Raw genomic sequence first — 57,671 nt, forward strand, 5'->3', positions numbered from 1 at the left:
GAACTGGATGTGGGGGAAGTGCTTCCGGAACCAGTGTCCGACACGACGCTGCCACGTGGGATGCAGGTGGACATCGATTTCGTCGATGAGGACCACACCCGGCACCTGGACCGTCTTCGCATCACCTGCCGCGAAGAGGTGTTCGGCGTCATAGGTCTTCACGAGCTGCCGGATGAGTTCGAACGTCATGCTGAGCACGGAGCGATAACCGTCACTCAGGTTCTCGACAGGAATCTCACAGCCATTGCCATCGACGAAGCGCACTCCATCCGAGCTGATGGAATGGAGTCTGGCTTCGTGAGGGAGGAAGTCAGGCTGGTTGATGAACTGCTTGAGCGCCTCCAGCAACTGCCCCTCCTTGCCCTGTCCCTTCGTCTCCAGGTTCTTGAACTGGAGCAGCTTGAGCCACTCCAGACACTCCGTCAGCGCGACGGATTCACCGAACACCGAGAGATGCCGCGCGAGCTTGGGATTGGAGAAGAAGAGCTTCTCCTGGTCCTTGTCTCCGCCCGTGAATCTTCGGAAGGGACCATATGAGGCGCAGAACCAGCCGTAGCCATCTCCCCAGATGCTGCGTCTGGGGTCCACCGCGACGTCTTCACCCGCGAGCTGAACCTGCCCGACGTCGGGGCGCTGGAAACGCAACCGCGCCTGGAGGTCGACGTTCTTCGGTGACCTGCCGCTCTTCGTGAACTGGTCCCAGTTCTTGTCCCAATCCAGGGTCAGGTGAATCGAACCGGACTGGGTTTTCCATCGAAGCCACTCGTTCCAATCCTGACGCAAGGCAATGGCCTCGCTGGGACCCACCATCGCAAGGGCCATCGCGCGGAGGACCGAGCTCTTGCCAGCACCATTGTCCCCGATGATGACGTGCCATCCCGCGAGCGTCGAAGCCGACGGCGGCTCCCACTCCAGCACATCGATGGAGCGAACGTTCTCGAGGGTCACTTTCTTCAGGTACATGGGGCGTAGCACGCCCGAAACCCCCAGGAGGGTCAACTGCTACGTCGCCACCCTCGATGCGTTTCCTCCAAGGTCGGTTTTTCCGCCACTATCGAGACAACCTGACGGAGCGTGGCGTGTCAGACCGGGCCGGTAGCTTTCACGCATGCCGGACATCCGACTGCCCGCCGAAGCGAAGTTCAGCAGTGAGCTGGAAGCCCTCGCCGCGCACGACGACAAACCCCGCCCTCCCGGGTGGGCCCTGTCGCCTCGCGCCGTGGAGGCCTACATCCTCGGGAGCCCCAAGCCCGTGGGCGGTGTCACCATCACGCCCAAGTACGTGGGCGACCGGGGCCTCATCCAGGTCTGCATCGCCACGCTCGCGTCCGACCGCGCGCTGATGCTCGTCGGCGAGCCCGGCACCGCGAAGAGCTGGCTCTCCGAACACCTCTCCGCCGCCATCAGCGGCACCTCCGCCCTCATCGTCCAGGGCACCGCCGGCACCAGCGAGGACCACCTCAAGTACTCGTGGAACTACGCCCTGCTGCTCGCGCAGGGCCCCACCCCCGAGGCCCTGGTCCCCTCCCCCGTCCTGCGCGCCATGCGCACCGGCAAGTTCGCCCGCTTCGAGGAGGTGACGCGCACCTCGCCGGAGATTCAGGACGCCCTCATCTCCCTCCTCTCCGAGAAGCAGGTCTCCATCCCGGAGCTCGGCGAGGTCGTCAGCGCCCAGCGCGGCTTCAACCTCATCGCCACCGCCAACACCCGCGACCGCGGCGTCAACGAGATGAGCGCCGCCCTCAAGCGCCGCTTCAACTTCGTCACCGTCCCCATCGTCGACGACCTGGAGCAGGAGATTCAAATCGTCACGAAGCGCGAGGCCGAGCTGCGCAATGACTATCAGGTCGGCGTGCCGCCCACCGAGGAGCTGTCACGCATGCTGCTCACGCTCTTCCAGGAGCTGCGCGAGGGCGTGACGAAGGACGGCAAGACGAAGGTCCGCACCCCGGGCGCCGTGCTCTCCACCGCGGAGGCCATCAGCGTCCTCTTCAACAGCTCCATCCTCGCGCAGCAGTTCGGCGGCGGGAAGGTCACCGCGCAGGAGCTGGCCGCCTCGCTCGTGGGCGCGGTGGTGAAGGAGCAGGCCGACGACGTGAAGGCCCTGCGCGAGTACATGGAGACCGTGGCCAAGGGCCGCCCCGGCGCGTGGAAGGAGCTGTACTCCGCCAGCAAGAAGCTCCTGAGGGGCTGATGGACCTGGACCTGCTCCTCGGCGCCCACCTGTTCCCGGTGCGCCACCACTCACCGCGCACCACCGCCGTGCTCACGCGCTGGCTCGACCACGTGAAGCCCCAGGTCGTCCTCATCGAGGGCCCCCGCGACGCCTCGGAGCTGGTGGACGTGCTGTGCGACGCGGAGACGAAGCCGCCCATCGCCCTGCTCGGCTACCGCACCGACGACACCCCGGGCTCCGCGCTGTGGCCCTTCGCGGACTACTCGCCCGAATACGCCGCCCTGCGCTGGGCGAAGGCCCACGGCGCTCGCGCCCGCTTCATCGACATCCCCGTCGGCGTCAGCCTGGGCGTGGACCGTCACGTGGAAGCCGTGTCTCTCGACGGTGAGCCCTCGGAGGACGCGGAGTCCACGTGCGCGCGCATGGAGGAACCGCTCACCGAGCGCTTCGCTCGCGAGCGCGGCTATCGCTCGTTCGAGGAGCTGTGGGAGGCGATGTTCGAGGCCCCTGACTGGACGCCCGAGGGCTTCCGGCCCGTGTTGCTCGCTTGGGCGGATGTGCTCAACGCGGGGCCTCGGCCGGACTACCACCGCTGGCGTGATGCCTTCATGGCGCGCCAGGTGTTGGAGGTCATCGCGAGCGGCGTGCCTCCGGAGCGCATCGCCGTGGTGGCGGGCGCGGCCCATGTGGCGGCCTTCCTGGCCCGGGACGTGGACCCGACGCTGGAGGCGAAGCTCCCGACCGCCGTGCCCTGCGCGGTGACGGTGATTCCCTACAGCTTCCCGCGCCTGTCCGAGCAGCTCGGCTACGGCGCCGGCAACCGCGCGCCGCACTTCTACCAGAAGGCCCACGAGGCCCAGTGCGACTTCCGCCGCGCCACGCTGGAGGTGCTCATCGACTTCGCGGGACACCTGCGCATGCGCGGCTTCACCGCGTCGCTGTCCGACGTGCTGGAGGCCTACCGGCTCGCGGTGACGCTCGCGGACCTGCGCGAGAAGAGCGCGCCCGGCCTGGACGAGCTGCGCGAGGCCACCGTGGCCACGCTGTGCCGGGGAGACGCGACCCACGTCGACGACTTCCTGTGGAAGAGCGTCGTCGGACATCAGGTGGGTCGGGTGGCCAGCCGCATCGGCCGCAACTCGCTGCAGGCGGAGTTCTGGCGCGAGGTCGAGTCACGCCGACTGCCGAGCACCGACAGCGCGGAGACCTTCACCCTGCGGCTGAACAACCCCGTGGAGGTCGGCTCCTCCATCTTCCTTCATCGCCTGCGCGTGGTGGGCATCCCCTACGCGGGCCTCGCGGCCACGGGTCAGCAGAAGGCCACGGCGCAGGAGGCGGGGGGACAGGCCGCGCTGACGCGCGTGCGCGAGTCCTGGCAGGCACAGTGGACGCCGTCCACCGATGTGGCGCTGGTGGAGAAGATCGTCCTCGGTGACTCGCTCGAGGCGGTGACGACGCGCGTCCTCCAGGACCAGCTGGCCCTCGCGAAGTCCACGGGCGCGGCGGCGGCGGTGCTGCTGGAGTCCGTCATCACCGGCTGCCCGCAGACGATGGCCTCCGCCCTGCGTGCCTGTGACGGCCACGCGACCACGGACGCGGACCTGCCCTCGCTCGCCTCGGCCTCGCGGGCGCTGTCGGGGCTCGTGGCCTATGGCACCTCGCGGACCCATTCGGCGCTGGGCGACGAGGCCGTGGCGGCGCTGTGCCAGAAGACCTTCGCTCGCGCGCTCTTGCGCGTGTCCGATGCGTGCGCCTGCGCCCAGGACGCCGTGCCCTCGGTGATGGGGGCACTGAGGACGCTGCACGAGGTGGCGCTCGCGCAGCCCCTGGCGGACAAGGCCGGCTGGCTCACCGAAGCGCGCGGGTTGATGTCGAGCACCGTCGTGCATCCGGCCACGTCGGGGCTGGCCACCGGCCTGTTGTACCTGGCCGAGGAGCTGAGTGAATCGGAGGTCGCTCGCGAGGTGGGGCTGCGCTTGTCGCTGGCGGTGGAGCCCGAGGCGGGCGCGTCGTGGCTGGAGGGCTTCCTGCGCGTCAACGCGCTGGTGCTGGTGAAGAACCGCGAGGTGGTGCGGGCGCTGGATGCGTTCCTGTCGAGCGTGGACCCCGAGCGCTTCCGTCAGACCCTCCCGGTATTGAGGAGGGCACTGGGCGTGCTCGGTCCCACCGAGCGCCGCTACCTCCTGGAGAACGTCGTCGCGGTGCGGCAGCTCGGAGACAAGGGCCGGGCCGCGAAGACGATTCTCGCGGAGAAGGACACCGAGAAGCTCAAGGACCTGAGCGCCGAGCTGGGCAAGGCGCTCGCCGACCTGGATGACCTGCTATGAGCGTGGACCCCAAGGAGCTGGCACCGGAGGACCGCGAGGCGCTCTTGCGCTGGCGGCTCGCGCTGGGCCCCGCCGCGGAGAAGACGGGCAGCTGTCCGTCGCTGCACGCGCTGGGCGCCGGCGCGAGCGCGGTGGGCGTGGGCGAGACGGAGCTGGATGCGCTGGATGACGCGCTGTCCTTCGTCTACGGCGAGAAGAGCGCCGGGTCCTCCGGCTCGCGGCCGTACATCCCCGAGTGGCTGGGCGCGCTGCGCGGCTTCTTCCGCGACGACGTGATTGCCCTCGTCCAGAAGGACGCCATCGAGAAGAAGGGCCTCACCCAGCTCCTGTTCGAGCCGGAGACGCTGCCCTTCCTCGAGAAGAACGTGGAGCTGGTGACGACGCTGGTGAGCGCGCGCGGCCTCATCCCCGAGGACGCCAAGGCGCTCGCGCGGCAGATCGTCCGCGAGGTGGTGGACCAGCTGCGCGAGAAGCTGGAGTCCACCGTGCGCACGGCGGTGTTCGGCGCGCTGAGGCGCGACAGGACGAGCCCGCTGCCGATTGCGCGCAACATCGACTGGAAGCGCACGATTCGCCAGAACCTGAAGGGCTGGGACGCGGAGCACCGGCGGCTCGTCCCCGAGCGCTTCTACTTCTGGCCCAACCAGCGCCGTCACCACGAGTGGGACGTGACGCTGGTGGTGGACCAGTCCGGCTCCATGGCGGAGAGCGTGGTGTACAGCTCCGTGATGGCGGCCATCTTCGCGTCGCTGGAGGTGCTGCGCACGCGGCTCATCCTGTTCGACACCGAGGTGGTGGACATGACGCCGGTGCTGTCGGACCCGGTGGAGGTGCTCTTCAGCGCGCAGCTCGGCGGAGGCACGGACATCAACCGGGCGGTGGCATATGCGCAGACGCATTACGTGGAGCGCCCGGAGAAGACGCTCTTCATCCTGATTACCGACTTGTGCGAGGGCGGCGACGCCCAGGAGCTGGTGGCGCGGCTGCGGCAGCTGGTGGACTCGCGGGCGAAGGTGCTGTGCCTGCTGGCGCTGTCGGACGGGGGCAGGCCCTCGTACGACCCGGTGATGGCGGAGAAGCTCACCGCGATGGGCATCCCGTGCTTCGGGTGCACGCCTCGCAAGCTGGTGGACGTGGTGGAGCGGGTGATGCGGAACCAGGACCTGACGTCCCTGCTCGACGCCGACAAGGAGACTCGCCATGGTTGAGGTGCGAAGGCTGGCCCCGGGCATGGGGGCCCTGACGGACATCATCCGCGACCGCGACGAGCTGTCGAAGGGCGCGCGCATCTTCGACGACAAGCAGCTCACGCACCTGTCGCGCTTCGAGAACCGGCTGTTCGCGGACGCGTCGGGCTCCGGGGCCTCGCCGTACAAGGTGTCCCTGGTGTTCGGCGATGGGAGCGAGGTGAAGGGGAAGTGCTCGTGCATGGCGGCGCGCTCGCGGCCGTTCTGCAAGCACGCGGCGGCGCTGCTGGTGGCGTGGTCTCGCGCGCCCGACGCCTTCGTCACCACCGACACGGCGCCCACGGGCGCGGGCGGCCCCACGAAGAAGAGCGTGAAGAAGGGCAAGACGCAGACGGCCGAGCTGATGAGGTCCGGCGTGGCGCAGGTGTCCACGCTGGTGCGCGAGCTGGGACTGTCCGGGGTGGCCGCGTTGTCCGAGGACCGGGCCGCGCAGGTGCGCGCGCTGGGCGAGGCGCTGCGCGCGAACGGGCTGCGCAGGCTCGCGGCGCGCGCGGTGGAGGTGGCGGGGCTCTTGGAGCAGGCGGCGGCGCGCACCGGGGCGTTCGAGCCTCCCGTCTTCACGGACTTGATGGCGGACATGCTGCTCACCGCGCGCAAGGTGGAGAAGCACCTGGGCGGCGAGGCGCTGGAGGACCGCTACGTCGAGGAGCTCATCGGCAAGACGTGGACGAAGAAGGACCGCGCGCCCGTCGAGGGGCTGCGGCTGTTGGAGTACGCGTTCACGACTCGCTCCACGCCCGACAACTTCGTCATCCGCGAGAGCCGCTTCATCGACCTGGGCACGGGTGCGCACTACGCGGAGAAGCAGATCCTCCCCGCGTTCCTGCGCAGCGTGGAGCCCAAGCGCAGTCACGCGGGCACGGTGCTGGAGGGTGCGAAGGGCGGTCGGTATCCCGGCTTCGCGCCCGTGCGGCTGGACCTGGAGGGCGCGGAGAAGACGCGGGACCTGGGCGGCGCGGCGCTGCGGCGGCTCATCGAGGTGGCGCTGCCGGACGTGGGCGCGGCGCTGGCGGCCTTCCAGGAGCACCGCAAGGACGTGTTCGCGCCGGAGCTGCTCCCGGTGGCGCTGCGGGTGCAGACGCTGCTGGCGAGCGGGCAGCGCTCGCAGCTCGTGGACTCCGCAGACCGGGGGCTGTTCCTCCCGGCGGACACGCGGCTCGACGAGCCCCTGTCCGCGGCCCTGGAGGGGGCCACGCTGAAGGTGGTGCTGGGCAACGTGGGGCTGGAGGCCGCGCTGCCCACGCTGTTCCCGCTCGCGGTCCTGGTGGAGACCTCCGAGGGCCTGGAGCTGCGCGGCCTGGGACAGCAGGAGTCACCCGAGGAGCCTCGGCGCGGACGGCGGAGCGCGCGGGTCGAGGCGCCAGTCGCGGTGCCACGCGGAGGTTGGGCGGAGGCGGCGCGCGCGGCGGGCGCGTCCCCGGCGGCCATCGCGTTGGCGGAGGTGCGCGACGAGCTGGCGGAGCGGTTCTCGAACGGGCTGCCCTCGGTGTCGCCTCGCGCGGTGGAGCCCCTGGTGGCGCGGCTGCGGGAGCTGGGGTTGGAGAAGCCCGGGGCGCTCCTGGAGGCGCTGGCGCGGCGTGCGGACCCCGCGGAGCGGCTGGAGGACTTCATCAAGGTGTACCAGGTGCTGGGCATCGCCCTGGTGCGGCTGGCGGGCGCGGTGCAGGTGGAGGCGGGCGCGCTGGAGCCGGTGCCCACGCACCCGAGCATCCGCATCCGCAAGCCCGAGGCGCCGCTGCTTCCGGGCGAGGCCTTGAGGAGGCGCGCTCGCGGGGAGCTGACGCGCTACGAGGCCGCGGCGCACGCCGCGCACCACTACGCGGGCCTGGGCACGGACACGCTGCTGGAGTCGCTGTATCCCGCGTGGAGCGACGGCGCGGCGAGCACCTTCGTGGTGCGCGCGGTGACGGCCTGTCCCCGGGAGCGGGCGCTGGAGGTGGTGAAGCGCGCCCTGGCCGAGCATCACAGCCACCGGGTGCATCGCACGGCCGTCCAGGTGCTGGGGCAGTTGGGTGGACCCGAGGCGCGGGTGTGGTTGGAGGGCCTGTCGCGCAGGCGGCATGACAGCGGGCTCGGGCTCTATGTGCGCGAGGTGCTCGACGACGTGCAGGCGCGGGAGAAGGGGCCGGAGGCGGTGGCGCGCCTCGCACGCGAGCGGCAGGAGCGGCTGCGGCCCTTCGCGCAGCGCGCGCTGACGGAGTCGAACCGCGAGGGCCGACAAGCGGCGGTGGACCAACTGGAGGGCCTGGGACTGACGCAGGCGTGGCCGGTGCTGCGGCAGGTGTTCTACGGAGACGCGTCGCAGGACGTGCGACGGCGCGCGGCCATGGCGCTCGCGTGGCTGGGGGACACCGAGGTGCTGGACCGCTTCGTCCACGCCGTGGAGGAGCGCGACACGGACGACGAGGGGGCGAAGGCGGCCGTGTATGCCCTGGGGGTGCTCGGGGACGTGCGCGGGGCGGAGGCGCTGCTCTGCGCGTTCGTGGACGGCTGGAAGCCCAACGTGGTGTCCACCGCGCTGAAGACCTTCGGGCTGGCGATGCTCGAGCCGGCCGTGCGCCTGGCGGAGACGCGGCCGGAGGCGATGGAGCGACAGGCGCTGCGAAACCTGTTCGAGAAGTTCCCGAAGGCGGCGCTGTCCCAGGCGCTGCTCGCCCGGGTGGAGGTGGCGCGCTCGCACCCCGAGCGGCTCGCCCGCTTCGGCACGTACCTGAAGCTCGCCGGCGAGAACACGCACGGCGCGGGGAAGGTGGTGGCGACGGCCCTGCTCGACATCCCCGAGGCCGCGATGGACAAGGACCTGTCGCGCACGGCGAAGAAGCTGCTCGGGTTGAAGGGGTGAGGCAGGCCCGCTCGCCGCGAGCCAGTCGCGGCGAGCGGAGGCTCGTCTCAGCCCAGTCCCACGCGAGGCGACACGTGAGGGCGCTCCAGCGACTCCAGGAAGGAGCCGAGCGCCGCGTTGACGAGCGCGGGCTCCTCCACCGTGGACGAGTGCCCGCCTCGCGGCAGCCGCGCCAGCTTCGAGCCGGGGATGAGCTGGTGGAGCCGCTCGGCCTTCGCCGGGACGGTGGCCACGTCCTCCTCGCCCACCACGATGAGCGTGGGCACGCGGATGCTCGGCACCTCGTGCGACACCGCGTTGCGACGAATCACCCCGTTGACCGCGCGCCAGATGTCGCGGCGGTTCTCCAACAGGCGCGCCCGCCACAGCGCCCGCTCCTCGGCGCGGTTCGGGTCCGTCAGGAAGTTGCGGCCGAACATGATGCGCATCACCGGGTCCGCCACCGGGCGCAGGCCGGCCAGCCGGGCGATGAGGTTGAGCAGCGTGTAGCGCGGCACGTTGGCCAGCGGCTCCGGGTCCGCGGACGTCTCCATCAAGGTCAACGAGCGCAACAGCTCCGGCCGCCGCGCCGCGATGCGCATCCCGATGAAGCCGCCCATCGACAGGCCCACGAAGTGACAGGGCCCCACGTCGAGCTGCTCCAACAGCCCCACCGCGTCCAGGTACAGCGTCTCCATGTCGATGGCGCTGACGTCCGGCACGGCGCTGCGGCCCTGCCCCCGGTGGTCATACGCGATGCACCGGTAGCGCCCTCGCAGCGCGTCCACCTGCGGGTCGAACAGCCGCGTGCTCCACAGGAGCCCATGGCTGAAGAGGATGGGCTCGCCCGAGCCCCCCGTATCCTCGTAATGCAACTCGGTTCCATTCACGGACAGCATCGGCATCGCGGTTCCCTCCCCACCTGCGAGCAGGATAGGCCAGGGCGTGACGCGACATGGCAACAGTCTTGCCGCGTTGCGCCGGCTGTCGACTCGCGGACGCCCGGCGTGCGTGCGGGCGTCCCGGGGTTACCAGAGCCCCTGCGTCTGCAGCAGCGTGCCCAGCTGGCCGGGCGTGGCGGCGGTGGCGGTGAACAGGCGCTCGGCGGCCTCCGGGGAGGGGTTCTCCCAGGACAAGAGGCCGGTGGCCTCGTCGCGGCGGCACAGCACCAGGCTCGAGCGCACCTGGTCCGCCGAGTCGAAGGACAAGAGGTCCATCAGGCCCGGGCTCTGGCTGGTGAAGAAGCTCTGCCGGCCCTTCAGGGGCTCCACGCTGGCCCGCACCAGCTGCGGGTGGAGCGAGTGGGCCACCTCGTCGGCGACCACCACCGCGCGCGCCCGGGCCAGGTAGTGCTGGAGCGCCAGGAGCCGCTTCTGGCCATGGCCCAGGTGCCGCGCCGACACGCGCGTCCCCGCGGGGCCCAGGAAGTCCAGCTCCAGCCCACCGAGCGTCAGCGACTCGTACTTGCCCTCGGGCGGGGCCTCCACGGGCACGAGCACCGCCTCCGCGGAGGTGAAGCCCAGCAGTCTGGCCGCGTCGCGCAGGAAGGGCACCGCGTCCGAGGGGACGACATAGCGCGGGGAGCCCCACTGGGCGGCGGCGAGCCGGCGCAGGCCGTCCAGGAGCGCCTCGGACGCGAGCCCCATGCCGGTGGCCAGCACACCTTCCGCGCGCCGCGAGAGGCGCAGCTCGACCTGGTAGAGCTGCTCGAAGTACGCGAGCCCCTCGTCGAAGCGGCTCAGCCCCGCGAGCGCGGACACCTCGCGCGCCATGGCGAGCAGCGGCTCCACGGTGGCGGACCCCTCGCCGGTCTTCTCCACCCAGGCGATGCCTCCGGACATGAGCACCAACCACAGGCGGCCGGCGACCTCCGGCGCCAGGCGCTCCTGCACGACGAGCGACGCGTCGTCCTCGCGCGAGACGGTGACCTGGAGTCCCTCGCGGCGGATGACCAGCGGCCAGGCCATGTCGCGCGGCGAGACGACGATGTCCATGAAGAGCCCGGCCGCCACGGGCCCGCTCTGGGGAGGCACCGGCTCGTTGCGGACCCGCACGGTGATGTGGCCGGTGTCCGCGGCGAGCGCGTACTCCAGGTCGAACGGCTCCGCCGCGAGCGTGGTGAAGTCCGAGCTGGCCACGGCGGCGACCAGGTCCAGCAGCAGCGTCTTCCCCGTGCCGTTGCGTCCCAGCAGCACGTTGAAGGACGGGCTGAACGACAGCCGCGTGCCGGGCTTCACGGCGCGGAAACGGTGGACCTGGAGCCACTGGAGCTTGAGCATCGCCCCCGAGCCTCTCCTCGCGGTGAGCCAGGGTCAACCCTGCCCGGGACGAAACGGGCACCCACGAGAGAAGTCAAACATCGTCCCTGGTGAAGACAAACCCAGCAGCCAGGCTGCAGGAGCAATCCACTGACAGCACCCGTGCGCCGGCCCATCCACCGCCGGAGCTCCCGACCCAGGAGGGCGGCCAAGCCCCGCCATCCCCGGGAGCCCGGCTTGTCATGACAGGGCGCGAAGGGCAGGCTCACGGCTCCGCCCCGCCATGCGCCCCGCCCGTCCCGTCCTGCTCGTCCTCGTCTTCCTCGCGCTGCTCGGCACCGCCGCGGGCATCACCCTCGCGCTGCGCTCACCGGGCTCGTCGGCCCCGGCTCCCGTGCCCCGGGCCGCGACGCCCACCGCCACCCCCACCCTGGCCCCCGCGGTCCAGGCGAGCGCGACGCCCACCGCGGTGAAGGACGCGCATCCCGCGCGCGGTGTCTACGCGGGCTCGGAGGCGTGCAGCGAGTGCCACGAGGACGAGCACGCCGCGTGGGGCAAGGACTGGCACGCGCGCGCGTTGTCCCCCGGGACGCGCGAGTTCGTGGTGGGCGACTACGCGAAGCGCACGCACTTCAAGGGCGACTCCAGCGAGGCGTGGATGCGCCGCGACGGCGAGCGCCACTTCATGCGCACCAAGGGCTCGGACGGACAGCTCGCCGAGTTCCCCGTGGAGTGGGTCATCGGCGGCAAGCGCATGCAGGACCCCGTCGCGGTGATGCCCGACGGACGCTGGCAGGTGCTGCCCGTCTACTACCACGTCACCGGCAAGGGCGAATGGGTGGACTACTCGGAGACCAAGCAGGGCGCGCTCACGCCCGAGCACCCGTTCTTCTGGACCAACTTCCGCCGCAGCGCGCAGCACGCGTGCCTGGACTGTCACGTCACCGGCCTCGACGCGCGCTATGACCGCGACCAGCACACGTGGACTACCGCCTTCACCGACGCGGGCGTCGCGTGCGAGAGCTGCCACGGCCCGGGCGCGCGCCACGCCGACACGCAGGAACCCAAGGACATCGTCCAGCCGTCCAAGCTGTCCCACGAGTTGGGCTTCGCCGTGTGCGCGCAGTGCCACGGCCCGCGCCGTCCGCTCTTCCCCATCCTCGACACCACGCACCGCTACCAGCCCGGCCAGCGCTACGAGGACTTCTACCAGCCCATCGTCGTCTTCCTCGGCAACGAGCGCTCCGGCGACTACTTCACCGACGGCCGCCCCAGCACCTCCAGCTTCGAGTACCAGGCCCTCATCCAGTCCACGTGTCATCTCAAGGGCGGCGCCACCTGCCTCACCTGCCACACCGCGCCGCACGAGCCCAACGCCCCCAACGAGCTGAACCTCCCGGACAAGTCCCAGACGAAGGTCTCCGTCGGCTCGGCCACCTGTCAGCAGTGCCACGCGGACCTCTTCGCCCGGGCCGCCCAGCACGCGCGCCACACCTCGCGCGAGGCGCAGGACTGCCTGGCCTGTCACATGCCTCCCGTCGTCTCCGGCGTGCTCGACAAGTTCGCGGACCACGCGCTGGACGTCCCCGCGCCCCAGAACACCACGCGCCACAACATCCCCAACGCGTGCAACACCTGCCACACGAAGCAGACGCCGGAGGCCATGGCCCAGGCGATGACGAAGCTGTGGCCGGCCGCCGCGAAGCGACAGGAGCGCCGCCTCCGGCTCGCGGACGCCTTCGACGACAAGACCGCCCAGACGGGGCGCCCCGCGCTGGAGGCCACGCTCGCGGATGCGAACGAAGCCCCGTCCCTGCGCGGCGCGGCGGCGAAGGTGCTGGTGCGTCGCTACAAGCGCGAGGCCATCCCCGCCCTGCGCGCCGCGCTCAAGAGCACCCAGGACAGCCAGCTGCGCACGGACGTCATCGAGGCGCTGAGCCTGGTGAACGCACGCGAGGCCAGCGAGGACCTGGCCGCCCTGCTCCAGACGGAGTCTCTCTGGGTCCGTCAGGCGGCGGCGGTGACGCTCGCGAGCTTCGGTGACGCTCGCGGCCTGTCCGCCGTGGAGGCGCTGGCCTCCAAGCCGGAGACGTCCGGGCTGGTGCAGCCGCACCTGTTGCTCGCGCAGCTCGCGGTGCGCCGCAAGGACCTGACCACCGCGGTGCGCGAGTTCGAGAAGGCGTTGGACCTGCAGCCCTACAACCCCGACGCCCTCATCCGTCTGGCCGATGTCTATGTCGTGCAGGGACAGGTGGAGCGGGGCCGCGAGCGCCTGGAGGAGGCGCTGCGCTTCGACCCGCAGAGCCGCGCGGCGAAGCAACGTCTGTCCATGCTCCAACAAGGACGCTGAGGCGCGGGACCGCTCGCGGACGAAGCCTCCCGCCGCTCCATCCACTGTTGAGCAGGCACTCGCCGGTTCTGTCCGGCAGGAGGGGCCTCGCCCCACGGTACGTGGCCGGTATCGGGTGCCTCCCCTACCTCAGGGCACCCGATATGAACGCCCTGCTGCTCGTCCTCCTGCTTTCGCACCCTGGCTCCGAGCCGGGCGTGTTGCTCGCCCAGGCCCGGCCACGCCCCGCCGTGCGACAGCGGACGCAGCCGCGCCAGCGCGTGCCCCGGGTGCTGCCCGCCCAGGGCCCCGCGAAGCCGCCGTCCGCCCAGGGACAACAGACGCCGCCCCGGAATCCCGGCGCGCCCTCACAGGCGCCGAGCACGCCCGGGCCCGGCCCCTCGGGTGACGACTCACCCCAGCCTCCGCAGCCCGAGGTGTCGGACCCGCTCCTGACGCCGGTACCGCCCGCGCCCATCCAGATGAAGTCCTGGGACGAGGCGCTGGAGCTGGTGCGGCAGCGCTCCACGGACTTGAGGACGGCGCTGGCCCAGGTGGAGTCCGCCGCGGGACAGGCGCGCATCGCGCTGGCGGGGCTCTTGCCCACCGTCACCGGCACCGTGGGCGTGCAGTACAACGTGCTGGACCCGGACGCGACGACGTTCATCGGCGGCGGCGCGGGGGGCGGCGTGGGCGGTGGCATCGGCGGCGGCGTCGGCGGAGGCACCGGCGACGGAGACGGCCTCCGGCCCACGCAGCCGCCCGTCGTGGGCTTCCTCTCCGCGTCCATGCCGTTGCTCGACTTCCAGGCCATCGGCGCGCGCCGCGTCGCCCGTGAGGCCCAGCGCGCCGCGACGCTGTCCCTGGCGGAGACCCGGCGTCAGCTCAGCGGAGCGCTGGCCCGCGCGCTGGTGCAGGTGGCCGCGCAGGAGCGGCTGGCCGAGGTCAACCGCGTCAACCTGCGCACCGCGCTGGAGCGGCTGTCCCTGGCGGAGCGACGGTTGGAGCTGGGCGCCGGCACGCGGCTGGACGTGGTGCGCGTGCAGCAGGACGCCGAGGCGGCGCGGGCCCTGGTCGTCACCGGGGACGAGAACCTGAGGCAGGCAAGAGAGGGGCTCGGCCTGGCGCTGGGCATGCCCCAGGCGGTGGGGCTGGCCAAGGGCGTGAGCGTGGAGGACCTGCTGCGAGGCGCGAGGAAGGACTGTCGCCGGCTGGAGGCGGTGGACGGGCGCTCGGACCTGGCGGCGGCGCGCTCGCGGCACACCGTGGCCGAGCGACAGGTCAGCGCGGTGAAGGCGCAGTACGCGCCGTCGCTCTCGCTGACGAGCACGACGATTGCGCTCACGGTGGAGGACGACGTGGTGAACGTCCCCATCTGGAACATCGGCGCCAGCCTGCTGCTGCCCTTCTGGGACGGCGGCGCGCGCGAGGGGCGGCTGAGGCAGTCCCGCGCGGAGGCGGAGGTGGCGCGCCAGCAGGTAGTGGAGCTGGAGCGCTCCGTCACGGTGGAGGTGGCCAGGGCGCGGCGCGGCGTGGAGGTCACCCAGGCGTCGCGGGACATCTCGTCGCAGGAGCAGCGGCTGGCCGAGGAGAACGACCGGCTCACCCGGCGCAGCTTCGAGGTGGGCACCGGCACCAGCCTGGAGCTCATCCAGACGGCCGCGGCGCTGCGGCAGGCAGAGCTGGCCCTGGTGGTGCGCGAGTTCGAGTTGGAGCAGGCGCGCGTCGAGGCGTTCCTGGCGGAGGCGGCATGCGACTGGTGAGGACATGGGGCGCGGCGGGCGCGATGCTCCTGACGCTCTCGGGGTGCAAGGGCTCGGGCAAGGAAGACGGACCGCAGGCGGGACAGACCGCCGCGGGCACGGTGATGCCCGTGCAGGTGCAGGCGCTCTCCCCCAACGAGGTGCAGGACGCCGCCGAGTACGTGGGCGCGCTCATCTCGCGCAGCAGCATCAGCGTGTATCCCCAGGTCGCCGGCTACGTGCAGGCGATACCGGTGCGGCCCGGCACCCGCGTGCAGAAGGGCGAGGTGCTGCTCGTCGTCGACCCGCGCCGCGAAGAGGCGGGGCTGCGCGCCACGAAGGCGCAGAAGGCCTCCGCGCTGGCCCAGCGCGAGTTCGCCCGGCGCACCCGCGAGCGCAGCGCGCAGCTGCTCAAGGAAGGACTGCAGAGCCGTCAGGACTACGAGCAGGCGGTGGCGCAGGCGCAGCAGGCGGAGGCGAGCGCGCGGGCGATTGAAGCGCAAATCCAGTCGCAGCAGGTGCAGCTGGGCTTCTACGAGGTGAGCGCGCCCTTCGCCGGCGTGGTCGGCGACATCCCGGTGAAGGTGGGCGACTACGTCACGCCCCAATCGCAGCTCACGTCGCTGGACCAGAGCAAGGCGCTGGAGGTCTCCGTGCAGGTGCCGGTGGACCGGGCGCGCGTCGTCCAGGTGGGCAGGACGCCGGTGGAGGTGCTGGACGAGAAGGGGAAGGTGCGGGTGTCCGCGCCCGTGTTCTTCGTGGCGCCCACGCCCAGCGCGACGACGCAGCTGGTGGAGGTGAAGGCCGCGTTCGACAACACCGTGGGGCTGCGCGCCGGGGAGCTGGTGCGCGCGCGGCTGGTGTACCAGGCGCGCGAGGCGCTCACCGTGCCCACGGTGGCGGTGACGCAGATCAGCAGCCAGTCCTTCGTGTACGTGGTGGCGTCCGCCGACGGCGGCACCGTGGCGAAGCGCACGCCGCTGGAGGTGGGCGACGTGACGGGCAACGACTACGAGGTGACGGGGGGATTGGACGGGGGCACTCAGGTGGTCGTGAGCGGCCTGCAGCTGTTGAGGGATGGCCAGCCCATCAAGCCCATGCCCGCGAAGCCCGAGGGCCAGGGCGTCGGCGGCGCCTCCGACGCGGGGCAGTGAGGGCACGGCATGTTCACCGACTTCTTCATCCGAAGGCCCATCTTCGCCAGCGTGCTGTCCATCCTCATCACGCTCGTCGGGGCCATCACCATCCCCGGCCTGCCGATTGAGCAGTACCCGGACCTGTCGCTGCCCGAGGTCCAGGTGACGGCCAACTACATCGGCGCGTCCGCGGAGACGGTGGAGAGCGCCGTCACCACGGTGCTCGAGCGCCAGCTCAACGGCGTGCAGGGGATGCGCTACATCTCCTCCACCAGCAGCAACACCGGGCAGAGCAGCATCACCGTCACCTTCGAGCAGGACCGGGATTTGGACATCGCCGCGGTGGACGTGCAGAACCGCGTCTCCACCGCGTCGCCGCAATTGCCCGCGGCCGTCAACGCACTGGGAATCACCGTCAACAAGGCGCAGACGCAGCTGCTCATGGCCTTCGGCCTGTTCGACGCGCAGGACCGCTATGACACGGGCTTCCTGAGCAACTACGCGGACGTGTACATCCGCGACGCCATCCTGCGCGTGAAGGGCGTGGGCGACGTGCGCATCTTCGGCGAGCGGCGCTTGGCCATGCGCCTGTGGCTGGACCCCTCGGAGCTGGCGAGGCGCAAGCTGGGCGCCTCCGACGTCGTCGCGGCCCTGAGCGCGCAGAACGTGCAGGTGGGCGCCGGGCAGGTGGGCCAGGAGCCCGCGCCGCCGGGACAGAACTACCAGTTCACCCTGCGCGTGCAGGGGCAGCTCGCCACCGCGGAGCAGTTCGGCGCCATCGTCGTGCAGCGGGGCCAGGACGGCTCGCTGGTGCGCGTGCGGGACGTGGGCCGGGTGGAGCTGGGCGCGGAGAACTACGCGCAGCTCTTGCGCTTCAACGGCCGCGACGCCGTGGGCCTGGGCATCTTCCAGCTGCCGGGCTCCAACGCGCTGGAGGTGCGCGACGGCGTGGTCCAGGAGCTCCAGCGGCTCAAGCGCAACTTCCCGCCGGGCCTGGAGTACGCGACGGCGTTCGACACCACCGCGGCGGTGGAGGCGTCGATTGAAGAGGTGCTCGTCACGCTGGGCGAGGCGGTGCTCCTGGTCGTGCTGGTCATCTTCATCTTCCTGCACGGCTGGAGGAGCGTGCTGGTGGTGGCCACCACGCTGCCGGTGTCGCTCATCGGCACGTTCATGTTCGTCAGCGCCTTCGGCTTCTCGCTCAACACGCTCACCCTGTTCGGCCTGACGCTGGCGACGGGACTCGTGGTGGACGACGCCATCGTCGTCATCGAGAACGTGGAGCGCACCATGGAGGAGGGCTTCAGCCCGCGCGAGGCCACCGAGCGGGGCATGCGCCAGGTGGCCGGCGCCGTGGTGGCCATCGCCCTGGTGCTCTCCGCGGTGTTCGTCCCGGTGTCGTTCTTCCCCGGCACCACCGGCGCCATCTACCGCCAGTTCGCGCTCACCCTCGCCTTCTCCATCAGCCTCTCCGCGCTGGTGGCGCTCACGCTGTCGCCCGCGCTGTGCGCCCGGCTGCTGCGTCCGCACGAGGGCCAGAAGTGGCTGTTCTTCCGCAAGTTCGACCAGGGCCTGGACCGCTTCCGCGACGGCTACGGGCGGCTGCTCCACAAGCTCATCGGCCCGTGGAAGTGGCCGGTCATCATCGTCTTCGCCCTGTGCCTCTTGGGCACCGCGTGGGTGTACCGCGCCACGCCCTCGGGCTTCATCCCGGACGAGGACCAGGGCTACCTCATCATCGCGGTGCAGGGCCCGGAGGGCACCTCGCTGGACTACACGCGGCGGGTGCTGCTGCAGACGGAGGACATCATCCGCAAGCAGCCGGAGGTGACGGGCACCTTCACCGTGGGCGGCTTCTCGCTCCTGGGCACCGGCGCCAACTACGGCACCCTCTTCGTCAACCTGCGCCCGTGGGACGAGAGGAAGAAGCAGGAGGAGAGCGTGGCGGGGCTCGTGGAGCGGCTGCGCGGGCCGCTGCTCGGCATCGGCGGGGCGCGCGTGCTGCCCTTCCAGCCGCCCGCCATCCGCGGCGTGGGCAGCGTGGGCGGCTTCGAGTTCGTGCTCGAGGACCAGCAAGGTGGCCGCTCGCTGTCGGACCTGGCCAGCACCACGGAGAAGCTGGTGGGCAAGGCCAACCAGGCCTCCATCCTGCGCGGCGTGTTCTCCTCCTTCACCGCCAACACGCCGCTGCTCGACATCCAGGTGGACCGCGAGAAGGCGCTGTCCCTGGGCGTGCCGCTGGACGCGTTGTTCGCCACGCTGCAGGTGTACCTGGGCAGCCAGTACGTCAACGACTTCACCTTCGCCAGCCGCGTGTACCGGGTGTACGTGCAGGCGGCCATGCCCTTCCGCAACGAGCCCAAGGACATCGGCGCGCTGTACGTCCGCTCGGCCACCGGGAACATGGTTCCGCTGGAGGCGTTGGTGCGCATCAAGCCCATCACCAGCGCGCAGAACATCCAGCACTACAACCTGTACCGCGCCGCGGAAATCAACGGGCAGGCGGCGCCGGGCGCCAGCAGCGGTCAGGCGCTGGAGGCCATGGAGGCCGCGGCGCGCGACGTGCTGCCGGAGGGCTACACCTTCGAGTGGACGGGGCTTTCGCTGGAGCAGAAGGAGGCGGGCGGGCGCGTGCTGCTCATCTTCGGGCTGGGCATCGTCTTCGTGTTCCTGGTGCTCTCCGCGCAGTACGAGAGCTTCGCGCTACCGTTCGTCATCCTGCTGGGCGTGCCGGTGGCCATGCTGGGGGCGCTCGCGTTCCAGAACGCGCGCGGCCTGCAGAACGACGTGTTCTGCCAGGTGGGGCTGGTCATGCTCGTGGGCCTGGCGAGCAAGAACGCCATCCTCATCGTCGAGTTCGCCGAGCAACTGCGCCACGAGGGCCGCAGCGTGGTGGACTCCGCGATTGAGTCGGCGCGCACGCGCCTGCGCCCCATCCTGATGACGTCCTTCGCGTTCCTGATGGGCGTGGTGCCGCTGGTGCTCGCGTCGGGCGCGGGCGCCGCGGCGCGCAAGTCGCTGGGCACCACCGTGTTCGGCGGCATGTTGCTGTCCACGTTCGTCAACCTCATCTTCATCCCCGTGCTGTACGCGGTGGTGGAGTCCGCGCGCTCGCGGCTGCTCAAGCGGCACGAGCACGCACGACCTCCAGGCGGAGGCACACCGCCGCCCTCGGAGCCGCCCCGACCGCAGCCCGCCTGATGTCCATGGCGGGGCTGATACGACCCAATATCCCACGCCGGAGGGTTCGCTATCCTCCGTCGATTCATGGCCCGCTCCATGCCCCTCGACGTCCAGCGTCGTCGGCTGTATGCGCTCAAGCGCGCTCCCGCGCTGCGCCACACCAGCAACACCGTCCTCCTCCAACTGCTCGACCTGGCCTGGGACGTCGCCTGGGCGCAGGACACGGTGCTGTGCGAGGAGGGCCAGGAGGCCCACGGCTTCTTCCTGCTGTTGGAGGGAGAGCTGGAGGCCCGCCGCGACGGTGAGCTCCTGTTGACGCTCGGCCCCGGCACGCCGCTGGGGTTCGAGGCGTTGATGGGCGGCCACTACTCCGTCACCGCGCGCGCGGCCACCACCTGCAAGGGCCTGTTCTTCCCCAGGGACGCGGTGTGGGCGCTCGTCCACGCGCGCGCGGGCCTGAGACAGGACCTCAAGCGCTTGTTGGCGCACGCCGAGCCCCCCCGGCAGCCGGACCCGCTGCCCCACGTGGAGGTCGTCACCTTCTCCAGCGAGGTGACGGGCGCGCCGCTGTCGCGGCTCATCGAGCTGGTGGCCAAGGTCATCACCCACGACTTCAAGGACCGGGTGCTGCTGGTGCGCACCGCGGAGCCGGGCACGTGCGAGCCCGCGCCGGTGAAGGGCGCGGACGGCGTGCTGCGCGCCTGGGTTCCCGCCCCCCAGCGCGGCGCCCCGGGACGGCTGGGTCTGGAGCGCCTGCGCGAGTTCGCCCGGGAGGGCGACTTGCACTACGTGTTCCTCGACGGGTGCCAGTTGGCGGAGGGCGCGCTCCTGGTGGACAAGCACGTGGCCCTGGTGCCGCGCCACGAGCCCACGCGCGAGTTCCGCCTGGCGAAAGGCCGGGTGCTGCCCACCGTGCTCATCGACCCGGTGCGCCCGCCCCGGAGCGCCGCGCTGGAGGGGCGGCCCCAGGACAGGCCCGGCGCGGGCACGCACGTGTTGCAGCCGTGCCGGCTGAGGCTGGACGTGGGACGACTGGAGGGGCTGGAGGTGGACGACCGTCCGCTCGCGGCGCTGCGACTGGGCTGCGCGGAGCGGGACGCGCTGTCGCGCTGGGCCCGGGCCATCACCCACCGGCGCGTGGGGCTGGCGCTCAGCGGCGGCGGCGTGTGGGGCTTCTACCACGTGCATATCTTGCGCTGGCTGGTGGAGCACCGCGTGCCGGTGGACTTCATCAGCAGCTCGAGCATGGGCTCGTTGGTGGGAGCGTACTTCTGTGGCACGGCGCTGGATGGACACAATGGCCTGTCGGGCCTGCGACGCCTGGAGGAGCAGGCCATGCGCCGTCGGCTGTCGCTGGCGGCGATGGCGGCCGTCGTCACCACGTACTCGCTGGAGCACCTGGTGACCGGGGACCTGGGCGACGTGGGGCTGGAGGAGCTGCCCATCCACTTCCTGCCCGTGGCCACGGACCTGACGCGCGGCGAGTGCATGGCGCTGGAGCGGGGCCACGTGGCCCAGGCCGTGCGCGCGAGCGGGTCGGCGCCCGGGATGTGGGCGCCCACGGTGGTGCCTCCCGCACGCTACGTGGACGGGGCCTTCACCAGCATGGTGCCCGCGAACGTCCTGGTGAGCGCGGGAGCGGACCTCGTGTTCTCCAGCAACATCTTCCCCTTCGGCGTGCGCGAGCCGGCGTGGATGCCGCAATCCCGCGCGGGCCGCTTCCTGGCGAATCTCAATCCTGTCTCAAGGGCGCTGGACCTGGTCGCCAGCGGTGTGTTGCTGTTGCATCGCAGCGGCGACGCGGAGAGCTTGATGGCGGACGTGAGTTACGACATCCAGTCAGCGGACACTCCGCTGAGGACGGCGATGGAGTTCACCAAGGCGCGAGACATCCTGGAGCGCGCCGCCACGGACGAAGCCCTGGCGGAGAGGCTCACCGAGCTCAAGGCGCACTGGGAGCAGATGCGCGCGCACTGTGGCCCGAACGGCCGGCACCGCGGAGGCCAGCAGGCCGCATGATTCCCGTGAGAATCCTGGGCACGGCGAGCCTGAGACCGGGCCCCGCCGTGACGACGGCGGAGCTGTGCGCGCGCGTGGGGCGGGACGTGGCCGAGGTGATGCGCAAGACGGGCATCCACACGCGTCACTTCGCGCCGCCGGGCACCCAGGCCGCGGACGTGGCGGCGCAAGCGCTGCGAGGCGCACTGGACGCGGCGGGGCTTCCGGCGCGCGCGCTCAAGCGCATCTTCTGCGTCAGCTCCATGGGCGGCGACGTCACCACGCCGGCCACGGCGAACCGGGTGGCCGCGGCGCTGGGGCTGTCGGGCAGCTGCGACGCGATGGACCTGAGCAACGCGTGCATGGGCTTCCTGAGCGCGTTCGACCTGGCGGCGCGCTCGGTGGCGACGGGGCTGGGGCCGGTGGGCATCGTGTCGGTGGAGCTCTTGTCGCGCACCACGACGCCGGAGGACCCGCGGCCCTACCTGGTGCTGGGGGACGCGGCGGCGGCGGCGGTGCTGGGGACGGGGCGCCCGGACGAGGGCGTGCTGGGCGTGGCGCTGGGCAACGACGGCTCGCTGCCCACGGACGTGGTGCTGGAGAACCCGCATGCGACGGGCCGGCTGGAGCGGATGCGCTTCCTGACGCCCAGCAAGGAGATGACGCGGGTGGCGCTGGACGCGCTGGTGCGCGCGACACGCGAGGTGCTCGACGGGGCGAAGGTGGCCTTGCGCGACGTGGAGTGGGTGCTGACGCACCAGCCCAACGGGCGGATGCTGGACGCGGTGCTGGACGCGATGGGCGTGGAGGCCCGGCGCAGCGTGCGCGTGGTGGACACGCTGGGCAGCGTGGGCTCGGCGTCCCTGCCCACGTGTCTGGACGTGCTGTGGCGCACGAAGCGGCTGAAGCCAAAGGACCGCGTGCTGCTGGTGGGCGTGGGCGCGGGCGTCGCGCACGGCGCGGTGCTGTACCAGGTGGGGGGATGAGACGCGCCGGGGGTCTGCCCCTCGCCACGTGGCTGGGCTTCTTCAAGCTCCTCCAGCGCTACCACCGCTACGAGGTGGTGAACCTGGAGCCGCTGCTCCGGCCCGGCGCGAAGCTCATCGTCGGCTACCACGGGCGGCCCCTGGCGGTGGACCTGTGCATGCTGACGGTGACGCTGCACGAGCGCCTGGGCTACCTGCCGCACGGCGTGGCGCACGGTGCGTTCGACCGCATCCCCGGCATGCGCGCGGTGGCGGACGGGCTGGGCTTCGTCACCGGCGATGACGCGCGGCTCGCCCAGGCGGTGGCCCGGGGCGAGCATGTGCTGCTGCAACCGGGTGGCACACGCGAGGGGTGCCGCAGCTTCCGCCACCGCTACCGGGTGAGCTGGGGCGAGCGGCTGGGCTATCTGCGGTTGGCGGTGCGCTACCGGCTGCCCATCGTCCCCGTGGGTGGCAGCGGCATGGATGACGCATTCCTGGGGCTCAACGACGGCTATGCGCTGGGGCGGCGCGTGGGGATGCCCGCGCGGCTGCCGTTGTGGCTGGGGGTGGGGGCGACGGGCGTGTGGCCCTTGTCGCTGCCCTTCCCCGTGAAGATGACGCAGTGGGTGGGCGAGCCGCTCACGCGTCACCTGGCGCCGGACTTCGACGCGGGTGACCGCGCGTCGATGTTGCAGGCGCACGGGGAAGTGGCGGGCGCCGTGCAGGCGCTGTTGGACCGGGCACGCGGCCGGAGCCCCGCGCGAGTGGCAGGGAAGGCAGTGGTGAGATGAAGGACTCGGAAGGGGAGCCCCCCGATACGCAGGGGCGACGCTGGGCGCTCATCCTGGGGGTCTCCTCGGGCACGGGCGCGGCGATTGCCCACGCGGTGGCGAAGAAGCCCGGGCTGGATGTCTTCGGGGTGCACCGGGGGCGCTACGCGGACAACGCGGCGCAGGTGGAGCGGCAGGTGCGGGAGGCGGGCCGGCGCGCGCGGCTGTGGCAGGCGGACGCGTCCACGCCCGAGGCGGCGGAGGCGGGCGTCCTGGCGCTGCGGGAGGTGGCGGGGCCGCGCTCGGTGAAGCTCTTCGTCCACTCGATTGCGGGCGCCTCGGTGGGGCGCTTCCTGTCCGAGGGCGAGGACCGGCTGCACACGCGGCGCATCCGCAGGACGTTCGACACCATGGCGCACTCGTTCGTGTACTGGACGCAGGCGCTGGTGGCCGCGGACATGCTGGCGCCGGGCGCGCGGCTGCTCGGCCTGCAGAACTCCCTGGATGAGACACACCTGTCGAACACGGGGCTCATCAGCGCGTCGAAGGCGGCGCTGGAGATGTACGTGCGCTACCTGGCGCTGGAGCTGGGCGCGAAGGGCCACCGGGTGAACCTGCTCAAGTTCGGCACGGTGCTCACGCCCGCGCTCAAGCACGTGTACTCACCCGAGGCGCTGGCCCGGCTGGAGGAGGCCCACGCGCGGATGAACCCCGCGGGGCGCATGTGCACGGTGGAGGAGGTGGCGGACTTCGTCAGCGTGCTCGTGGGCGACGAGGCGGGCTGGTTCAACGGCGCCACCATCGACTACAGCGGCGGCATGACGCTGCGGCTGCTCGATTTGGTGCTCAACCCGTGACGGGCGCGGCGACGGGCTCGGGCATCCGGAAGCGCAGGCAGTAGAAGAACGGCGACACCTGCTCCTCGAGCACGTCCTCGGCGCGCGAGGGCAACAGCTCCCGGGGGCAGTGCGCGTCGCGCGTGTAGAACGTGATGGCCCGGAAGGCGGCGCGCTGGAAGAGCGAGGGGCGGCGGCCCGCGTCCAGCTGCTCGTCCACCACCACCACGGGCGTGCCCGGCTTCGCCACGCGGCCAAGCTCCCGCAGGCCCGCGGCCGGGTCGCGGTAGTTGCCGATGCCGCCCACGCTCAGCACGCGGTCGAACAGGCCCGCGCGGAACGGCAGCGTGTGTCCGTCCGCCATCAAGAGTCGTACGCCCGGGTAGCGCCCCTTGCGCAGGCGCTGCTGGCAGCGTCCCAGCATCCCCTCGCTCAGGTCCACGCCCCACACCTCCACCTCCTGGCCGGTGACGAGCTCGCGGCGGATGAGCGGCAGGTTCGCCCCCGCGCCCACGCCCACCTCCAGGATGCGCAGCGGCGTGCCGTCCGCGTGCGGCCGGAGCGCGCCCAGCTCCAAGCGCCGCAGGTAGCCCGCGCGCATCTTCGACTCGGAGACGGACTGGAAGAGCGGCGTGAGCACCGTCGTCAGCGGGTCATGCAGCGCGGGCAGCCCGTCGTAGATGACGCGCATCAGCCGGTCCGTGCCGCGCACCGCGTCCTCGCGATACAGCCGCGCCAGGCCCCGCTTCACCGGCCACGGCTCGCCGCAGCCACCGCAGCGAAGCCAGCCCCACGCCAGGCGCCCTTCCTCCTCCTGGCCGTGGAACACCAGCGTCCCGCCGCAGTCCGGACACGTCACCAGCGGGACATCCCCTGCCTTCAATCCACTAGACACCCGAGCCTCGTAGCACCTTCGCGCGCGCCACGTCGTCCCGCGTGCCCATCTGTTCGAAGCGCTCCAGTGCCCGTGTCAGGTGGGGCCCACGCGACGGGTCCTCCGAGGGGAGGTGTCGCGCCAGCTCCAGTCGCGCCCGGGCCTCCTCGTACGCCGTGCCCTTCGCCATGGCCAAGGCCACACAGTCGCGCCACGCCGCGTGCGCGCGCGGCGCATCGCCGGACAGCCACGCCTCACAGCCGCGCCACAGCTTCGCCGCGGGCTCGGCGAAGGAGAACACCCGGGCGAAGCCCTCCACCGCGCGGCACGCCTCGCGAGCGCCCCGCACCAGGGACGTGTCCTTGCCGCCGTCGCGCTCCCACAGCGTGAGCAGCACCTCCGCCACCGCGGTGACGCCGAAGTAGACGAAGTGCGCCACCGACTTGCCCGCGGTGAGCTTGGCGAGCGCCTTCTCCGCCGCCGCGCGCGCGCCCGCCACGTCGCCCTCGCGCAGCCGCACCAGCGCCAGCGTGCCGTCCAGGATGATGCGGTCCGTGAGGCCGCCCTGCGCCTCCGTCCACACCACCGTCTGCTCCAGCGCCGCGCGGGCCTTCAGGTGGTCCCCCAGCCGCAGGTGGATGTGGGCCTGGTAGTGCAGCGCCCAGTGCTGCGTCTGGAGCGCCCCGCGCCGACGCGCCGAGTTCTCCAGCCAGTCCATCAGCGGCAGCCCCCGCTGGAACTTGCCCTGGTAGCACCCCACCACGGTGTAGAGCGCGCGGCACTCCTCCGCCAGCCGCAGGTCCCCCACCGAGTCGACGATGCCCGTGGCGCGCTCCAGCCACGCCTCCACCTCCGCCCAGCGCGCCATGTACGTCGCGTACACGGCGTTGCGGCACAGCACGTAGGCCAGGTCCGCGGGGCTGCCCACGCGCTCGGCCACGTCGCGCGCGCGGCCCACCCACGCCTCGGCCACCGGACGCACCGGCACCGCGCCCGCCACCACCGCCATGTTGGTGTAGCCGCGCGCCAGCTCCGGGGACGCGCCCGCGGGCTCGCACAGGTTCAGCATGCGCAGGCCCGACCAGAGCACCGGCAGCGCCTCCTGCCCGTAGATGAACGCATCGGTGAGCCGCATGAGCAGCCGCCCCGCCACGCGCCGCACGCGCCGCCGCTCCTCGGACTCCACGCCCTGCGCGTCCGGCCGGGCGCTCTGCACCAGCCGCACCCCCATCTGCATCAGCGTGCCCACCGCCCAGCCCACGCGCGTCGTCGGCACCGGCCAGCCGAAGTGCCTGAGCGCCCGCTCCGCGTGGCCGCGGAACGCCTCCAGCTCGCCCAGCTGGAAGCGCGCCTCGGCGAGCAGCGCCTCCAGGTGGCCCAGCCGCAGCGCGTCCTTCGGGGACACCCGCTCCAGCGCGCGAGCGAGGAACGGCAGCGCCTCCCGGCACGCGCCCACCCGCAGGGCCTCCTCGCCGGCCTTCTGCGCGTACTCCACCTCGCGCGCGAAGTCGCCCGCCTCGCCCCAGTGGTAGCAGAGCGCCGCCGTGCGCGCGGAGCCCTCGCCGTACGCCGCCTCCATCGCCTCCGCGACGCGGCGGTGCAGCAGGGGACGCTCCGCGGCGGCCAGCTCCTCCAGCACGCCCTCGCGCAGCTTGTCGTGCGCGAACCTCCAGTGCCCGTCCGCCACGTCCAGCACCGCCGCCCCCGCGCAGTAGGACAGCCACCGCTCCACGTCCACGCCGGGCGCCGCGTGCCGCAGCAGCGTCACGTCCACCTGCCGTCCGACGATGGCCGCCACGCGCAGCAGGTCCCTCGAGCTGGCCGACACCTTCTCCAGCCGACGACGCACCAGCCGCCGCACGCCACCGGCGAAGACACGCTCGGGCAGCGGCATGTCGCCCAGCCGGTCCAGCCCGCCCGCCTCCTCCGCCAGCGCCCGCGCCACCTCGACCAGGAAGAACGGGTTGCCCTCCGTCTCGCGGCGCAAGAGCTCCACCAGGTGGGGCCGCGCGCCGGCCGGGCCAATCATCGACTCGCTGAGGACCGCTATCTCCCCCGCGTCCAGCCGGGGCAGGCGCAGCACGTCCAGCGCGGGCAGCTGGGCGGGCAGGCCCGGGGCCTCGTCGTCGCGGAAGCTGCCCAGCAGCAGCAATGGCAACCCGGTGGCGCGCGCCGCCAGCCGGGACAACAGCAGCAGCGATTCCCCGTGGGCCCAGTGCAGGTCCTCCAGGAGCACCACCGTGGGCTGCGTCAGCCGGGCGAAGATGTCCTCCACGACTTGCAGCAGGCGCGCCTGCGCCATCTCCGCGCCCAGGTCCGCCGGGTCCGGCACCGGCCGCCCCAGCACCCCATCCAAATCAGGCACCAGCGGCTTGAGGACGCTCGCCTCGCGGTCATCCAGCGGCGTGAGGATGGACAGCCACCGCAGCACCGGCCGCCACTCCTGGTACGGACTGCCGCCCGCCGCCACCGCCTGGCCGCGCAGCACCACCGCGCCGCGCACCAGCGCCAGGGGCCGCAGCTCGTCGAGCAGGCGCGACTTGCCCACGCCGCTCTCCCCGCCCACCAGGAGCCCGCCCCCGCGCCCCAGCAGCGCCTGGTCCAGCACGGACGACAGGAGCGACAGCTCGCGCGCGCGGCCCACGTAGCGCGCGGCCTGCAGGAAGCTCTCGCGCGTGGTGACGGACTCGGCGGGCAGCGGCCGGCGCGTCGCGGCGCACAGCGCGGCAATCACCTCGTCCGCGCTCCGGGGCCGCTGGCGCGCGTCCTTCGACACCATGCGCTCGAGCACCGCGTGCAGCGCTTCGGGGAAGTCCGCGGGCGCGGCCGGCGCCCTCCCGTCGAAGGGCAGCCACCCGAAAATCATCTGGCACGCCATGGCGCCCACGCTGAAGAGGTCCGTCACCTCCGAGGGCGGCTCGTCCTCGAACAGCTCCGGCGCCAGGTAGCCCGGCGTGCCGCCCGGCTGCGCGCGGTGCACCTGCTCGCGCCCCACCGCCAGCCCGAAGTCGAGCACCTTCACCTGGCCGCGCGCCACCAGCACGTTGGCGGGCTTCAGGTCCCGGTGGATGATGCCCCGGCGGTGCAGGTACGCGAGCGCCTGGAGCGTCTGCACCAAGAGCTCCACCTGCACGTCGAGCGGCTGGTGGGCGCCGGCCTTCACCAGGTGCCGCGCGTCCTCCAGCAGGTCCATGGCCAGGTACGGCCGGTGCTCGGCGTCGAAGCCGTAGTCCAGCACGCTGATGACATGCGGGTGGCGCACCGAGGCGAGCGTCTGGAACTCGTGCGCCAGGGACAGCGCCAGCTCGTGCCGGGCCGCCGAGGACGGGGTGTTCTCACCCGGCGGCAGCCGCACCAGGTCCTCCACCGTCTTGTGCAGCCGCTTGATGGCGACCGGGCCCGTCAGCAGGTCCTGCGCGCGCCACACCGTGCCCGCGCCGCCCCGCCCCAGGAACTCCATGATGCGGTAGCGGCCGCCCACGACCTCGCCGTCGCCGGACAGGCGCGCGGGTTCCTCGGAACGAGGCTGTGGCGCATCGAATGGGATGTAACGCATGTGCGGGGGGCCGCCCGCCGGCGATGATAACGAAGTTTCAGGGAATCCGGGGGGTTGGTTTCCTTACAGTGATACACGGGTTGTTACACACCCGGCACCCTCCGGACTTCCCGTTGCCCCCTGGGGCAGGAGGCCCACCCACCGGGAGTATCAGCCGCCCATGAGGCTGGCCAGGCTGCGGCCGCCCTGGACGGCGCCGAAGATGAGGGCGCCGAAGTAGATGATGGTGCCCAGCGTCATGCCGTGGCCCGCCAGGATGGCGTAGCCGTCGCGCTGCAGGATGCCGATGGCGAAGAACAGCGCGGCCAGCGCGGGCAGGGTGTTGCTGAAGGGCACGAAGCCGAAGGGCATCATCAGCAGCACGCCGGCGACGAAGAGCATGAACCCGTTGAAGCGGTTGGTGCTGGCGCCGTGGGTGAGCGCGAGCAGGCGCGGCTTGCTCAGCCGGTCCACCCTGGTGAACACGTCCGCGCCCTTCTCCAGCGCGGGCTGCAGCGACGCGCGCGACAGCATCTTCTCCTGCAGCTTGCGCGGCAGCCACGGCACCCGGTTGAGCGTCACGCCCACGCCGATGAGCACGATGAGCGCGCCGAACACGGTGGAGACGCCCGGGATGGACACGGGCAGCAGGAAGGGGAAGGTCAGGATGCAGCAGAAGAGCAGCAGGCCCTGCTCGCCGCACGCCTGCATCAGCTCGCGCACCGTGAGCGACTCGGGCAGTCGCGCCGCCAGGGCGCGCAGCGTGGTGGAGAGCTGGACCTGGGTGTCGGAGAACCGGGCGGAGGACGAAGGGGGCATCGTGGACATGGACGCCGCTCCCCTATCACGCCCCGGCGGGGGACGCTCAGCTCCAGGCGATGTCGTACACCGCTTCCTCGCCCTGCCGACGGACCACCTGCACGGAGGGGTGGCGAGCGCCGCTGGCCTCCAGGCCCGCCAGGAACAGGCCCACGTAGAAGCCCGCCACCACGACGGGGCGGCAGGTGAGCGCGTAGTGCCCGGGCCCACGGGGCTCCAGCGTGGCCTCCAGGTAGTTGGTGCCCGTGCGCAGGTTGCGCGTCATGCGCGCCAGCATGCGTTCAGGGCCCAACAGGCGCACGGTGGTGAGCAGCGCCCCGCCGATGAGTGTCCCGCTGAAGCCCTCCACGAAGCGGCGACCGACGACGGCGGCGCCCTCCTCCAGGGGCAGGTGGGGGGCGAGCGTGTCAGCGGCGACCTTGAGCGCGCCCAGCCACACCTCCAGGGGATAGGCGGGGGCGAGCTTGCCCTGGGTGTCGACGCCCACCTGCTTGAGCCGTCCGACGCAGCGCTCGTCGAGCTGGTCTCCCAGCGCGCGGATGAGTCCTTCGAAGCTCTGGGGGAAGACGAGCGGCTCGCGGGTGTCCAAGGCGGGCGCCATGCTAGCCAGCCGACAGCGCGCGCCGCATCCGACAGGTTGCCGAGGTCCTGGGTGGGTCGAGACATCCTCTGGTGAACATTTGTCTCGTCCCCAGGGGTGAAGCGGGGGCCGCGAGTGCCTAGCTGGGAGGGGCATGCGGTGGTGGATGGCGTGGCTGGTGGTGGCGGCGGTGGCCGTGACGGGGTGTCCCGTCGCGTGCACGAAGGAGCGGCCGCGGGTGTTCCAGCTCAAGGGCGAGGTGGGCTCGCGCGGGCCGGACTTCGCGGTGGCGCTCTACCAGACGGTGGGCGTGCGCATGGCGCCGGGCAACCACCTGACGTGGACGAACAACGGGGACGTGTTCGACGTCATGGTGGAGGAGGTTCGCCAGGCGAAGGTCTCCATGAACCTGGTGATGTTCATCTGGCGGCCGGGGCGGGCCTCGGACCGGATGGTGGAGGCGATGGCCGAGCGCGCCCGCGCGGGCGTGGCGTGTCGGGTGATGGTGGACCCGTTCGGCAGCGCGGGGTTCGAGGCGGAGGTGAAGCCGAGGCTGGAGGCGGCGGGGTGTCGGGCGCACCTGTTCCGCCCGCTGCCCGCGGACGAGAACCTGGCGCGCAACCACCGCAAGGTGCTGGTGGTCGACGGGCGGGTGGGCGTCACCGGGGGACTGGCCATCCAGGACGAATGGCTGGGCAACGGCCTGAGTGAGCGCGAGTACCGCGACACGAACGCGCGCGTGACGGGCCCGGTGGTGGAGCAGATGCAGCAGGCGTTCGCGGAGAACTGGCAGGAGACGACGGGGGAGCTGTTGCCGCCGGAGGACTTCCCCACGCTCTCCCTGCCGGTGCCGGGGCTGGATGGCGCGGGTGAGGGCTGGGCGGCGTTCGTGGGGAGCACGGCGAACCCGGAGGTGACGCGGGCGGAGCGGCTGACGCAGCTGCTGGTGCGCGCGGCGACGAAGCGGCTGTGGATTGCGCAGTCGTACTTCACGCCGAACGGGCCGCTATCGGAGCTGCTCCAGGAGCGGGCGCGCGCGGGCGTGGACGTGCGGGTGCTGGCGCCGGGGGACATCAACGACCAGAAGTTCATCACGGTGGCGCAGCGGGCGACGTACGACGCGCTGTTGAAGGCGGGGGTGCGCGTCTGGGAGTACCAGCCGTCGATGATGCACGCGAAGACGATGTTGGTGGATGACCGGTTGGTGTTGGTGGGGTCCATCAACTACGACCCGCTGTCGTTCAACATCCTGGAGGAGGGCTCGCTGGTGTTGGAGGACCTGGACGCGGCGAGGCAGATGGAGGCGTTCTTCCTGGAGGACCTGTCGCGCGCGCGGGAGGTGGGGGACACGGGGCAGGTGTCTCGCTGAGCACGGTGGAGCGCCGTGGGGCTGGGCAGGAGGGGGCCGGTGTGCTGAAAGAGCGGGCCTCTTCCCCTCTTGTCTGTCGGAGTCCGCGCGCCATGACCGAGCCCTCCCGTCTTCTGTTCGTCGCTGGCGCCACGGGGGCCACGGGGCGCAACGTGGTGAAGCAGGCGCTGGAGCGGGACGTGCCGTTGATCGCGCACGTGCGTCCGAAGAGCGCCCAGACGGAGCCGGCGAAGGGCTGGCCGCGCAAGGCGCTGGTGGAGCTGGCGCGCGGGGACGAGCTGGCGGAGGCGATGAAGGGGAGCACGACGGTGCTCCAGCTCATCGGGACGATGCGCAAGCGCTTCGGGTCCGGGGACACGTACGAGACGAGCGACATCGGCACGACGCGGCACCTGGTGGAGGCGGCCCGGCGCGTGGGCGTGGACCACATCGTGTTGCTGAGCTCGGTGGGCGCGGGCCGGCCGGTGGGCGCGTATCTGAAGGCGAAGGCCGAGGCGGAGCGGCTGGTGCGCGAGAGTGGAATCCCGTGGACGGTGGTGCGGCCGCCCGCGTTCGAGGGCGAATACCACCACCCGCCCGCCATCCTGCGCACGCTGGCGAAGCTGAAGCCGCTGCGTGGGCTGCGCCCGATTCACCTGGACCAGCTCGCCGCCGTGCTGCTGCGTGTAGCGGAGCGGCGAGCACCGCTGGGCGCGGTGCTCGAGGGTGACAGCCTTTGGAGCGAGGTGGCGGCGACCGGGCGGTGAGGCCCGGCCGCGCCACTTCACGCCCTGCTCGAGGCGACGTGCCTTCATTCTGCGCGGTCGCTTCGCCGAGATATGCCCCTCGACGAACGAAGGCCCGAGCGGAGGAAGTCCGCCCGGGCCTCGATGAGGAACGATGAGTCCAGCGGAGTGCCTCGGGTGGAACCGGGCACTCCGGTGAAGCTCACACCGCTTTCTCGTCCACGAACTCGCCCAGCAGCCGCAGGTTGAACTGCTTCTCCAGCGGCTGCAGCGCCTCGGCCGTCACGTCTCCGGGCGTGTAGGTCAGGTTCAACCAGATGACCGGCAGCTCGCCTCCGGACACCTTCAGGATGGCCTTTGGGTCGAGCAGCTCATCCTCCAGCTCCTCCACCTTGTGGAACGCCTTCGCCTTGAAGCGCAGGCTCTTGCGCTGTTGCAGCAGGGGGTCGAGCGCCTGCTTGAGCGCCACGAGCCGCTCGTAGTCGTCCTTCCTCGTGCCCGCGCGATAGGGCGTCACATACTCGCGACATGCCAGCGCCATGACTTAGCTGTCCTCTCCGTTGAGCACGCGGATGATCAACTCGCGTGTGCTCTCACCTTCCCGTGGATTCACGACCTTCAGCCGCCCTTCGCTGTCGAAGATCTTAATCGATTGGCCGGGCACGCGGGTGTCCTGAAGCGCGGGGGCGTCATCCCCGATAACGAGCGGCACGTTGAATTCCAGGTGGCTGATGTTCCCCGAGTCCGGCAGCCCGGAGCTCGGCAGCCTCAGCGTCGGACGGCCGTCATCACTCCCGATGGACGGGACCTGCTCCTCGAACCCAAGCTCCTCCCGCATCCAGGCGACCCGGAACTGCAGGTCCTTGTCGGGGTGCGCCTTGCTGACATCCTCCAGGACCTTCTGCAGGCCCTTGGCGAAGCCACCCCCCATGTAGGCATCGACGAAGGCGAAGCGCGTCTCGCCGTTGGCGATCTTCTGCTCCAGCTCCGCGCGGATCTTGTCGTAGGGCTGGGTCCCCTTGGCCTTCTGGATGGTCGTCGTCTTGTCCGCCAGCCCCGGGTCCCCGTGCGTCAGCACGTCGCCGAGGAAGGCGCCGCCGCGCTCCACGACAATCATCGAGTCGGGGTTGAAGGCGTTCAGGTTGTCGCGGATGGCGGTGACCTGCGCCTGGTTGGCGGCCAGGTTCGAGTCCGAGACATACGTCTGGTAGATGCCCGCCTTGCCGTTCACCTCGCGGAAGTCCCGGAGGACCTCGGCGCGCTGCTCGGGCGTGCGGTCCGCGGGGTTCGCGTCCTGGCTCATCGGACCCGCGGCCTGGGAGAGCCGCTCACGCATCCGCGTCATCTCCGTGGTGAGCTGGTCGGGCGTGTAGCGCCGCGTGGACAGGCGCTCGAGCGCGACCTGCTGCTCACCCGGAGTCATCGACGTGAAGAACTCGCGGAACTTCGGGTCCTGGGTGAACTGCTCACGCAGCTCCGGCGGATAGAGCCGGGGGGGCGTGTTCTCCAGGGCCGCGCGAATCCGCTCCTCGGGGGGCTTGGAGGTGTCGTCCTTCATGGCCACGTAGCCACGGCCCGAGGTCAACGAATCCACCTGCGCCGCGTGCTCGGTGAGCTGACGCTCGGCGCTGGCGATGCGCTGCTCCAGGTCCTTGAGCTGCGCGGCCGTCGCGGGCGTGGACTTCCCCGTCGCGCCGTTGACCGCCTGATTGAGCTGCGCCTGCGTGGCCTCCAGGCTCTTGAGGATGCCGTTGAGCTTCTGCACCTCCAGCCGCGACTCGAAGCCCTGCGTGCCGTACCCCGGCATGCCGGTGATGGCCTGCTTCACCTTGTCGACGAGCTGGCGCACCTTGCCGAGAGTGCCCTCGTAGCGCTGGAGGACGCGCGCGGTCTCCATGTGCGCCTGGATGTCCTCCTTCGTCGCGTCCGGGCCCGCCTCGATGTGCACCTTGCCGTTGTCGTAGCGGACCTGCGTCGTGCGCCCGTTGAGCTCGGGGTTGCGCACCACGGGCACGGGCGGACGGCCCGTGTTGTCCGTGCCCACCTCGGGCTGCGTGGGGCGCGTGTTCTCCGGGCCGTTCGTGCGCGGCACCGGGATGAGCTGGCCCGTCGCGGGATTCACGCGGAACTCGGTGGGCCGGTTCTCCACGCGGTTCTGCGGAGGACGGCCCGCCTGCTCCGGGTTCGTGGTCGTGCCCGGACGCGTGTCCGTCGTCGTCCCCGGGCGCGAGTCCGTCCCCGTCGTGGTCCCCGGCTTGGAGTCCGTGCCCGTCGTCGAGCCCGGCTTGTTCGAGCCGTTGGTGCCGTCACTGCCGTTGCTCCCGTTGGAGCCGTTCGACCCATCGGAGCCGTTGGTGCCATTGCGCCGACGACCGCCCAGGCTCACCGTGGTGCCGCCGTTGCCGCTGCCGCCCTCGGCCGTGACGTCGCGGTGGCGCGCGTTGACCTCGAAGTCCACGACACCCAGCTTCGCGCCCACGCCCAGCTCGCGGTCCTTGAACGAGCCCGTGGTGAACTGCGCGTCGACCTTCACACCCTCGAACGCGTTGTCGAAGTTGCCGTTGACCAGGTTCTTGGTGATGGCCTGCACCTCCTCGCCGCTCAGGCCGCTGACCTCGGCGGTGAAGAAGCGGCCCTCGGGGCCCGCGTCCACGGAGCCCTCGATGGAGAGGCTCGTCTCCGCCGGCCCCGCGAACGCCGCCGTCGCCGGGCTCGCGATGAACGCCAGCATGTCCTTGGCGTCCACCTTGCTCGCATCCAGCGGAATCGACGTCTCCATGCTCACGGAGCCCGTCACTTCGCCGCCGATGTTGATGCCCGCCTTGCCCTTCAGGCCGCCCGCGATGCTCGCCGCGCCGGAGCCCTCGATTTCAATCGAGCGCACCAGGTTCGTCGGCTTGCCCTTGTCGAACTCCACCCGGTAGCTCGTCGTCGCGCCGATGCTCGCCGACAGCTCCGCGCTCGCGGGACCGAACTTGCCGCCCAGGCCCGCCTCCGCCTCGGCGCCGATGTTCACCTCCATCGCCGACAGGTGGTCGAGCATGAACTTGTGGTCTTCACCGCCCGACGCGAGCGCCGCGGGTCCCTTGCCCAGGATGACCGCCGCCTTCGCCGCCTCCTCCGGTGTGTCGAACTTCATCTCCACGCGGCCACCCGCGGACACCGACGCCGAGCCCACCAGGCCCACGCCGACATCCCCCGTCACCTCCGCGGACAGCTGGTACTTCCCATCGGCGGTCTTCTCGACCTCGACCTCGCCGTCGATGCCGGCCTTGAGGCCGACCTTCACGTCGAGGTTGCCACTCAGCGTGATGGTATCGCCCGGGCTGTTGAGCTTCTTGATCTCGTCCGCCACCGCGCCCTCGATGGGGGCGGTGATCTGGTCGATGGCCATGTCGATGGGCTTGAGGACGACGTCCTTCGCGAAGCCCAGCGCATCCTTGGCGAAGTCTCCGGCCATCCCGGCCAGGTCCCCGAGTCCCTCGGTGACGAAGTCCTTCGCGTCCTCGTACCAGGGGAGCTGACGCTCCTTGTCCAGCTCCTTCGGCTCCTGGTCCTTCTTCACCTGGCCATTCGCATCAACATCGAAGCCGACGTGGTCGTACTTCCAGCGGTTGTCACCCGCCTCCTGGAGGCTCTTCACCTCCGTCGGCTGGTGCTTCATCTGCAACTGCCCGTTCGCATCCACCGTGCCCGACGACTGCGAGACGGTCTGCGTGCGATTGGCGTGGCCCTCGTCGAAGCGCGAGCCGTCCGGGTCATACCCCGTCACGGTGGTCTTGCTGGTGACATTGCCCGGCGTCTTCTGCGACACGGCCGGCAGCGAGTCCGTCAGCACCGCGTCCTTCGGGCCGCGCGTCACCTCCTGCTGATTGCGCACCACCTGCACGCCATTGCCGTTCTTGTCGGAGGACAGCGGCTGCGTGGCCACCGACTCGGTCTTCTGCGTGGAGACCGCCGGCTCGCCCTTGGCGTTGTACTTCGTCTCCTCCGTCACCGTGAGGCTCGACTCCCCCGGCTTCAGCGACGTCGGCGCGTTGTTCGTCTTGTGGTGGTCCTCACCCTTCGACGCGTCGTTCAGCGCCTTGTTCTGCGCCGCCTCGAAGCCGTTCACCGCGTCGGCGTTGAAGCCCGGAGTCTTGATCTCCGTCTTCTTCACCTGCCTGGTCGGGATGCCCCACTCGTTGTAGTCCGTCTGCGTCGTCTGCGTCGCGGGGCCCTTCGGCGTCCCGGGACGGTTCGCCAGCGACGCCGGCGGCTTCTCCATCCGAATTTCTTCCGTGCGGCTCTGAATCTTCGGCGGCGACTTCGACACGTCGTACTTCGTCGTCGACGACGTGGTGGTGGCACCGGTCTCCGGGTGTTGCTGCGTCTGGCTCTTCTTCGACTCCAGCCCCGTCGTCTTCCCCTGCGCGTCCGACGTCTTCGTCCACGTCGTCTCGCCGGTGGCCCCTTCCTTCCCCTTCTCCTTCGCCGTCACCGTGGACGTGTAGCTGCCGTCCTTCTTCACCGTGACGGTGTTCCCGCTCTTCGCGTCCGACAGCGTCGTGTCGCCCGTCAGCGCGTTCTTCTTCACGTCGTACGTCGCGCCTGACGACGGGTCCTTGTACTTCTCCCCGTCCTTCAGCTTCGTCGCGTCCTGCAAATCCTTCGCGTCCAGCGCGTCCAGCGCCTCCGGCGGCTTCTCTCCCTCCACCGGCTTCACCGAGTTCTCCGGCGGTGGCGCCGTCGTCCCCAGCAGCTTCTCCAGCTCCGCCTTGCGCGCCGTCCCGTCGAACGCCGACACCAGCTCGTTCTTCTTCGGCTTGACGCTCTCGATGTCCTTCTGGCTGTACGGCTGCGGCTTCTTCTCCTTCACCGCCTCCGTGTTCGCCTTCCCCATCGCCTCCTCGGCCTTCTTCGCCGACAAGGCCACCTGCTCCTCCGCCGCCTGCAGCTTCTTCGCCGCCGCGGCCGCCTTCTCATCCGCCGCCTTCTTCGCCTTCTCGGCCGCGGCCGCGTCCGCCTGCGTCTTCTTCGCGTCCTCCGGCTTCTGGCCCGGCTTCTCCGCTGCCTTCTTCGCCGCCTCCGCCGTCTTCTTCGCCTCCGCCTGCTGCTTGCGCGCGGCCTCCGCCGCCTTGCGTGCCGCCTCCGCCGCCTTGCGTGCCGCCTCCGCCGCCTTGCGTGCCGCTTCTGCTGCCCTACGGGCTTCTTCCGCCGCTCTGCGCGCCGCCTCTGCCGCCCTGCGTTGTGCCTCGGCCGCCGCGGCCGCGCTCGAAGACCCTGCTCCACCCGTAGGTGCCAGACTCATGGCGCTCCCCTTTTCCTTCTGAATCGACACCTCATTATCGGAAGGAGGGAAAAAACGTTCCCTCCCCGGATGCGAGGCGTTCCGATCATTGCCGGGTGATGACTATCAGGCTTCAGCGCCAGACGTCCCACACGCCTGCCCCTCGGTCTGACAGCCTCCCATCAAGGACTTACAGCGACATGCCACGGCGACCGGCAGTGCGCGCCTCCAGCCCGCAAGGGATTGATTGAGGCCCCGCATATGTAGACACCGTCGAAAGACAGCCTCATCGGAACCGTTGGGGCCCCTCCATGACCATTGCCAACAAGGCCAGAACGAGCGGACGAGCGTGAAGTCCTGAACGAATGAACGGCCGCTCAGCGCATCGACGCCCTCTCACGGTGCGGTCAGCCACGGCGTCCCATCGAAGCCCAGCCCACGGGGCCACGCCGATGACCCGTCACCCGGCCCTTCGCGGGGAGGTCCGCCGTCGCCCCACGACGCGGAGGCGCGGCGGTCGAGCCGAGCCCGAAGCGGGTCGTCACGCCCACGGCACCGAGCCCTCGACGCCGTCGCGCCCCGTACACGTGGCGAATGACACAAGGCATCTGCCAGGCGTGGCATGAAAGGGATTGTCGCGTGGAGGGCCGCGCCAGGAGCCTCGTCGATGCGAGCACCGCGTCCACGCAAGCCGGCCCGACACGAGCACGGACGCCCCAAGGGCCACCGGTGAACACTGGCAGGGGTAACTCAGTGGCGGATAACGCCGCCGTGTGGGTGGGGACGCGGTAGCCTGGAGCCGTTCTCATTCCTCTGTCGAGACACGCCATGCTCCGCTTCCTCGCCTCCGCCCTCCTCGTCCTGTCCCTCACCGCCTGCTCGGACGACCCCGACCCCACGCCCACGCCGGACGCCGGCTCGGACGCGGGAACACCCGATGGCTCGGACTCCGGAACCGACGCGGGGACGGACGCGGGCTCGGGTGACGCAGGCCCCACGCCCCAGCCGGACGCGGGCCCGGGGACCTCTGGAGGTTCGGGAAAGCTGCCCTGTGAGCGCACCAGCTCGGTGACGAGCAACAACCAGACGTATCCGTACTGCGTCGCGCAGGTGGCGGGCGCGGAGCTGAAGATCATCGAGCCTCGGGTGGGCATCGTCCCCGCGCCGATGCATCTGGCCGTCTACCTGCACGGCGACGGGGCCCGGGCGCACACGGGGGACACCGCGCCGCGCCTCCAGGCGCCGTGGGCCTACGACAACGACACGCTCTATGTCTCCGTGCTGGCGCCGAACAAGTGCGCGTGGTGGACCAAGCCCTCGGTGACCAACTGCGCCGTGGAGGGGACGGAGGCCGACCGCGACCTCGCGGGTGACAACGCGGCCACGTTGGTGGAGGTGCTCGATGCCCTGCGCAAGGGCTGGAACATCATCAACGAGCCCATCCTCTTCGGCGGCTCCTCGGGTGGCTCGGTGTTCCTCACCGCGAGCTTCCTGCCCAGGTACGGCGACCGCTACCGGGGCGTGTACGCGCTGGGCTGCGGCGGCGAGGCGCCCTGGGGCGGCAAGCTGGACTGGGACAGCACGCGCCCCGAGCTGCGCGGCTCCACGCGACTGGTCTACGCCTACGGTGACAAGGACGAGCACCTCACCGACATCCAGGCCAGCCTCACCGCGTTCCGCGGCTACGCCTTCCCGCTGGAGGAGAAGGTCGTGGCCGGTGCGACCCACTGCGCCTTCGACCACATCGGCGGCGTGAAGGACATCTGGGCGGCGGAGCTCGAGGGGAAGTAGCCCGGCGTCACGCGGGAACGCACCTGCGTCAGGCTTGAACGCGAGAGCCCCCGGAGGCGTGTCGCGTCACGACGCGCCCCCGGCCCCCGCGCGTGGCCCCCGGGTTGCACCGGCACGCCCCCACGATGCGCGTCGACACCAGCTGCGACACCGCGAACTTCATCCTCGACGGTGACAAGTTCTTCCTCGAGCTGCACCGGCACATCCGCCGCGCGGAGCTGGACGGCAAGGGCGCCACCATCCGCCTGGCATACTGGAAGGCGGACCCGTCACTCACGCTGCCCGCGGTGGACGGAGCGCCGCAGCGCACGCTCGCGCAGGCGCTCTCCTCGGCCGCGAAGGCGGGGGTGAAGGTCCAGGTCATCCTGTGGAACGGCTGGAAGTCCGAGTGCTTCGTGCCGCATCACCACTTCTGGCGCGAGGACTGGACCGCGTGGCTGGACAAGTGGAAGCACCTGCTCACGGAGTGGAAGTTCCCCGACGGGAGCCTGGAGTTCAAATACCACTCGTACGCGGGCACCGCGCTGCACCCCTTCACCAGCCTCCACATCAAGATTGCCCTGTTCAAGACCTCCGGCAGCGAGGACCTGCTCCTGGGCGGGATGAACCTGGGCGAGGACTACAAGTCCGCCACGACGCATGACGCGGCCAATCACTGGCACGACGCGGCCGTGCACCTGAAGGGAGACATCCACCGCGTCGTGGGGCACTACTGGTCGGAGCTGTGGGCGGGCAAGACGCCACCCGCCGCGCCCCACACCCCGGACAGGAGCGGCGGCGGCAAGGCCGTGACGTTCGTGACCACGGACATCCAGGGCAAGAAGGCCGAGCGGGACATCCGCAAGGAGCTGGTGGGCCACATCCAGAAGGCGAAGCAGTTCGTCTACATGGAGAACCAGGCGCTGACGGACCCGTGCATCATCGACGCGCTGGTCGCCGCCGCGGCGCGCGGGGTGCGCATCATCCTGATGGTCCCACACCCGAAGGAGACGGTGCTCGGGGACTACAGCGGGTACGCGTACGTGATGAACTTCGCCTTCCGGGCCATCGCGATGGCGGGGATGACCAGCTTCACCTCCAAGAGCGCCGGCAAGGTGAAGGCCAGCGACCTCAAGGACTGCAGCCTGCGCTACGAGGGATGGATTCTCAGCGGCCGCTCGCTGCTGCTGCCGCCGTCGCCGCAGGTCCAGAAGACGGGCTGCCTGGACAACGACACGTACATCACGGACCTGGAGAAGCGGCTGCATGCGGGGGACGACTCGCTGATGCAGTCGTGGAAGCATCCCAACCTACCGTTCCGTCCGGCGTCGCAGTTCATGAACCGGGGCGTCCACTGGAAGCTGAAGACGGCCTGGCTGGGGACGTGGGAGTACCTGGAGAACATCACGGCCATCGAGTCCGAGTCCTTCAGCATGTACTCACCGCTGCTCAACGGCGCGAAGGGGAAGTCGCCGTATGTGCACTCGAAGGTGGCCATCGTCGACGACAAGCTGGCCTTCATCGGGAGCAGCAACTGGACCTACCGCAGCATGCAGTTCGACGCCGAGGTGAGCGCCGTCATCCAGGACGGAGCGTTCGTGAAGGCGATGCGGGAGGAAATCTTCGAGCACTGGGGGATGCCCAAGAACGTCGACCAGTGGCGCGCGGCGGCGGAGCAGAACGTGGGCAAGACGGACGGCAAGGTGAACATCGTCCCGCTCACGCTGGCGGACCTGCAGGTCAGCTACACCAGCCTCACCGCGTGGGGCTCGTGGGCGGCGGGGAACATGATCTGAGCGGTGGGCGCGGCCCGGCGGCTCACGCCGGCACCGCGCGGGCCAGCGCCTGCCGTACCGCGGCGCGCACCGGGGCGGGGACGGCGTCTCCGGGGATGCGCCGACACAACGAGACGGTGCGCTTGAGCGCGTCGCAGGCCTCGTTGCACCGAGGACAGCGTGACAGGTGGTCCTCCAGGCGGATGCAGGCGGCCTGGTCCAGCTCCTCCGTCAGCTCCCGCGCCAGCTCCGGACACCCCGCTTGCTGCCCCGGGCCCTCCTGGCCCAGGAGGGTGGCCAGGTGCTCGCGCAGCAGCATCCGCGCGCGATGCAGCCGGCTCTTGAGGGCGCGCACCTCGATGCCCACCACGTCGGCGGCCTCCTCGGCCGTCAGCCCCTCCACGTCCCGGAGGATGAGCACCTCGCGCTGCGCCTCCGGCAGCGCGAGGATGGCCGCCTGCAACACCTCCCCCAGCTGCCGGACCTGGGACACCTGGTCCGGAGTCGCCCCGTCCGCGGCCACCCTGGAGGCCTCGGGCGCGTCGAGCGGCTGGAAGTCCTCGGGCGCGCCCACACGACGACGGCGCAGGCGGTGGCAGTGCGTGCGCGCCACCTGGAACAGCCACGTGGACAGCGCCGCGTCGCCGCGAAACGCGTGGAGGCCACGGAAGGCCGACAGCAGCGTCTCCTGGAGGACCTCCTTGGCGTCCTCCTCCGAGCCGCACATGCGCAGCCCGAAGCGATACACCTGCTTCTCGTGCCGGGTGAGGACCTCGTCCAGGGCCTCGCCATCTCCCGAGCGCGCGGCCTCCATCAACTGTTCGTCGGTTCGCGTCGACATCCGCCTCCCACCTCCTCCTCGAAAGAACGTCGGAGCCCCTGCGCGCCTTCCTGGAGGGCCCTCCCCTGCCAGCCTCGGCGAGCAGCGCCCGGCAACCGAGGCCACGGGCCCGAGCGCCCGCCCGCGAGCTCGGGCGGTCCCCCCGGGCGCGCCAGCTCGCCCCGGCCTCGCTAGTAACGGATGAGCTGATACCCCTCGGCGACCAGGCGCGCCAGCTCCGCCACCCCATTGTCCACCACCTCCGCCTGGGGCTGGAGCTTCTTCGGGTCGATGCCGAACTTCTGGAGCGCGGTGCCGCACGCCACCAGTCGCACGCCCGCGGCCTTCGCGGCCTGGGCCGCCTGCCGGACCTCCTCCGGCACCGCCTTCACCGTCGGGTCCAGCGCCACCACCGCGCGGCCGTAGGTGAGCCACACCACGTCCGAGAGGTGCCCCGACTCCTTCGCGCTCCTGGCGTGGCGCAAGGCGCTGGAGAGCGTGCCGAGGTCCTCCAGGCCCGTGGTGGCCACGAAGACGAGCTTGCCCTGGGGCGCGGGCGTCCGCCGCGCCTCGGAGGGCGTCGAGCCGGAGGCGGCCAGGGGGACGGTGGCGAGCGAGGTGACGAGCAGCAACACGAGGCGATTCATCGGGACGGACTCCGGCGGGAGGACTACTGGATGGACAGCAGGTGGATGAGGCCCCAGGCGAACAGGGCCAGCGCGGCGAAGCCGACGAGCCCCGCGTAGACGACGCGCAGGCCCGCGCGGCGGACCATGCTCAGGTGGGTGCCCAGGCCCATGGCCGCCATGGCCAGGACCATGAGGAAGACGCTGGCGGTGGACAGCCACGCCCGGGCCCAGGCGGGCACCACCCCCACCGTGCCCAGCACGCCCACCGCGAGGAAGCCGATGACGAACCAGGGGATGGGCGGCTCCTTCAGCGAGTAGCGCACCTTCCCGCCGACCCCGGAGACGAGCCCCAGCACCACGAGCGCCGGCGCCAGCAGCACCACGCGGGTGAGCTTGACCAGCGTGCCCAGGTCCCCGGCGTCGGCGCCAAACGTGAAGGCCGCGGCCATCACCTGCGCCACCTCGTGCAGCGTGGCCCCGGAGAGGATGGCGAGCTGCGCGTCACTCAGCCCCAGGAGCGGCCCCACGAAGACGTAGAAGAGGACGCCCACGGTGCCCAGGACGCCGCACAGGCCCACCGCCAGCGTGGTGTCCTCCTCCTCCGCGCGCGTGACGGAGCTGGCGGCCACCACCGCGCTGGCGCCGCAGATGGACGTCCCCACCGCCAGCAGCGTCCCCAGCTTCTCCGGGACGCCGAAGCGCCGCGTCACCCACCGGATGCCGAGGATGCCGACGACGATGACGGCCACCGACAGCATCAGCACGCGCGGGCCCACCTTCGCCACCAGCCCGAAGTCGAGCCGCGCCCCCATCAGCACGATGCCCAGCCGCAGCACCGTGCGCGCCGCGTACCGCGTGCCCTCCCTCCACACGGGCGAAAGCCCCAGTGACGTCCGCAGCGAGATGCCCAGCAGCAGGGCCACCGTGAGCGGCCCCACCACCTTCAGGCCGGGCAGGAGCGCCAGCGCGTAGCTGACGCCCGCCAGCGCGGCGGCGAGCCCCAGGCCCGGCAGGCGTCGGCGCCACATCGCCTGGGGTTCGGTGACGACGGTCGAGGAGGGAGCGGCGACAGGTGCGGTCATCTCATGCCCGGGTTCGTGACGTCGTGGGTCCGGCGCGGGGCTCACCGCGAGACCTGCTGGGTGCGGAGCACGGCCGGAAGGTCCTCGCCCACCGCGCGGCCCTCCAGCGCGTCGCTCAGTCGAGGCGCGCCGGCGAGGAAGCGGCGCACCGCCTCGTGCGCGTCCAGGTCGAGCACGCGGGGCTCCAGCGCGCCGGGGATTCGACACAGCATGTCCGGCGCGTCGCCGTCGCGCTCGCAGGCCGTCACGGTGTACAGGCGCGAGTCCACCACCGGCGCCCCCGCGACCTCGAGCGCGAGGACACGCTGGCCCTTGGGTGCGGCGGCGCGGAAGCGCACCGTCATCCCCGAGGGGCGCGGCAGCCATCCACCGAAGCGATGCTCGGGGTCCTTCGCGAAGACGTTCTCCAGCTCCTGCTCCCAGAAGGCGCGCAGCTGGCGGCCGCTCACCTTGCCTGTCTTCAACTTGTTGGTGACGGGGAAGAGGTTCCACAGGTCCGCCTCGCGCACGGGCCCGGGCAACAGCGGCGTGCCGAAGCGGAAGCCGTTGGACAGGCCAATCTCGGTCCCGCCCGCGGCGCGGATGGCGTCCGCCAGCATGTTGTCCAGCGGGTTCTCCACCACCGCGTAGCGCGCGAGCGTCACGTCGGTGTGGCCCACCTGCGCCAGGAGCGCCTCGTCGTGCGTGGCGAGCGCGGCCTCCACCTGCCGCGCCATCTCGGGGTCCTCGGGGAAGCGCGACGCGGTCAGCTCGATGAGCTCCCAGCGGCGGTCCACCACCTTCCCCTCCTCGAGCCACAGGTCCAGCCGGCCGAGGAAGGAGCCGAACGCGCCGGGCTCCACCACCCACGTGCCCGCCTGCTCGATGGGGGCATAGGTGCGCTCGTGCGTGTCGCTGGACAGGTGGACATCCACGCCGGGCACCCGGGCCGCGAGCCCCACGGCCTTGGCGAGCCCCACGTGGGACAACAACAGCACCACCTGCGCGCCGTCGCGCTCGCGCGCCTCGCGCACCAGCGTGGGCAGCGCCTCCGGGCCGTCGTAGCGCAGCCCCTGGCTGTATCCGGGCGGCTGTCGACGCGGGACGTCCGGGTCCGTGAAGCCCACCACGGCGACCTTCACGCCCCCCACGTCCTTCACCAGCGAGGGAGCAAAGAGCCGCTCGCCGCTCGCCGCGTCGCGCACGTTCGCGGCGAAGAGCGGATGCTTCAGCTCACGGGCGCGCTGGCGAAGCACCTGGGGGCCGTACACCACCTCCCAGTTCCCCGGCACCGCGCCGTCCAGACCCAGGGCGTTGAGCGGCGCGATGAGCGCGCGGCCCTCGGTGAGCGCCGCCGCGCCCGAGCCCTGAATCGTGTCACCGCCGTCGAGCACCAGCACGTCGCCACCCCGCTCGGCGCGGATACGCTGGATGGCCGCGGACAGGCGCGCGAAGCCGCCCGCCAGCTCGATGCGCTCCTCGCCGTCGCGCCAGAACAGCTCCGGGTGCGCGCGCAGCTGCGCGTGCAGGTCGGCCACGTAGAGGACGGTGAGCTGTTGACGCTTCGAGGGCGGCGCGGCGGACTTCGGCGACGCCGCGCAACCGGAGACCAACGCGAGCAGTGCGAACAGGGGACGGAACTTCATCGAGCACCTGGTGAGGGATGGCGGGTGACGCCGGGGAGGACACGTCTCATGCGTCGCGGAGTTCCCGGGCCCAAGGCGTGTCCCTCGGGCTTCCGCCACGAGGCGTCCAGGCGCCCGGGGAACGGGACCGCCTCAACGGCGCGCGCCGACCGGACGGACACACCGCAAGCGTCGCGACGCTCCCGACCAGGAGCGCTCCACCTCGAACCTCCACCTCGGAGGAGCGCCCAGGCTCGTGCGCGGACGGGACGCCATGCGGAGCACCTCGCTGCTTCGCGCCGCGACAGGCCCCGCGCCGAAGTGCCGTGACGCCTTTGCACCACGCGCCTCACCGCCACGCGGACATGGGGCCCAGGTCGAGGACATCCTGGAACCCCTGCTCCTTCAGCAGACGCTCGGCGCGGCCGCTGCGTGCGCCACTGCGGCAGTAGACGACCACGGGGGTGGTCGGCGGCCCCAGCTCGCCGAGCCTCCGCGCCAGCTCCCCCACCGGGATGTTCACCGCGCCCGGCAGGTGACCGTCCGCGAACTCCTCGGGCGAGCGGACATCCACCAGCGTGGCCCCCGCCTCCACCCGGCGGCGCGCCTCATCCGCCACGGCGGGGTCTCCCGCGCGCAGGTGTGAGCAGGCGGTGAGGACCAGCCCCACGAGCAGGGCGGCGGTGACGGCGAGGGCGACCTTCATGACGGCTCCATCCGACACCGGAGGCGGAGTGCCCCCGGGAGTGTGGGTTCAGCCCGGTCAGAGCCAGGACGGCGGCAAAAGGATTCAGCGCCCTGGCATGCGTCCTGATTCCCGGGGGGCGCGAAGGGCCCGGGTCAGGGGGCCAGGCGGGCCAGCGCGGCCAGGAGCACGTCGGGCTCGAGCTCGGAGACGGCGAGCGAGGCCCGCGCGTCCCCACCGGGCGCCACGCAGATGCGCTCGCCCACGGGCCCTCGGGTGCAGCGGGGGCCATCGCCCGCGAAGCGCGCCGCCTCCTTCGCCGCCTGCGAGCCCGGCAGGGGCAGGAAGAGCGTCATCGCCTTGCCCCCCTCATGTCGGTACAGCAGCGACGCGGAGAGCTTGCCGTGCAGTCTGCAGCGCCGCGCGCCCAGGAGCGTCGCCCCGGGCACCACCGGCACGTCCACGGGGTAGCCCACCTCCCGCTCCACCCACGCCTTCACCGCCGCGGGGTCCGAGGACTCGAACTCACAGGGCGTCACGCGCGAGAAGGCCTTGAGGTGATGCCGCTCCAGGTCCATCGCCAGCGCCTCGTTCATCCCGCCGGGCCAGGACGTCCACAAGAGCCCCACCGACGCGAGCGCCACGGCCACGCCCGCCGCCAGCCTTCGCGAGGGAGAGGCCCACCTCGGGCGCGGCGCCAGTCCGGTGACTCGTCCCGCCAGCGCCAACGGAACCGGGGCCTCCATGGCGCGCTCTGTCTGCAGGGTCCGCCGCAGCGAAGCGTAACGGGACGCCTCCCGAGCACAGCCGGCGCATCGGGGCAGGTGCTGCTCCACCTCGCGTCGCTCGGATGCCGAGACCTCGCCGTCGAACCACGCGGAGAGCCGCTCCTGCCAGCCGGGGCTACAGGCTTCCATGGGACTTCTCCTTCTCGAGGAAGTCGAACACCGCCAGTCGCGCCCGTGCCAACCGTGAGCGCACGGTGCCCACCGGGCACCCCTGGACCTGGGCAATCTCGTCGTAGCTCAGCTCCTCGACCTCGCGGAGCCACAGCGCGTCGCGCCACTCGGGCGCCAGAGCGTCGAGCGCCGCGCGCATCCCCTCGCTCAAGGCGTGCGCGTGCAGCTCCACCTCGAGGTCGGCAGAGGGCTCGGGCGGGAGCGGCTGACCTCGCCCACCCTCCAGCACCTCCAGGCGGGGCCGCAGTCCACGCCGGGAGTTGAGGAACACGGTGCGTTGTACGGCGAGCAGCCAGGCCTTGAGGCTCGCGGGTTCCTTCAGTGCGCCTCGCTGCTCCAGGGCGCGCGCCAGCGTCTCCTGCACCAGGTCGTCGGCCTCCACCGCGCTGCCCGTCAGCCGTCGGCCCACGCGCCGCAGGGCGGGCAGGTGCTCCAGGGCTCGTTCGATGAAGGCGCGGGGGCTCACGGCAGGGAAGACACGGCGACCCGGGCGGGAAGTTCCCACGATGGAACGGGGCATCGCTCCCACGCCCGGCGTATCAGGGGCTCACGCCCTGGAGTGCGAGCACCTCATGCCGGCGAGCGCCCCGGCCAGGAAGGAAGCAGGCGTGCGCGAGGAGGAGTTCCTCCACAGCCTGGAGAACCTCCACCCGCCCAGGCTCCGAAAGACAGACATCGCGCTCCCCGCCAACAGCAGCTGTGGAGACAAGGCGACCGCGCCGCAAGGGTGCGAGGCACCGACAGGCGCGTCGCGGCCCCACTCAAAGCCTGCAATTGCAAGGGCCTGGTCTCGCCGACGCCGCGGGGTGAGGCTGCGCCACCGCGACGGCCATGCACGACCAGGCCTGGCTCCAGGACCTGGCAACGGCACACCTCGATACGAGCGGCAGCACACCACGTGCGGCCGTGACGAGACCGGCCCCCCGCGAGCAGCAACGGTGTCCCCCGACGCGACGAGCATGGGGCCCATGCCGCGACGAAAAGGACCCTACCAGCCCCCTCTGACAAAGCGCGGGGGCGAAGCGACTCCGGTATCACCGCGTGCATCGCGGCTCGATGCCGAAGTTTCATTCCCATACAAATACCCAGACACGCCAATCAATGTCAGACCCGCGCGATATGAATCATCTCCAGCGGCGCCATTCCGGACGCCGTCTCAACGGGACATCATTCATCCACATGAAAAGCTCATTGTTTTCCCTGGGTCTCCTGGTCGGACTGACGGGGGCCGGCTGCGCGGGCCTCGAGGAAGGCGAGGCGATGGAGACCTCCGTGGCGGAGGACTCCGCCTCCCAGGTCATCCAGGGACTGAACACGCAGGTCACGGGGACGAGCCCGGTGACGTTCGTCACGTCGTCAGGCAATGTGACGAATTCCTACAACCAGTCCGCCACGACGGTGGTGGCCTACACGCGGGATTCAACGACGGGAGCGTTCACGGCGTACCCGGGCTCGGGCGCCGCGGACGGCAGCATCTCCGTGCCCAACGTCCCTTCCGGCCGCATCTACCTGAGAGTGGGCTCGCGCTTCCTGGTGAGCACGGGCCGCACGTTCGACCTGGGCTCCACGGAGTGGGGGCGCAATGGCCTCTTCCCCTGGCAGCCGACCCCCGTGACGGTGTCCGCGTCCGGCCTGTCTCCCTGGCAGCCGGGGGACTACATGGACATGTACTCGTTGAACCCGGGGGCGTTCGGCTACCTCTACGGCAACGAGACGGGGTTCCCCCAGGCGGGCGCGACGTCGTTCTCCGCGCTGAGCTTCGACTACGCCAACATGACCAACCCCGTGTTGCTCAACCACCTCGCCTTCGGGGATGTGTTCTCGCTGGCGCAGATGCGGCTGCAGTCGAGCCCCATGGGCGTGCCCTACCGCTCGATGCACAAGGTGCTCGAAGCGAACCTGACCCATGCGGATGGCCAGTCGACCTCCGTCAGTGGGACCTTCACCCAGCCCGCCGCGACGGGCACGTTCTCGGTGGACTGGAGGCGCTCGGCGTTCGACGCCCTGCGCACCCAGGTGAACCCGAGCGCGGTGAGCACGTACAACGAAATCTGGATGTCCGCGCGGCCGGCCGCGGTGGGCCAGGCGCTCGCGTCCATCAGCGGGCCGCCGCTCCTGGTGAAGCTCAATCCTGACGCGCTGAAGACCGACATCGTCACGGGGAGCATGACCTACAACAACCCGTTGCCGGCGACGTGGCAGAAGGTGGCGTTGGCGGCCGCGGGCTTCACGAAGACGTACGCGCTGGGGACGGCGACGCCCTTCACCATGAGCGTGGACATCCGCGTGGACCAGGAGGCGAGCGCGTTCTCCGCAGCGCCGGTGCAGCCCCTCATCGGGCCGGTGCAGGCGCCGCTCGTCAACACCCGTGGCGCGTTCCAGACCCTCACGGGCGTGGGCACGGACGCCTCGCTGCGCTGGTCGAAGCCGCTGATTGGCACGGCCACGAACTATGTGGTGAACATCTACCGGCTGGGCACGAGCAACGGCGCCACCACCGCGACTCGCGTGACGTCGCTGCACACCGACCTGCAGAGCGTGTACCTGCCGCCGGGCGTGCTCCAGTCGGGCCAGACGTACTTCGCTGAAATCCAGAGCTGGTACCAGCCCGGTTCCGACCTGGCGACGAGCCCGTTCAAGCGCGCGCTGCCGCGTGCCCGCGCCAGCGTGCTCACGGGGACGTTCAGCCCGTAGGCTGTGAAGTCGTGGGGAGGGAGGGATTTGGATTCCCTCCCTCCCCGTGGTTCGTGTCGAGCTCCCGCCTCAAGGCGAGGAGAGCGGCTCCACCGTCGTTGAGCCGGGGCTCCGCGCCCCCGCGCTCCCGCGCGCCCATGGCAGGCGCGCGAGGAGGAAGCCGCCGAACATCGCGGCCACGAAGACGAGCACCTGGGGCGCGCCGCTCGCCACCGAGGTGAGCGCGGGACCAGGGCAGTAACCGCCGAGCCCCCAGCCCACGCCGAAGAGGGCCGAGCCCGCCAGGAGCTTCGCGTCCGGCCTGCCCCGGAGGAGGTCGGGGAAGCGCGGGGCGAACAGCGGCCGCCCGCGCCGGAGGATGAGGGGACGCAGCGCCGCGTGCACCGCGATGGCGCCGCCCATGACGAAGGCGAGCCGGTAATCCCAGTCGCCCGCGATGTCGAGGAAGCCCTGGACGTTGGCCGGGTCCGTCATGCCGGCGAGCCCCAGTCCGAGGGCGAAGATGAGACCGCTGAGGAAGGCAGTGATGAGAAGACGCATCGGGAGTTTCCGTTAGAGGACGTGACGGACCACGAAGACGGTGAGGGCGCCGGTGGTCATGAAGGTGAGCGTGGCCCAGAAGGAGCGCTGCGAGCCTCGGCTGAGACCGCAGACGCCGTGACCGCTGGTGCAGCCGTTGCCCAGCCGCGAGCCGAGGCCCACGAGCAACCCGGCGCCCACCAGCACCAGCGTGCCGCGGGCGCTCGGGGAGGCGGACGCGGGGAAGGTCTCGGGACGCAGCCAGACGAGCAGCAGCCCGCCCGACAGCAGCCCCAGGAAGAACAGCACGCGCCAGGCGACGTCACCGCGCACGGGGGCCAGCAGCGAGCCCACCACGCCGCTGATACCGGCGACCCGGCCGTTGGCCCACAGCAGCAGGGATGCGCTCAACCCGATGAGCGCACCGCCGAGGAGAGGAAGCAGGAAGGAAGAAGCCATGTCACGTGAGAGCCCATGCGTGCCGGAAAGGATTCGCGCGAGCGTGGTGAATCCTTCTGGAACGCGTCGGGCTCTCACCCTCAGGAGGCAACGACATGATTTTCCGACAACTCTTCGATGCGGAGTCCTCGACGTACACCTATCTCCTCGGCGACGAGGCCACGCGCCACGCCGTCCTCATCGACCCGGTGCTCGAGCAGGTCGAGCGCGACCTGAAGCTGGTGGCGGAGCTGGACCTGACGCTCACCCACGTGTTCGACACGCACGTCCACGCCGACCACGTCACCGCGTCGGGCGTGCTGCGCGAGCGCACGCAGGCCACGGTGGTGGGCGGCGTGGGAGGCGCCAGCTGCGCCAACATGCACGTCCGTCACGGGGACGAGGTGCGCGTGGGCGAGCTCGTCTTCCGGGTGCTCGCCACGCCGGGGCACACGGACGACAGCCTCAGCTACCTGCTCGGGGACCGCGTGTTCACGGGGGATGCGCTGCTCATCCGGGGCAACGGCCGCACGGACTTCCAGAACGGGAACGCGCGGCAGCTGTACGACAGCCTCACGCGCGTCCTCTTCACCCTGCCCGACTCGACGCTCGTGTATCCCGGCCATGACTACCAGGGGCGCACGGTGTCGAGCATCGCCGAGGAGAAGCGGCACAACCCCCGCGTGGCGGGCAAGAGCGAGGCGGAGTTCATCCACATCATGGAGAACCTGAACCTGCCCAAGCCGCGAAAGATAGACATCGCGGTCCCCGCCAACCGGGCCTGTGGCCACACGGCGCCCGCGCCCCAGGGGGCCTGACGCCCTCACGGGCGGGAGCCATGACATGACGACACCGATTCCCTATCGAGACATCACACCCGCGCAGCTCGACACGCTCGCCCCGGGCACGCGGCGCATCGACGTGCGCGAGCCGGACGAGTTCACGGGGCCGCTGGGGCATCTGCCCGGCGCCGAGCTCGTCCCGTTGGACACGCTCGAGCGCGTGGCGGTGACGTGGCCCCGCGAGGCGCCGTTGCTGCTCATCTGCCGCTCGGGCGGGCGCTCCGCCCAGGCGGCGGGGCTGCTGGCCCGGGCCGGCTTCCAGCACCTCTACAACCTGGCGGGCGGGATGCTCGCCGTGCGTGAGCCGCTCCCGGGCTGAGCGCGCGTCACGGAAGGACACCATGGAACTGCTCGGCTTCTCATTGGCGGCGTTGATGGGGCTGTCGCTCGGCCTGCTTGGCGGCGGCGGCTCCATCCTCACCGTCCCCATCCTCGTGTACGTCCTGGGCTTCGGCGCCAAGGAGTCCATCGCCATGGGACTGGCGGTGGTGGGCGTCACGAGCCTGGTGGGCGCGGCGAGCCACTGGCGCAAGGGGAACGTCCGGTTCCGGGCGGCGCTCCTGTTCGCGCTGGTGGCCATGGCGGGGACCTATGGCGGGGCGAGGCTGTCGGCGCTCCTCTCGGGGGCGACGCAGCTGCTGCTCTTCGCGGCGGTGATGCTGGTGTCCGCGTTCTTCATGTTCCGCAATGGTCGACGCGACGCCGCGAGCGCGCCCTCGCCCCACAAGGCGCCCGTGCCCGTCATGGTGCTGGCGGCCCTGGGGGTGGGCGGGCTCACGGGGCTGGTGGGCGTGGGGGGAGGGTTCCTCATCGTCCCGGCGCTGGTGCTGTTGGTGGGGCTGCCGATGAAGCAGGCGGTGGGGACCAGCCTGCTCGTCATCGCGCTCAACTCGCTGGTGGGCTTCGCGGGCTACCTCGGCCATGTCGAGGTGCCCTGGGGCGCGCTGGGTGTCTTCACGGCCATCGCCGTGGCCGGCATCCTGACCGGCACCTGGGCCTCCCACTTCGTGTCCCAGGCCACGCTGAAGACGGCCTTCTCCGGCCTGCTCGTGGTGATGGGCGTGTTCATCCTCGTCAAGAACCGCGAGGCCCTGATGAGCGTGGGCGAGGTGACGCCCACGTCCGTCGGCGCCGCGGTGACGGGCACGCCTCGGAGCTCGGGGGGACCCTAGCGGTCTCCTGTGCGCGAGCCGCGCCACGGCGAGCGCGTGGGCCACCGGCAACAGGCTTCGAGCCGAAGGCCCGCCAGGATTTCGGCGCAGCCCTCCTCAGATGACGCCTCCTCGGCGGCGGTCCGGAAGTCGGGGAGGATGCTGGCCCAGGCCCACTCGTCGAGCTGACCGGCCTGGGATACGAGCGGGCTCCGGCCCCACTTGTCCTGGCTGTCCGGCTCGCCGGACTCGAAGTCGAGCCAGAGGCAGCCCGTCAGGCGCGGGGCCTCGTGGAGCTGCGCGCAGTCCTTCGACGTGGCGCGCTTCGTCCCGGACAGGTCGAGGGGCTCGCGGAAGCCGTCGGGCGCGGCGCCACCTTCGGTGGAGAGGGCACGCAGCGGCGCATCCTTTTGCAGGATGCTCGCGGCGGTCTCCTCGTACAGCGTGGAGGTCATCGGCCCCACCCCATTTGGTCCCGGACGCTGTAGTCATGTGGGCAGGACCTGCCCAACCTGAGTCCGCCGCCGGGTCCGCGTCGTTCCATGTGGAGGTATGGGCGGAGCTCCAGTCGACGATGGGCCTGCCTTCCGTGTTCTCCCGCGCCTGGACGTGCGTGAGCAGCACCCGGAAGTAACCCATGGGGGCGTAGCTCGCGCCCCGAGATGTGGCTCCGGCGGCCATGGGCGGCAGCCGCACCTGGGCCGCGGGGGAGGCCTCGAAGAGACGGACGACGGGAGTGATGGGCGGGCTGCGACTGCCCATCTCGTTGAGGCGTCCCCTGGAGCAGGACAGCCTGGGCCGCCGCGCCCGAAACGGGGACCTGCTCCCCTCCTCGCCGGCTTCATCACGGCGCGGAGGTCGCGCCGACCGCGGTCTCAGGCGATGAAGCCCCTGCAAGCCTCGGTGAACCTCTTGATGTCGTCGAACGCGTAGTCGACGGAGTCGTTCTGGTTCTTGCCCTTGACGGTCGTGGCGCCATCCGAGTTGGGCAGCCCGCAGACATCGAATCCGACCAGCTCACAGCCGCGCTGGGCGAGCAGCTTCATGACCTCCAGCACGGCGAGCTGGGAGTGCTCCGGCGTGTGCTGTCCGTCCTTGTAGGGAGTGCAGCTCACCTCCGAGATGTCGCGGTCGAAGGTGATGTAGACCGAGTACGCCTTGCCGGTCAGCCCGGCCTTGGCCTCGATGGACGCCAGCAGGCCCTCGACCTCGGAGCCGCCGTGGGTGTTGGTCCCCGTGGAGATGTGTGCCTGTTTCTTGTCCTGGCCCTTGTCGGTGACCACCATGGTGGAGAAGTCACCCGAGATGGCCTCCTGGTTGCGATTGCGCTGGAGGCCGATGGCGGAATAGGCGGTGGCGAGGCGGCCCGACACGAGATGGCCGCACGGTTCGAAGAGCTTCACGGCCCAGGTGCTGCAGTGGATGGACTCGCTACCAGCCACGCCGTAATCGTAATGGGCGTCGAAGTTGAGGACGAGCGCGTCCTCCTTGGTCGCGCGTTTCATGGCCCGTGCCACCAGCGGCCAGGACATGTGGTGGGCGCTGTTGTGGTCGATGATGCCGAAGAGGAAGGGCTGGCTGGCGTCGTCCGTCAGGAAGGGCGCCTTGCCGAACAGACCATTCACTCCGAGGAACGCGTCGGCGAAGTTGGCGAAGTTCACCTCGCCGTTGCACGCGCCCTTCACCTCCTTCGTGAAACACACGTTGCCGAAGTCCGCGTATTTGAACGACTTGTTGGGACCCTCAACGGCGCCCCTCGTGTATTTCGCGGCGAACTCGAAGCCACCGATGGTCTCCATCGCCTTGAGGTACTTGTCCATCTTGCCCATCGTCATCACGTCTCCGATGCGCGGAGGGATGAGCGTGAACTTGGGGGCCATTCCGAAGTAGGCGTGTATCATCGATGTTATCGGACTCGCTCGAGAAAGGAGGGCTCGATGCTTCAACGTGAATCATCCGGAGGCTCACGCGGAGCGTCAAGTCACGTCGGCCCCCATGAGCGGCCCCACCCGGCGCGAGGACTGCGCGGGGTTCGACACGCCGACCTGGTGCATGGGGAGACAGCACCTCAGTTGCGCCCGTAGATGCGGCGCCGCTGGTAGCGGAAGAACCCCGCGGCCTCCTCGCGCGCGAGCGTCGAAGCCTCATGCCCGAAGTACTGCTCGCGCAAGGCGCCCAGCTCGGCGTCCAGGGAGTCCGCTTGCCCGAGCCGTGAGAGCAGCGCCTCTCGCGCCTTCATGTACGCGTGCCCTTTCTCCCAGCGGGCATCCTTGTACACATCCTCCGCGGCCATGCGCGCGATCTGCTCCTCGGAGTAGCCCATGCGCCGCCGGATGTCCGCGAGGGCGGCGCGCCGTTCCTCCACCGACATCCCGACGAGGTGGGCCTGCACCGGCTCGAGCCGGAGGAACAGCTCCGTCGCCTGAGACCGCACCAGCTGGGCCTCTGTCTTTCGAGGGTCCACGCCGGCGATGGTGGACAGCCGGTCGAGGAACACTGCCTGCTGCGCCTCGAGTGGGAGCGTCGGGTCCACGTCAAGGAGTTCGCGTCGCTTCGCCTCCTCCTCCTGGCCGAGGGCGCGAGCCTCCTGCATCCAGCGCGCGGACACCTCGGCGGTCGGGTCCTTCGGTGTCGGTCCGGAGTCCTGCCTGACAGTCCGCCGAGGCGCTTGCCCAGGGGGCGACACTGGAGCAGGCGCGGGCCGCGACGCATCCGCCTGTGCGACCGGCGCGTCCCCGCCTCGAACGAGGGAGAACGCGCCAGCCGACAGGAGGGTGCCGGCCGCGAGAAGGACGATGATGTTCCCGCGCCGACCGAGCATCAGAGACGCGGCTCCAGCTTGGCCCAGATGAGGTTGGCGATCTTGTTCGAGCCCGAGGTCGTCGGGTGGACGCCGTCGGCCTTGATGTCGGCGTTGGTGATGACCGAGCGGGGGTCGACGAAGTCGCAGTCGACGACGGCGTTCGCGCACGCCGTGCCGAGAATCTGGTCTCCGTAGTCGACGGCCTGGTCGAGGTCGCTGGCGTTGAGGAGCCCGAACTTGGTGCGGTAGTAGCCGAGGTAGACGACGTCGGTGACGCCGCTGGTCGACATGTCGTTCAGCAGGTCCGCGACCTCGACGTAGATGTCGTCGATGTAGTCCTTGCAGCTCTGCGACAGGCGGCCGAACTCATACCACTGCGTCTTGCAGTTGTACGGGTCGGCGAGCGCGATGGTGGGGATGAGGATGTCATTGCCGCCGCCATCCATCACGACGATGTGGCTGTTCGGATTGTCGGACTCGGCGAGGTCGAACTGGCCACGGACGGAAGGAGTGATGACGCCACCTTCAATCTCCGCGCCGGAGGTCGTGTAGTTGCGGAACGTCCCACCCGCCTTGGCGTGGAGGGCGGTCTGAATCTCCCCCGAGAGCGCGAAGATGGAGTCGCCCAGGAACACGACGTCGTTGTTGTCCGCGTGGGTGATGCGCGGGGCGCTCATGAGCTGACCGAGGCCACAGCCGGCGAGCAGCATGGGCGTCGTGACGACGAGGGCTTGTGCCCACCGGGGCAGACGCGCACGACCAGAGACTTGGAACGCCTTCATAGGGTGCCTTCCCGCCAGCAGGACTCGCCCGCCGACGTGCCGTTTGGGGATACGTCCGTGATTGCTCCGTCCTCCGGACTTTCCGGAAGACGTCCAATTCGCGCACAGGATTGATTCGGAAGTCAAAGCTCAAAAATGCCAACAAGCCGTGAGCGCGGTCCTGCGATAAATTTCCAGAACCAGTGCGCCGGGCCCGTTCGCACCGCGAAACATGCGTCTGTGTGACAGGGTCGCGAGTGGAACCACGGGTCCGAGGTCCAATGCCTGTTGGCATCACGGCGAGCAACAGCGCGCGTCGTCCTCGCGCGCGATGCATCCATCGCGTGCTCAACGCCTTCCGGCATCACGGCGAGCAACTGCACGCTCCGACTTATCGCTCTCGCCGAGGGCCATCTTGTGCTCAACGCCTTCCGGAATCACAGCGAGCAACGGAGCTCAAGCTCGACGCCAGCGCGAACCATGTGTAGTGCTCAACGCCTTCCGGAATCATGGCGAGCAACGGACGGTGTCGATGCGCAGCTGCGCCACGCCGGACGAGGGTGCTCAACGCCTTCCGACATCACGGCGAGCAACGGAGGACAACAATATCTACAAGAACACGGACAAGCCCCCTCGTGTGCTCAACGCCTTCCGGCATCACGGCGAGCAACGGCAAGTCACCATCGCCAAGGTGCGCCGCAAGTACAAGTGCTCAACGCCTTCCGGCATCACGGCGAGCAACGGGACGGCTGCTGGAGGAGACACCAACACGGCGTCTCTGTGCTCAACGCCTTCCGGCATCACGGCGAGCAACGGACTGAACATCTTGCCCATCAACCGCCGAAGCGTGCCCGAGCGCTCAACGCCTTCCGGCATCACTGCGAGCAACGGGGAGACCTCCACCGGCTCCCGCAAGCTGAAGAAGTGCTCAACGCCTTCCGGCATCACGGCGAGCAACGGTCGTGAACGTCGGCGTGTGCATCGAGGGGCTCGAGTGCTCAACGCCCTCCGGCATCACGGCGAGCAACGGCCGGCTACGCCGACGCGTTTTGGAGCAACAGCGAGAAGTGCTCAACGCCTTCCGGCATCACGGCGAGCAACGGCCTCACGGGGAAAGCCGGGGACGTGCTCCTGAAGAAGTTGGTGCTCAACGCCTTCCGGCATCACGGCGAGCGGCGGTGGACGTCCATCGGTGAGGAATCCCTCGACCGCCTCATGTGCTCAACGCCTTCCGGCATCACGGCGAGCAACGGCGCACCGAGCCACCAAGCTCCCAGCCCTGGCTGTCTAGTGCTCAACGCCTTCCGGCATCACGGCGAGCAACGGCCGAGGTGCTCGAGCTCTACTCGCTGCTCGGTGTCGTGTGCTCAACGCCTTCCGGCATCACGGCGAGCGGCGGACTTCGCCAACACGGAGGGCGAGGAGTTGGCGCGCCAGTGCTCAACGCCTTCCGGCATCACGGCGAGCGGCGGCACGCGAGCGTCCAGCGCTACAGGAAGATTGTTCCGTGCTCAACGCCTTCCGGCATCACGGCGAGCGGCGGAAGGGCGTGCACGCCTGCGTGGTGCCGTGGTCGGCCATGAACTCAACGCCTTCCTGCATCTGTCAAGGACCGGGGTCATGGACCGCGGGAGGGTCGGCCAAGCGGATCGGGTTGCTGAGCTCGTCAGGGAGCCGCTGCTCGAGTTCGCGGCGTTGACGAGGTCGGGGTCGGCCAAGCGGATCCACGCCGTGGCTAGCGCGCTTCCGCGGCGGCGGCCTTTCGGCGCCGGACGGGAGGCGGATTGCGGTAGCTATCGCCTTCGATGACCAGGACATGCGAGTGGTGCAGCAGCCTATCCATGGCGGCGCTGGCCATCAGCGGGTCCCCGAAGAGCGGAGGCCACTCTTCGATTGCGCGATTGGAGGTGATGACAGTGCTCTTGCGCTCGTACCTCTGTCGGACGACTTCGTAGAGGTCCACCGGCTCGTCCTGTGTCAGCCCGCGCAGGCCGAGGTCATCGATGATGAGCAGGTCCGGCGAGGTGAAGCGCAAGAGGCGCTTGTCGTAGGAGCCGTCGCCCCTGGCGGAGCGCAACTGCATGAGCAGTTCGTGGGTGCCGACGTAGAGGGTGCTGAAGCCAGCACGGCACGCGCGGTGGCCGAGAGCCTGCGCCAGGTGGGACTTGCCCACGCCG

43 protein-coding genes and 1 CRISPR repeat array (2 of these 44 only partly in view) are annotated in these 57,671 nt (G+C 70.7%); of the genes, 20 read left to right on the plus strand and 23 right to left on the minus strand.

Features of this window, described 5'->3' with window-relative positions; translation table 11 throughout:
• A protein-coding gene (locus AC6JA9_RS41345) for an AAA family ATPase (protein WP_497958797.1) crosses the window boundary here: on the minus strand, positions 1–963 show its 5' portion. The gene continues 351 nt to the left of window position 1, outside the view; only the first 963 of its 1,314 coding nucleotides appear in the window; the start codon lies at positions 961–963; the stop codon falls past the left edge of the window.
• A gap of 145 nt (positions 964–1,108) precedes the next feature.
• Between AC6JA9_RS41345 and AC6JA9_RS41350 the strand changes: the two genes are divergently transcribed.
• The 4 genes from AC6JA9_RS41350 to AC6JA9_RS41365 are packed head-to-tail and all read left to right on the plus strand — an operon-like array spanning position 1,109 to position 8,592.
• Positions 1,109–2,194, plus strand: a complete 1,086-nt coding sequence (locus AC6JA9_RS41350; protein WP_141325968.1) for an ATP-binding protein — start codon at positions 1,109–1,111, stop codon at positions 2,192–2,194.
• Positions 2,194–4,503: a DUF5682 family protein gene (locus AC6JA9_RS41355; protein ID WP_497958798.1), complete on the plus strand. Its 2,310-nt coding sequence runs from the start codon at positions 2,194–2,196 to the stop codon at positions 4,501–4,503. The genes AC6JA9_RS41350 and AC6JA9_RS41355 overlap by 1 nt, the downstream gene beginning before the upstream one ends.
• Positions 4,500–5,711, plus strand: a complete 1,212-nt coding sequence (locus tag AC6JA9_RS41360; RefSeq protein WP_483579156.1) for a VWA domain-containing protein — start codon at positions 4,500–4,502, stop codon at positions 5,709–5,711. Before AC6JA9_RS41355 ends, AC6JA9_RS41360 begins: the two co-directional genes overlap by 4 nt.
• A complete protein-coding gene (locus tag AC6JA9_RS41365) occupies positions 5,704–8,592 on the plus strand; it encodes a HEAT repeat domain-containing protein (RefSeq protein ID WP_497958799.1) in 2,889 nt (962 codons plus the stop codon). Before AC6JA9_RS41360 ends, AC6JA9_RS41365 begins: the two co-directional genes overlap by 8 nt.
• Before the next feature lie 47 nt (positions 8,593–8,639).
• On the opposite strand, the gene AC6JA9_RS41370 is transcribed toward AC6JA9_RS41365, so the two are convergent.
• Positions 8,640–9,476 (minus strand): alpha/beta fold hydrolase, encoded by an 837-nt coding sequence (locus tag AC6JA9_RS41370; protein ID WP_426748810.1) that lies wholly within the window; start codon positions 9,474–9,476, stop codon positions 8,640–8,642.
• A gap of 123 nt (positions 9,477–9,599) precedes the next feature.
• Positions 9,600–10,850, minus strand: coding sequence for an AAA family ATPase (locus AC6JA9_RS41375; protein ID WP_426748809.1), 1,251 nt, complete (start codon positions 10,848–10,850; stop codon positions 9,600–9,602).
• A 262-nt stretch (positions 10,851–11,112) separates the two neighbouring features.
• Between AC6JA9_RS41375 and AC6JA9_RS41380 the strand changes: the two genes are divergently transcribed.
• The 8 genes from AC6JA9_RS41380 (at position 11,113) to AC6JA9_RS41415 (ending at position 23,812) form a co-directional block, all read left to right on the plus strand.
• Positions 11,113–13,179 (plus strand): HEAT repeat domain-containing protein, encoded by a 2,067-nt coding sequence (locus tag AC6JA9_RS41380; protein ID WP_483579158.1) that lies wholly within the window; start codon positions 11,113–11,115, stop codon positions 13,177–13,179.
• A gap of 143 nt (positions 13,180–13,322) precedes the next feature.
• Positions 13,323–14,921 carry a TolC family protein gene (locus AC6JA9_RS41385; protein WP_483579159.1) on the plus strand — a complete coding sequence of 533 codons (1,599 nt, stop codon included), beginning with the start codon at positions 13,323–13,325 and terminating at the stop codon, positions 14,919–14,921.
• Positions 14,909–16,054 carry an efflux RND transporter periplasmic adaptor subunit gene (locus AC6JA9_RS41390; RefSeq protein WP_408888669.1) on the plus strand — a complete coding sequence of 382 codons (1,146 nt, stop codon included), beginning with the start codon at positions 14,909–14,911 and terminating at the stop codon, positions 16,052–16,054. The genes AC6JA9_RS41385 and AC6JA9_RS41390 overlap by 13 nt, the downstream gene beginning before the upstream one ends.
• Before the next feature lie 9 nt (positions 16,055–16,063).
• Entirely contained in the window at positions 16,064–19,237 is a 3,174-nt protein-coding gene (locus AC6JA9_RS41395) for an efflux RND transporter permease subunit (protein WP_408888668.1), read from the plus strand.
• A gap of 78 nt (positions 19,238–19,315) precedes the next feature.
• Positions 19,316–21,238, plus strand: coding sequence for a patatin-like phospholipase family protein (locus AC6JA9_RS41400; RefSeq protein WP_473568371.1), 1,923 nt, complete (start codon positions 19,316–19,318; stop codon positions 21,236–21,238).
• A complete protein-coding gene (locus AC6JA9_RS41405) occupies positions 21,235–22,203 on the plus strand; it encodes a 3-oxoacyl-ACP synthase III family protein (RefSeq protein ID WP_223750873.1) in 969 nt (322 codons plus the stop codon). The genes AC6JA9_RS41400 and AC6JA9_RS41405 overlap by 4 nt, the downstream gene beginning before the upstream one ends.
• On the plus strand, positions 22,200–22,976 hold the full coding sequence (locus AC6JA9_RS41410; protein ID WP_223750872.1) for a lysophospholipid acyltransferase family protein: 777 nt from the start codon (positions 22,200–22,202) through the stop codon (positions 22,974–22,976). Before AC6JA9_RS41405 ends, AC6JA9_RS41410 begins: the two co-directional genes overlap by 4 nt.
• Positions 22,973–23,812 (plus strand): SDR family NAD(P)-dependent oxidoreductase, encoded by an 840-nt coding sequence (locus AC6JA9_RS41415; protein ID WP_223750871.1) that lies wholly within the window; start codon positions 22,973–22,975, stop codon positions 23,810–23,812. Before AC6JA9_RS41410 ends, AC6JA9_RS41415 begins: the two co-directional genes overlap by 4 nt.
• Here the strand turns inward: AC6JA9_RS41415 and AC6JA9_RS41420 are convergent.
• The 4 genes from AC6JA9_RS41420 to AC6JA9_RS41435 all read right to left on the minus strand — a co-directional run bounded on the left by AC6JA9_RS41420 (position 23,802) and on the right by AC6JA9_RS41435 (position 29,620).
• The gene (locus AC6JA9_RS41420; protein WP_223750870.1) at positions 23,802–24,686 is read right to left on the minus strand and encodes a methyltransferase domain-containing protein; all 885 of its coding nucleotides are present in this window, start codon (positions 24,684–24,686) and stop codon (positions 23,802–23,804) included. The genes AC6JA9_RS41415 and AC6JA9_RS41420 overlap by 11 nt on opposite strands.
• Positions 24,679–28,221 carry a serine/threonine-protein kinase gene (locus tag AC6JA9_RS41425; RefSeq protein ID WP_483579160.1) on the minus strand — a complete coding sequence of 1,181 codons (3,543 nt, stop codon included), beginning with the start codon at positions 28,219–28,221 and terminating at the stop codon, positions 24,679–24,681. Before AC6JA9_RS41425 ends, AC6JA9_RS41420 begins: the two co-directional genes overlap by 8 nt.
• A 150-nt stretch (positions 28,222–28,371) precedes the next feature.
• On the minus strand, positions 28,372–29,028 hold the full coding sequence (locus tag AC6JA9_RS41430; protein WP_223750868.1) for an exopolysaccharide biosynthesis protein: 657 nt from the start codon (positions 29,026–29,028) through the stop codon (positions 28,372–28,374).
• A gap of 37 nt (positions 29,029–29,065) precedes the next feature.
• Positions 29,066–29,620: a DUF2378 family protein gene (locus AC6JA9_RS41435; protein WP_473568377.1), complete on the minus strand. Its 555-nt coding sequence runs from the start codon at positions 29,618–29,620 to the stop codon at positions 29,066–29,068.
• A gap of 133 nt (positions 29,621–29,753) precedes the next feature.
• Here AC6JA9_RS41435 and AC6JA9_RS41440 point away from each other — a divergent pair, with 133 nt between their 5' ends.
• Both AC6JA9_RS41440 and AC6JA9_RS41445 read left to right on the plus strand, forming a co-directional pair.
• Positions 29,754–30,968, plus strand: a complete 1,215-nt coding sequence (locus AC6JA9_RS41440) for a phospholipase D-like domain-containing protein (protein WP_497958800.1) — start codon at positions 29,754–29,756, stop codon at positions 30,966–30,968.
• Positions 30,969–31,060: 92 nt separating this feature from the next.
• Positions 31,061–31,714 carry an SDR family oxidoreductase gene (locus AC6JA9_RS41445; protein ID WP_497958801.1) on the plus strand — a complete coding sequence of 218 codons (654 nt, stop codon included), beginning with the start codon at positions 31,061–31,063 and terminating at the stop codon, positions 31,712–31,714.
• 181 nt (positions 31,715–31,895) lie between these two features.
• Here AC6JA9_RS41445 and AC6JA9_RS41450 read toward each other — a convergent pair whose 3' ends face one another.
• On the minus strand, positions 31,896–32,234 hold the full coding sequence (locus tag AC6JA9_RS41450; RefSeq protein ID WP_223785880.1) for a hypothetical protein: 339 nt from the start codon (positions 32,232–32,234) through the stop codon (positions 31,896–31,898).
• A 3-nt stretch (positions 32,235–32,237) separates the two neighbouring features.
• Positions 32,238–37,013 (minus strand): YdeI/OmpD-associated family protein, encoded by a 4,776-nt coding sequence (locus AC6JA9_RS41455; RefSeq protein WP_497958802.1) that lies wholly within the window; start codon positions 37,011–37,013, stop codon positions 32,238–32,240.
• A 777-nt stretch (positions 37,014–37,790) separates the two neighbouring features.
• Between AC6JA9_RS41455 and AC6JA9_RS41460 the strand changes: the two genes are divergently transcribed.
• The gene (locus AC6JA9_RS41460; RefSeq protein WP_497958803.1) at positions 37,791–38,753 is read left to right on the plus strand and encodes an alpha/beta hydrolase; all 963 of its coding nucleotides are present in this window, start codon (positions 37,791–37,793) and stop codon (positions 38,751–38,753) included.
• A 125-nt stretch (positions 38,754–38,878) separates the two neighbouring features.
• On the plus strand, positions 38,879–40,528 hold the full coding sequence (locus tag AC6JA9_RS41465) for a phospholipase D-like domain-containing protein (RefSeq protein WP_497958804.1): 1,650 nt from the start codon (positions 38,879–38,881) through the stop codon (positions 40,526–40,528).
• 22 nt (positions 40,529–40,550) lie between these two features.
• On the opposite strand, the gene AC6JA9_RS41470 is transcribed toward AC6JA9_RS41465, so the two are convergent.
• The 7 genes from AC6JA9_RS41470 to AC6JA9_RS41500 form a co-directional block, all read right to left on the minus strand.
• Positions 40,551–41,348 (minus strand): sigma-70 family RNA polymerase sigma factor, encoded by a 798-nt coding sequence (locus AC6JA9_RS41470; RefSeq protein ID WP_267698808.1) that lies wholly within the window; start codon positions 41,346–41,348, stop codon positions 40,551–40,553.
• A 170-nt stretch (positions 41,349–41,518) separates the two neighbouring features.
• Positions 41,519–41,974, minus strand: coding sequence for a DsrE family protein (locus AC6JA9_RS41475; RefSeq protein ID WP_267698807.1), 456 nt, complete (start codon positions 41,972–41,974; stop codon positions 41,519–41,521).
• Between the two features lie 23 nt (positions 41,975–41,997).
• Entirely contained in the window at positions 41,998–43,038 is a 1,041-nt protein-coding gene (locus AC6JA9_RS41480; protein WP_223750859.1) for a YeiH family protein, read from the minus strand.
• A 41-nt stretch (positions 43,039–43,079) separates the two neighbouring features.
• Positions 43,080–44,663, minus strand: coding sequence for a bifunctional metallophosphatase/5'-nucleotidase (locus AC6JA9_RS41485; protein WP_497958805.1), 1,584 nt, complete (start codon positions 44,661–44,663; stop codon positions 43,080–43,082).
• A gap of 328 nt (positions 44,664–44,991) precedes the next feature.
• Positions 44,992–45,348, minus strand: a complete 357-nt coding sequence (locus AC6JA9_RS41490; protein WP_267698805.1) for a rhodanese-like domain-containing protein — start codon at positions 45,346–45,348, stop codon at positions 44,992–44,994.
• A gap of 134 nt (positions 45,349–45,482) precedes the next feature.
• A complete protein-coding gene (locus AC6JA9_RS41495; RefSeq protein ID WP_223750856.1) occupies positions 45,483–46,244 on the minus strand; it encodes an anti-sigma factor family protein in 762 nt (253 codons plus the stop codon).
• Positions 46,231–46,752, minus strand: a complete 522-nt coding sequence (locus tag AC6JA9_RS41500) for an RNA polymerase sigma factor (RefSeq protein WP_223750855.1) — start codon at positions 46,750–46,752, stop codon at positions 46,231–46,233. The genes AC6JA9_RS41495 and AC6JA9_RS41500 overlap by 14 nt, the downstream gene beginning before the upstream one ends.
• A 713-nt stretch (positions 46,753–47,465) precedes the next feature.
• Between AC6JA9_RS41500 and AC6JA9_RS41505 the strand changes: the two genes are divergently transcribed.
• Positions 47,466–48,980, plus strand: coding sequence for an ABC transporter substrate-binding protein (locus AC6JA9_RS41505; RefSeq protein ID WP_497958806.1), 1,515 nt, complete (start codon positions 47,466–47,468; stop codon positions 48,978–48,980).
• Between the two features lie 69 nt (positions 48,981–49,049).
• On the opposite strand, the gene AC6JA9_RS41510 is transcribed toward AC6JA9_RS41505, so the two are convergent.
• A complete protein-coding gene (locus tag AC6JA9_RS41510) occupies positions 49,050–49,520 on the minus strand; it encodes a DUF6691 family protein (protein ID WP_223750853.1) in 471 nt (156 codons plus the stop codon).
• Positions 49,521–49,532: 12 nt separating this feature from the next.
• Positions 49,533–49,958 (minus strand): YeeE/YedE family protein, encoded by a 426-nt coding sequence (locus tag AC6JA9_RS41515; RefSeq protein ID WP_141329151.1) that lies wholly within the window; start codon positions 49,956–49,958, stop codon positions 49,533–49,535.
• A gap of 95 nt (positions 49,959–50,053) precedes the next feature.
• Between AC6JA9_RS41515 and AC6JA9_RS41520 the strand changes: the two genes are divergently transcribed.
• Genes AC6JA9_RS41520 through AC6JA9_RS41530 form a run of 3 tightly spaced genes read left to right on the plus strand, consistent with a single transcriptional unit; the run spans position 50,054 to position 51,951 of the window.
• Entirely contained in the window at positions 50,054–50,755 is a 702-nt protein-coding gene (locus AC6JA9_RS41520) for an MBL fold metallo-hydrolase (protein ID WP_223750852.1), read from the plus strand.
• 25 nt (positions 50,756–50,780) lie between these two features.
• Positions 50,781–51,098 carry a rhodanese-like domain-containing protein gene (locus tag AC6JA9_RS41525; RefSeq protein ID WP_497958807.1) on the plus strand — a complete coding sequence of 106 codons (318 nt, stop codon included), beginning with the start codon at positions 50,781–50,783 and terminating at the stop codon, positions 51,096–51,098.
• A gap of 22 nt (positions 51,099–51,120) precedes the next feature.
• On the plus strand, positions 51,121–51,951 hold the full coding sequence (locus AC6JA9_RS41530; RefSeq protein ID WP_267698799.1) for a sulfite exporter TauE/SafE family protein: 831 nt from the start codon (positions 51,121–51,123) through the stop codon (positions 51,949–51,951).
• Here AC6JA9_RS41530 and AC6JA9_RS41535 read toward each other — a convergent pair.
• The 5 genes from AC6JA9_RS41535 to istB form a co-directional block, all read right to left on the minus strand.
• Complete coding sequence (locus AC6JA9_RS41535; protein WP_267698798.1) at positions 51,948–52,385, minus strand: hypothetical protein; 438 nt, start codon at positions 52,383–52,385, stop codon at positions 51,948–51,950. The two genes, AC6JA9_RS41530 and AC6JA9_RS41535, sit on opposite strands and share 4 nt — an antisense overlap.
• A gap of 420 nt (positions 52,386–52,805) precedes the next feature.
• Complete coding sequence (locus AC6JA9_RS41540; RefSeq protein WP_497958808.1) at positions 52,806–53,831, minus strand: arginase family protein; 1,026 nt, start codon at positions 53,829–53,831, stop codon at positions 52,806–52,808.
• 167 nt (positions 53,832–53,998) lie between these two features.
• Entirely contained in the window at positions 53,999–54,523 is a 525-nt protein-coding gene (locus tag AC6JA9_RS41545; RefSeq protein ID WP_408888652.1) for a hypothetical protein, read from the minus strand.
• A 227-nt stretch (positions 54,524–54,750) separates the two neighbouring features.
• Positions 54,751–55,515, minus strand: a complete 765-nt coding sequence (locus AC6JA9_RS41550; protein WP_497958809.1) for an SGNH/GDSL hydrolase family protein — start codon at positions 55,513–55,515, stop codon at positions 54,751–54,753.
• Positions 55,516–55,838: 323 nt separating this feature from the next.
• Positions 55,839–57,037: a CRISPR direct-repeat array (repeat unit 36 nt; unit sequence GTGCTCAACGCCTTCCGGCATCACGGCGAGCGGCGG).
• 192 nt (positions 57,038–57,229) lie between these two features.
• Positions 57,230–57,671: the 3' portion of an IS21-like element helper ATPase IstB gene (gene istB, locus AC6JA9_RS41555; RefSeq protein WP_497958810.1), read on the minus strand. It continues 326 nt past the right edge of the window; only the last 442 of its 768 coding nucleotides appear in the window; the start codon falls outside the window, past its right edge — the gene reads right to left on this strand; its stop codon occupies positions 57,230–57,232.

The organism is Myxococcus sp. MH1, from assembly GCF_059738865.1.

Bases quoted from the DNA above. Each gene is read 5' to 3' on its own strand.
- AC6JA9_RS41355 (WP_497958798.1), top strand. From the start codon at position 2,194: ATGGACCTGGACCTGCTCCTCGGCGCCCACCTGTTCCCGGTGCGCCAC.
- AC6JA9_RS41445 (WP_497958801.1), top strand. From the start codon at position 31,061: ATGACCGAGCCCTCCCGTCTTCTGTTCGTCGCTGGCGCCACGGGGGCC.
- AC6JA9_RS41360 (WP_483579156.1), top strand. From the start codon at position 4,500: ATGAGCGTGGACCCCAAGGAGCTGGCACCGGAGGACCGCGAGGCGCTC.
- AC6JA9_RS41505 (WP_497958806.1), top strand. From the start codon at position 47,466: ATGAAAAGCTCATTGTTTTCCCTGGGTCTCCTGGTCGGACTGACGGGG.
- AC6JA9_RS41385 (WP_483579159.1), top strand. From the start codon at position 13,323: ATGAACGCCCTGCTGCTCGTCCTCCTGCTTTCGCACCCTGGCTCCGAG.
- AC6JA9_RS41535 (WP_267698798.1), bottom strand. From the start codon at position 52,385: ATGACCTCCACGCTGTACGAGGAGACCGCCGCGAGCATCCTGCAAAAG.
- AC6JA9_RS41440 (WP_497958800.1), top strand. From the start codon at position 29,754: ATGCGGTGGTGGATGGCGTGGCTGGTGGTGGCGGCGGTGGCCGTGACG.
- AC6JA9_RS41475 (WP_267698807.1), bottom strand. From the start codon at position 41,974: ATGAATCGCCTCGTGTTGCTGCTCGTCACCTCGCTCGCCACCGTCCCC.
- AC6JA9_RS41550 (WP_497958809.1), bottom strand. From the start codon at position 55,515: ATGAAGGCGTTCCAAGTCTCTGGTCGTGCGCGTCTGCCCCGGTGGGCA.
- AC6JA9_RS41490 (WP_267698805.1), bottom strand. From the start codon at position 45,348: ATGAAGGTCGCCCTCGCCGTCACCGCCGCCCTGCTCGTGGGGCTGGTC.
- AC6JA9_RS41370 (WP_426748810.1), bottom strand. From the start codon at position 9,476: ATGCCGATGCTGTCCGTGAATGGAACCGAGTTGCATTACGAGGATACG.
- AC6JA9_RS41410 (WP_223750872.1), top strand. From the start codon at position 22,200: ATGAGACGCGCCGGGGGTCTGCCCCTCGCCACGTGGCTGGGCTTCTTC.
- AC6JA9_RS41540 (WP_497958808.1), bottom strand. From the start codon at position 53,831: ATGATACACGCCTACTTCGGAATGGCCCCCAAGTTCACGCTCATCCCT.
- AC6JA9_RS41470 (WP_267698808.1), bottom strand. From the start codon at position 41,348: ATGTCGACGCGAACCGACGAACAGTTGATGGAGGCCGCGCGCTCGGGA.
- AC6JA9_RS41380 (WP_483579158.1), top strand. From the start codon at position 11,113: ATGCGCCCCGCCCGTCCCGTCCTGCTCGTCCTCGTCTTCCTCGCGCTG.
- AC6JA9_RS41365 (WP_497958799.1), top strand. From the start codon at position 5,704: ATGGTTGAGGTGCGAAGGCTGGCCCCGGGCATGGGGGCCCTGACGGAC.
- AC6JA9_RS41390 (WP_408888669.1), top strand. From the start codon at position 14,909: ATGCGACTGGTGAGGACATGGGGCGCGGCGGGCGCGATGCTCCTGACG.
- AC6JA9_RS41350 (WP_141325968.1), top strand. From the start codon at position 1,109: ATGCCGGACATCCGACTGCCCGCCGAAGCGAAGTTCAGCAGTGAGCTG.
- AC6JA9_RS41405 (WP_223750873.1), top strand. From the start codon at position 21,235: ATGATTCCCGTGAGAATCCTGGGCACGGCGAGCCTGAGACCGGGCCCC.
- AC6JA9_RS41400 (WP_473568371.1), top strand. From the start codon at position 19,316: ATGCCCCTCGACGTCCAGCGTCGTCGGCTGTATGCGCTCAAGCGCGCT.
- AC6JA9_RS41430 (WP_223750868.1), bottom strand. From the start codon at position 29,028: ATGTCCACGATGCCCCCTTCGTCCTCCGCCCGGTTCTCCGACACCCAG.
- AC6JA9_RS41510 (WP_223750853.1), bottom strand. From the start codon at position 49,520: ATGCGTCTTCTCATCACTGCCTTCCTCAGCGGTCTCATCTTCGCCCTC.
- AC6JA9_RS41495 (WP_223750856.1), bottom strand. From the start codon at position 46,244: ATGGAAGCCTGTAGCCCCGGCTGGCAGGAGCGGCTCTCCGCGTGGTTC.
- AC6JA9_RS41460 (WP_497958803.1), top strand. From the start codon at position 37,791: ATGCTCCGCTTCCTCGCCTCCGCCCTCCTCGTCCTGTCCCTCACCGCC.
- AC6JA9_RS41545 (WP_408888652.1), bottom strand. From the start codon at position 54,523: ATGCAGGAGGCTCGCGCCCTCGGCCAGGAGGAGGAGGCGAAGCGACGC.
- AC6JA9_RS41425 (WP_483579160.1), bottom strand. From the start codon at position 28,221: ATGCGTTACATCCCATTCGATGCGCCACAGCCTCGTTCCGAGGAACCC.
- AC6JA9_RS41515 (WP_141329151.1), bottom strand. From the start codon at position 49,958: ATGGCTTCTTCCTTCCTGCTTCCTCTCCTCGGCGGTGCGCTCATCGGG.
- AC6JA9_RS41480 (WP_223750859.1), bottom strand. From the start codon at position 43,038: ATGACCGCACCTGTCGCCGCTCCCTCCTCGACCGTCGTCACCGAACCC.
- AC6JA9_RS41415 (WP_223750871.1), top strand. From the start codon at position 22,973: ATGAAGGACTCGGAAGGGGAGCCCCCCGATACGCAGGGGCGACGCTGG.
- AC6JA9_RS41520 (WP_223750852.1), top strand. From the start codon at position 50,054: ATGATTTTCCGACAACTCTTCGATGCGGAGTCCTCGACGTACACCTAT.
- AC6JA9_RS41450 (WP_223785880.1), bottom strand. From the start codon at position 32,234: ATGGCGCTGGCATGTCGCGAGTATGTGACGCCCTATCGCGCGGGCACG.
- AC6JA9_RS41485 (WP_497958805.1), bottom strand. From the start codon at position 44,663: ATGAAGTTCCGTCCCCTGTTCGCACTGCTCGCGTTGGTCTCCGGTTGC.
- AC6JA9_RS41375 (WP_426748809.1), bottom strand. From the start codon at position 10,850: ATGCTCAAGCTCCAGTGGCTCCAGGTCCACCGTTTCCGCGCCGTGAAG.
- AC6JA9_RS41395 (WP_408888668.1), top strand. From the start codon at position 16,064: ATGTTCACCGACTTCTTCATCCGAAGGCCCATCTTCGCCAGCGTGCTG.
- AC6JA9_RS41435 (WP_473568377.1), bottom strand. From the start codon at position 29,620: ATGGCGCCCGCCTTGGACACCCGCGAGCCGCTCGTCTTCCCCCAGAGC.
- AC6JA9_RS41530 (WP_267698799.1), top strand. From the start codon at position 51,121: ATGGAACTGCTCGGCTTCTCATTGGCGGCGTTGATGGGGCTGTCGCTC.
- AC6JA9_RS41525 (WP_497958807.1), top strand. From the start codon at position 50,781: ATGACGACACCGATTCCCTATCGAGACATCACACCCGCGCAGCTCGAC.
- AC6JA9_RS41465 (WP_497958804.1), top strand. From the start codon at position 38,879: ATGCGCGTCGACACCAGCTGCGACACCGCGAACTTCATCCTCGACGGT.